Origin of the sequence: Loigolactobacillus rennini DSM 20253 (assembly GCF_001436505.1) — a bacterium.
Lineage (GTDB): Bacteria > Bacillota > Bacilli > Lactobacillales > Lactobacillaceae > Loigolactobacillus > Loigolactobacillus rennini.
Genome location: NZ_AYYI01000026.1, coordinates 1 through 52215, shown reverse-complemented (window position 1 = coordinate 52215; position 52215 = coordinate 1). Strand labels below are relative to the sequence as shown.

Annotated in this window: 64 protein-coding genes and 1 tRNA gene; 52 read left to right on the top strand and 13 right to left on the bottom strand. The window is 38.5% G+C overall.

Features of this window, described 5'->3' with window-relative positions:
- From FC24_RS11565 to FC24_RS04390, 4 genes are all read left to right on the top strand, one after another.
- Positions 1-474: hypothetical protein (locus FC24_RS11565; protein WP_162257007.1), on the top strand; the 474-nt coding region annotated here is incomplete at its 5' end.
- A gap of 456 nt (positions 475-930) precedes the next feature.
- On the top strand, positions 931-1296 hold the full coding sequence (locus tag FC24_RS04400) for a bacteriocin immunity protein (RefSeq protein WP_057873664.1): 366 nt from the start codon (positions 931-933) through the stop codon (positions 1294-1296).
- A 248-nt stretch (positions 1297-1544) separates the two neighbouring features.
- Positions 1545-1838, top strand: coding sequence for a bacteriocin immunity protein (locus tag FC24_RS04395; protein WP_162257006.1), 294 nt, complete (start codon positions 1545-1547; stop codon positions 1836-1838).
- A gap of 181 nt (positions 1839-2019) precedes the next feature.
- Positions 2020-2232, top strand: a complete 213-nt coding sequence (locus tag FC24_RS04390) for a hypothetical protein (RefSeq protein ID WP_057873663.1) — start codon at positions 2020-2022, stop codon at positions 2230-2232.
- Positions 2233-2571: 339 nt separating this feature from the next.
- Here the strand turns inward: FC24_RS04390 and FC24_RS04385 are convergent, their stop codons facing one another.
- The 6 genes from FC24_RS04385 to FC24_RS04360 form a co-directional block, all read right to left on the bottom strand.
- Positions 2572-3723 carry a site-specific integrase gene (locus FC24_RS04385; protein ID WP_057873662.1) on the bottom strand — a complete coding sequence of 384 codons (1152 nt, stop codon included), beginning with the start codon at positions 3721-3723 and terminating at the stop codon, positions 2572-2574.
- A 126-nt stretch (positions 3724-3849) separates the two neighbouring features.
- Positions 3850-4365 carry a hypothetical protein gene (locus FC24_RS04380; RefSeq protein ID WP_057873661.1) on the bottom strand — a complete coding sequence of 172 codons (516 nt, stop codon included), beginning with the start codon at positions 4363-4365 and terminating at the stop codon, positions 3850-3852.
- Between the two features lie 86 nt (positions 4366-4451).
- Positions 4452-4922, bottom strand: coding sequence for an SHOCT domain-containing protein (locus FC24_RS04375; protein ID WP_057873660.1), 471 nt, complete (start codon positions 4920-4922; stop codon positions 4452-4454).
- Between the two features lie 45 nt (positions 4923-4967).
- A complete protein-coding gene (locus FC24_RS04370) occupies positions 4968-5483 on the bottom strand; it encodes an Ltp family lipoprotein (RefSeq protein WP_057873659.1) in 516 nt (171 codons plus the stop codon).
- Positions 5484-5571: 88 nt separating this feature from the next.
- On the bottom strand, positions 5572-6102 hold the full coding sequence (locus FC24_RS04365; protein WP_057873658.1) for a hypothetical protein: 531 nt from the start codon (positions 6100-6102) through the stop codon (positions 5572-5574).
- 9 nt (positions 6103-6111) lie between these two features.
- A complete protein-coding gene (locus tag FC24_RS04360) occupies positions 6112-6570 on the bottom strand; it encodes a helix-turn-helix domain-containing protein (protein WP_057873657.1) in 459 nt (152 codons plus the stop codon).
- A gap of 162 nt (positions 6571-6732) precedes the next feature.
- Between FC24_RS04360 and FC24_RS04355 the strand changes: the two genes are divergently transcribed.
- Both FC24_RS04355 and FC24_RS04350 read left to right on the top strand, forming a co-directional pair.
- Positions 6733-6963: a helix-turn-helix domain-containing protein gene (locus tag FC24_RS04355; protein WP_057873669.1), complete on the top strand. Its 231-nt coding sequence runs from the start codon at positions 6733-6735 to the stop codon at positions 6961-6963.
- A gap of 51 nt (positions 6964-7014) precedes the next feature.
- The gene (locus FC24_RS04350; RefSeq protein WP_057873656.1) at positions 7015-7758 is read left to right on the top strand and encodes a Rha family transcriptional regulator; all 744 of its coding nucleotides are present in this window, start codon (positions 7015-7017) and stop codon (positions 7756-7758) included.
- 94 nt (positions 7759-7852) lie between these two features.
- Here FC24_RS04350 and FC24_RS04345 read toward each other — a convergent pair whose 3' ends face one another.
- Complete coding sequence (locus tag FC24_RS04345; RefSeq protein WP_057873655.1) at positions 7853-8248, bottom strand: hypothetical protein; 396 nt, start codon at positions 8246-8248, stop codon at positions 7853-7855.
- Between the two features lie 54 nt (positions 8249-8302).
- Between FC24_RS04345 and FC24_RS04340 the strand changes: the two genes are divergently transcribed.
- The 37 genes from FC24_RS04340 (at position 8303) to FC24_RS04165 (ending at position 36509) form a co-directional block, all read left to right on the top strand.
- Positions 8303-8626: a DUF771 domain-containing protein gene (locus FC24_RS04340; RefSeq protein ID WP_057873654.1), complete on the top strand. Its 324-nt coding sequence runs from the start codon at positions 8303-8305 to the stop codon at positions 8624-8626.
- 316 nt (positions 8627-8942) lie between these two features.
- Positions 8943-9170 (top strand): hypothetical protein, encoded by a 228-nt coding sequence (locus FC24_RS04335; protein WP_057873653.1) that lies wholly within the window; start codon positions 8943-8945, stop codon positions 9168-9170.
- 39 nt (positions 9171-9209) lie between these two features.
- Complete coding sequence (locus FC24_RS04330; protein ID WP_057873652.1) at positions 9210-9458, top strand: hypothetical protein; 249 nt, start codon at positions 9210-9212, stop codon at positions 9456-9458.
- Entirely contained in the window at positions 9439-9849 is a 411-nt protein-coding gene (locus FC24_RS04325) for a helix-turn-helix domain-containing protein (RefSeq protein WP_162257005.1), read from the top strand. The genes FC24_RS04330 and FC24_RS04325 overlap by 20 nt, the downstream gene beginning before the upstream one ends.
- Positions 9846-10055 (top strand): hypothetical protein, encoded by a 210-nt coding sequence (locus tag FC24_RS04320; protein WP_157059080.1) that lies wholly within the window; start codon positions 9846-9848, stop codon positions 10053-10055. The genes FC24_RS04325 and FC24_RS04320 overlap by 4 nt, the downstream gene beginning before the upstream one ends.
- The gene (locus tag FC24_RS04315) at positions 10048-10254 is read left to right on the top strand and encodes a hypothetical protein (RefSeq protein ID WP_057873649.1); all 207 of its coding nucleotides are present in this window, start codon (positions 10048-10050) and stop codon (positions 10252-10254) included. Before FC24_RS04320 ends, FC24_RS04315 begins: the two co-directional genes overlap by 8 nt.
- Positions 10255-10431: 177 nt before the next feature.
- Positions 10432-10563: a hypothetical protein gene (locus FC24_RS11890; RefSeq protein WP_268872299.1), complete on the top strand. Its 132-nt coding sequence runs from the start codon at positions 10432-10434 to the stop codon at positions 10561-10563.
- Between the two features lie 6 nt (positions 10564-10569).
- The gene (locus FC24_RS04310) at positions 10570-10830 is read left to right on the top strand and encodes a hypothetical protein (protein WP_057873648.1); all 261 of its coding nucleotides are present in this window, start codon (positions 10570-10572) and stop codon (positions 10828-10830) included.
- A 14-nt stretch (positions 10831-10844) separates the two neighbouring features.
- Positions 10845-11327: a siphovirus Gp157 family protein gene (locus tag FC24_RS04305; RefSeq protein WP_057873647.1), complete on the top strand. Its 483-nt coding sequence runs from the start codon at positions 10845-10847 to the stop codon at positions 11325-11327.
- Positions 11324-12700: a DEAD/DEAH box helicase gene (locus FC24_RS04300; protein WP_083485627.1), complete on the top strand. Its 1377-nt coding sequence runs from the start codon at positions 11324-11326 to the stop codon at positions 12698-12700. Before FC24_RS04305 ends, FC24_RS04300 begins: the two co-directional genes overlap by 4 nt.
- The gene (locus FC24_RS04295; protein WP_057873646.1) at positions 12697-13410 is read left to right on the top strand and encodes an AAA family ATPase; all 714 of its coding nucleotides are present in this window, start codon (positions 12697-12699) and stop codon (positions 13408-13410) included. Before FC24_RS04300 ends, FC24_RS04295 begins: the two co-directional genes overlap by 4 nt.
- Positions 13411-13412: 2 nt before the next feature.
- Positions 13413-13946, top strand: a complete 534-nt coding sequence (locus FC24_RS04290; RefSeq protein WP_057873645.1) for a hypothetical protein — start codon at positions 13413-13415, stop codon at positions 13944-13946.
- Between the two features lie 16 nt (positions 13947-13962).
- Entirely contained in the window at positions 13963-14760 is a 798-nt protein-coding gene (locus tag FC24_RS04285) for a bifunctional DNA primase/polymerase (protein WP_057873644.1), read from the top strand.
- A gap of 14 nt (positions 14761-14774) precedes the next feature.
- Positions 14775-16013 (top strand): virulence-associated E family protein, encoded by a 1239-nt coding sequence (locus FC24_RS04280; protein WP_083485629.1) that lies wholly within the window; start codon positions 14775-14777, stop codon positions 16011-16013.
- Between the two features lie 262 nt (positions 16014-16275).
- Positions 16276-16593, top strand: a complete 318-nt coding sequence (locus FC24_RS04275) for a VRR-NUC domain-containing protein (RefSeq protein WP_057873642.1) — start codon at positions 16276-16278, stop codon at positions 16591-16593.
- Positions 16594-17118 (top strand): hypothetical protein, encoded by a 525-nt coding sequence (locus FC24_RS04270; protein WP_057873641.1) that lies wholly within the window; start codon positions 16594-16596, stop codon positions 17116-17118.
- Between the two features lie 224 nt (positions 17119-17342).
- Positions 17343-17621, top strand: a complete 279-nt coding sequence (locus FC24_RS04265) for a hypothetical protein (protein ID WP_057873640.1) — start codon at positions 17343-17345, stop codon at positions 17619-17621.
- Positions 17618-17944 carry an HNH endonuclease signature motif containing protein gene (locus FC24_RS04260; RefSeq protein ID WP_083485626.1) on the top strand — a complete coding sequence of 109 codons (327 nt, stop codon included), beginning with the start codon at positions 17618-17620 and terminating at the stop codon, positions 17942-17944. Before FC24_RS04265 ends, FC24_RS04260 begins: the two co-directional genes overlap by 4 nt.
- A gap of 109 nt (positions 17945-18053) precedes the next feature.
- Positions 18054-18362, top strand: coding sequence for a P27 family phage terminase small subunit (locus FC24_RS04255; RefSeq protein ID WP_057873638.1), 309 nt, complete (start codon positions 18054-18056; stop codon positions 18360-18362).
- Positions 18322-19995: a terminase large subunit domain-containing protein gene (locus tag FC24_RS04250; RefSeq protein ID WP_157059078.1), complete on the top strand. Its 1674-nt coding sequence runs from the start codon at positions 18322-18324 to the stop codon at positions 19993-19995. The genes FC24_RS04255 and FC24_RS04250 overlap by 41 nt, the downstream gene beginning before the upstream one ends.
- A 14-nt stretch (positions 19996-20009) precedes the next feature.
- The gene (locus FC24_RS04245) at positions 20010-21305 is read left to right on the top strand and encodes a phage portal protein (protein ID WP_057873636.1); all 1296 of its coding nucleotides are present in this window, start codon (positions 20010-20012) and stop codon (positions 21303-21305) included.
- The gene (locus FC24_RS04240; protein WP_057873635.1) at positions 21283-22044 is read left to right on the top strand and encodes a head maturation protease, ClpP-related; all 762 of its coding nucleotides are present in this window, start codon (positions 21283-21285) and stop codon (positions 22042-22044) included. The genes FC24_RS04245 and FC24_RS04240 overlap by 23 nt, the downstream gene beginning before the upstream one ends.
- Positions 22044-23297, top strand: coding sequence for a phage major capsid protein (locus FC24_RS04235; RefSeq protein ID WP_083485623.1), 1254 nt, complete (start codon positions 22044-22046; stop codon positions 23295-23297). The genes FC24_RS04240 and FC24_RS04235 overlap by 1 nt, the downstream gene beginning before the upstream one ends.
- Positions 23298-23314: 17 nt before the next feature.
- Positions 23315-23626, top strand: coding sequence for a hypothetical protein (locus FC24_RS04230; RefSeq protein WP_057873634.1), 312 nt, complete (start codon positions 23315-23317; stop codon positions 23624-23626).
- The gene (locus tag FC24_RS04225) at positions 23616-23966 is read left to right on the top strand and encodes a hypothetical protein (RefSeq protein WP_057873633.1); all 351 of its coding nucleotides are present in this window, start codon (positions 23616-23618) and stop codon (positions 23964-23966) included. The genes FC24_RS04230 and FC24_RS04225 overlap by 11 nt, the downstream gene beginning before the upstream one ends.
- Positions 23953-24318 (top strand): hypothetical protein, encoded by a 366-nt coding sequence (locus FC24_RS04220; RefSeq protein ID WP_057873632.1) that lies wholly within the window; start codon positions 23953-23955, stop codon positions 24316-24318. The genes FC24_RS04225 and FC24_RS04220 overlap by 14 nt, the downstream gene beginning before the upstream one ends.
- Positions 24319-24320: 2 nt before the next feature.
- Positions 24321-24731 carry a hypothetical protein gene (locus tag FC24_RS04215; protein ID WP_202813605.1) on the top strand — a complete coding sequence of 137 codons (411 nt, stop codon included), beginning with the start codon at positions 24321-24323 and terminating at the stop codon, positions 24729-24731.
- 13 nt (positions 24732-24744) lie between these two features.
- On the top strand, positions 24745-25380 hold the full coding sequence (locus FC24_RS04210; protein WP_057873631.1) for a hypothetical protein: 636 nt from the start codon (positions 24745-24747) through the stop codon (positions 25378-25380).
- 23 nt (positions 25381-25403) lie between these two features.
- A complete protein-coding gene (locus tag FC24_RS11885; RefSeq protein WP_057873630.1) occupies positions 25404-25889 on the top strand; it encodes a collagen-like protein in 486 nt (161 codons plus the stop codon).
- A 67-nt stretch (positions 25890-25956) separates the two neighbouring features.
- Entirely contained in the window at positions 25957-26310 is a 354-nt protein-coding gene (locus FC24_RS04200; protein WP_057873629.1) for a hypothetical protein, read from the top strand.
- 281 nt (positions 26311-26591) lie between these two features.
- The gene (locus FC24_RS04195) at positions 26592-30050 is read left to right on the top strand and encodes a phage tail tape measure protein (protein WP_057873628.1); all 3459 of its coding nucleotides are present in this window, start codon (positions 26592-26594) and stop codon (positions 30048-30050) included.
- Entirely contained in the window at positions 30050-30736 is a 687-nt protein-coding gene (locus FC24_RS04190; protein WP_057873627.1) for a phage tail domain-containing protein, read from the top strand. The genes FC24_RS04195 and FC24_RS04190 overlap by 1 nt, the downstream gene beginning before the upstream one ends.
- On the top strand, positions 30733-34590 hold the full coding sequence (locus tag FC24_RS04185) for a phage tail spike protein (RefSeq protein ID WP_057873626.1): 3858 nt from the start codon (positions 30733-30735) through the stop codon (positions 34588-34590). The genes FC24_RS04190 and FC24_RS04185 overlap by 4 nt, the downstream gene beginning before the upstream one ends.
- A 7-nt stretch (positions 34591-34597) precedes the next feature.
- A complete protein-coding gene (locus FC24_RS04180; protein WP_057873625.1) occupies positions 34598-35005 on the top strand; it encodes a hypothetical protein in 408 nt (135 codons plus the stop codon).
- A complete protein-coding gene (locus tag FC24_RS04175; protein ID WP_057873624.1) occupies positions 34995-35225 on the top strand; it encodes a hypothetical protein in 231 nt (76 codons plus the stop codon). Before FC24_RS04180 ends, FC24_RS04175 begins: the two co-directional genes overlap by 11 nt.
- A gap of 1 nt (position 35226) precedes the next feature.
- Complete coding sequence (locus FC24_RS04170) at positions 35227-35559, top strand: hypothetical protein (RefSeq protein WP_057873623.1); 333 nt, start codon at positions 35227-35229, stop codon at positions 35557-35559.
- A gap of 11 nt (positions 35560-35570) precedes the next feature.
- Positions 35571-36509 carry an N-acetylmuramoyl-L-alanine amidase gene (locus FC24_RS04165; protein ID WP_057873622.1) on the top strand — a complete coding sequence of 313 codons (939 nt, stop codon included), beginning with the start codon at positions 35571-35573 and terminating at the stop codon, positions 36507-36509.
- 93 nt (positions 36510-36602) lie between these two features.
- On the opposite strand, the gene FC24_RS04160 is transcribed toward FC24_RS04165, so the two are convergent.
- The 6 genes from FC24_RS04160 to FC24_RS04140 form a co-directional block, all read right to left on the bottom strand.
- The gene (locus FC24_RS04160; RefSeq protein WP_057873621.1) at positions 36603-37481 is read right to left on the bottom strand and encodes a PfkB family carbohydrate kinase; all 879 of its coding nucleotides are present in this window, start codon (positions 37479-37481) and stop codon (positions 36603-36605) included.
- Position 37482: 1 nt separating this feature from the next.
- Positions 37483-38841: a purine-cytosine permease family protein gene (locus FC24_RS04155; RefSeq protein WP_057873620.1), complete on the bottom strand. Its 1359-nt coding sequence runs from the start codon at positions 38839-38841 to the stop codon at positions 37483-37485.
- 11 nt (positions 38842-38852) lie between these two features.
- A complete protein-coding gene (locus tag FC24_RS04150) occupies positions 38853-39857 on the bottom strand; it encodes an ADP-ribosylglycohydrolase family protein (protein ID WP_057873619.1) in 1005 nt (334 codons plus the stop codon).
- Between the two features lie 11 nt (positions 39858-39868).
- The gene (locus FC24_RS04145; RefSeq protein ID WP_235807312.1) at positions 39869-40681 is read right to left on the bottom strand and encodes a GntR family transcriptional regulator; all 813 of its coding nucleotides are present in this window, start codon (positions 40679-40681) and stop codon (positions 39869-39871) included.
- Positions 40682-40796: 115 nt separating this feature from the next.
- Positions 40797-40919, bottom strand: coding sequence for a hypothetical protein (locus FC24_RS11880; protein ID WP_268872298.1), 123 nt, complete (start codon positions 40917-40919; stop codon positions 40797-40799).
- Positions 40920-41109: 190 nt separating this feature from the next.
- Positions 41110-41181 (bottom strand) — tRNA-Arg (locus tag FC24_RS04140).
- Between the two features lie 148 nt (positions 41182-41329).
- Here FC24_RS04140 and rpoN point away from each other — a divergent pair.
- The 9 genes from rpoN (at position 41330) to smpB (ending at position 52133) form a co-directional block, all read left to right on the top strand.
- Entirely contained in the window at positions 41330-42628 is a 1299-nt protein-coding gene (rpoN, locus tag FC24_RS04135) for an RNA polymerase factor sigma-54 (protein WP_057873618.1), read from the top strand.
- Positions 42629-42798: 170 nt separating this feature from the next.
- Positions 42799-43836 carry a sugar-binding transcriptional regulator gene (locus FC24_RS04130; RefSeq protein ID WP_057873617.1) on the top strand — a complete coding sequence of 346 codons (1038 nt, stop codon included), beginning with the start codon at positions 42799-42801 and terminating at the stop codon, positions 43834-43836.
- A 37-nt stretch (positions 43837-43873) separates the two neighbouring features.
- Positions 43874-44896: a type I glyceraldehyde-3-phosphate dehydrogenase gene (gene gap / locus FC24_RS04125; protein ID WP_057873616.1), complete on the top strand. Its 1023-nt coding sequence runs from the start codon at positions 43874-43876 to the stop codon at positions 44894-44896.
- Positions 44897-45089: 193 nt separating this feature from the next.
- Complete coding sequence (locus tag FC24_RS04120; protein ID WP_057873615.1) at positions 45090-46301, top strand: phosphoglycerate kinase; 1212 nt, start codon at positions 45090-45092, stop codon at positions 46299-46301.
- A 39-nt stretch (positions 46302-46340) separates the two neighbouring features.
- Positions 46341-47099 carry a triose-phosphate isomerase gene (tpiA, locus tag FC24_RS04115; RefSeq protein WP_057873614.1) on the top strand — a complete coding sequence of 253 codons (759 nt, stop codon included), beginning with the start codon at positions 46341-46343 and terminating at the stop codon, positions 47097-47099.
- 153 nt (positions 47100-47252) lie between these two features.
- Positions 47253-48815: a ClC family H(+)/Cl(-) exchange transporter gene (locus tag FC24_RS04110; protein ID WP_057873613.1), complete on the top strand. Its 1563-nt coding sequence runs from the start codon at positions 47253-47255 to the stop codon at positions 48813-48815.
- 134 nt (positions 48816-48949) lie between these two features.
- Positions 48950-49186, top strand: coding sequence for a preprotein translocase subunit SecG (gene secG / locus FC24_RS04105; protein WP_057873612.1), 237 nt, complete (start codon positions 48950-48952; stop codon positions 49184-49186).
- Between the two features lie 78 nt (positions 49187-49264).
- Positions 49265-51637, top strand: coding sequence for a ribonuclease R (gene rnr, locus FC24_RS04100; protein ID WP_057873611.1), 2373 nt, complete (start codon positions 49265-49267; stop codon positions 51635-51637).
- Between the two features lie 25 nt (positions 51638-51662).
- The gene (gene smpB, locus FC24_RS04095) at positions 51663-52133 is read left to right on the top strand and encodes an SsrA-binding protein SmpB (protein ID WP_057873610.1); all 471 of its coding nucleotides are present in this window, start codon (positions 51663-51665) and stop codon (positions 52131-52133) included.
- Positions 52134-52215: the final 82 nt, after the last annotated feature.

Below are 52215 nucleotides of genomic sequence, written 5' to 3'. Positions count from 1 at the left end.
TCTATACAATTCAGAAATCTTTTATGCATTTACACAAAATATTTTACGCTCTCAAAAATATTGATTGATGCACCAGCAACGGTTCAGTGGGTGACATTTGGTAGTAGCATGATTGGTGTGGTGCTTGCCTTATTTGTGACAACTTATATTGGTTATTTCGTTTATTGGCTTGCACAACATTTTATGGATGTCCCATTATTAGATAAAAAACAAGTGAAGCGCAGTTTTTATCTAACCACTTGTATTTCTGATGTGATCATCAACTTCGTTCATTTAATTTTGGTGATTATTACTGGTGGGTTCTTACAAACGGCTGCCACGACTACTTTAAGTGTATTAAGTGCTTTGTTAATGGCCATTTTAATTTATGCATTTTTCGTTTATTTGTTACAAAATATTAAATTAGGCCGTGTCATTGCAGTTGTTATTTTAGTCTTAAATTTGCTGCCGGTGATCGGGCAAATATTGAAATAGTTTAAGCATAGTTTTTATTGTTATTTATTATTAAGCACTGTTTATCAGACGTAATTATTTTTCTTCTTTGGGATCATTAATTATAAAATCTGACTTAGAAGAAATGAACTTTTACGAATCGTTGCTATGAGAAATTAGCATAAAATATTTGGATTTTGCAAAGGAATTTATCTGTTCAAAATCTAGTTGCGCGACTTGGTTTTGAGAACATTCATCAATCGAATTGTGACGCTTATAGCAAATTTAGCGACGTTAATAGTCAAATATGTTAAGTGCATCCAAGCCGATTATACTTATTGGTGAGGGATGAAATGTTAGTGAGGAAAAGTTGATTAAGTTAAATGGCGGCAACGGTTCCTGCTATTATCTATCAAGAAGCAGGCAGCAACAAATGCCTGCTTCTTTATTTTAATGACTATGTGTAAAAATAGAATAGTATAAAAAGGATGATAAGAAATGAAATCTAATGAAGAAGAGATTACTAGAAAAAATACTAAACAGTATGTTAAGGAACTCTACAGTCTTTTAATGAAACGACCAGATCAATCCGCCGAGCTGCTTAATATTACTGATGTTTTGTTACAAGTCTATAAAAAGATCGACCAGGTTAAAAACCCAGAAGCATTAGTAAATCGGTTGATTAATTACATTAGAATTTTAGCCAGTAAAGGCCGGATTCATTTTCCCGCTCCACAAGAAGATTTAATCATTAAACTTGGGGCGATCGGACAAAAGGCAGGGTTAAACGGGTTGTATATGGCGGACTTTTCGGACAAATCACAATTTTATAGTCCCTTGGAAAAAATGCCCCGCCGAGAATAGGGCTAATTATCCAGCCTTATTTTGCAGGTGAAGGATAAATAGTCACAATTAGTAAATGTAACCAGCAGCGGATTAAAACAAGCACTTAATGTATTTACAGATTTACAGTTATTATTAAAGTAGCTTAATGAATCTAGGTGCTATCTTTGTTTTTGGAAAATTTGGTACTAGTTCATTTAATTGGGGCAAGAAATTCTACGTAGTTAATAGTTGGGCTCAAAATAGAATAAATAATGGGATTGATGTTGATGAATAAAAAATCAAATAAACTATTTGAGGACATAAGCAAGACATATGCTGACCAACAAGTGCAAAACAATCCAGAAATAGCTAAGCTATTATTAGACTGTGGAGAATCTTTACAAAATGGTGATCGACAACAACTTGTCTGTACGCGATTAAGTAATGGTATTGCTTCCTATTTGTTAGGGCATCAGTTTAAGGCTCCAAAAAGTGTCCTCAAACTTTATTCACAAATAGAAAAGAGTGCTAGTACTTATCGTGGGGCAATGTCGAGCAGTATCTGGCTTAATGAATTATAAGCTTGTTATTCAAAAAATTTGCTAATTGAGGTTAAGCTATAAACTGCATTGATTAAGTCTGGGTAGCTTCTATAATTCACCATAAGATTGGTACTTGCTAAGAATTGAATATAAAGAAAAACACTCTATAATAGGGTGTTTTTCTTTATATTCGGGGCATTCAAATTTAAGGGGTAAAATTATGAACAAGGAACAGTTACTACAACAAAAAAGGTACGGGAAAGCAACCTTACATGGTTTATATAACAGTCTGGCCGCAAATTTTCAACCTGGCGTTTCTGATATTCGCGAAGCATTGTTAGGTGTATACCAGAAAACGGATAAACTGTCTGATATTGAACCGATTTATAATAGGTTAGCAAATTATATTTATTTTACTGGCATCACTCTTTAAATCCACTTTACAAAAGAGCAGGATGAGTATACTGCCCAAATCGCAAAAATCGGAAGGTTCGCGATGCTGTGCGGTGGTTCATGGGGCGGCGATTATTCTTATAAAGAACAATTTTTATAAGCAATATAAAATGCTATGATTGATATCATATTGTGGGTTTTATCCAAATTAGTGCGTTTGTAATTAGACGATACAGGTTATCGATAGTTTAAATTGCACTGCTTTACGTACAATCTTTTTAATTGTTTTAATAAAAATAATCCCGCTAAACATATATTTAGCGGGATTATTATTTCGTTTTTATTCTTATTATAACTGATATGCGCCCGGAGGGAATCCTTATCCTTGGTTTGACAACGTTTTTGATGGTTCTGTGCACAAATCGTGCACAATATTTTGCAAGGTATCTGCTATCTGATTGTCAGTCCTAACCTGGTATTCATCAATCATATATGAGTATATCTTACTTGTGATTCCAATATCAGCGTGACCAAGTCTTTTTGAAATTGCGTACAGGTCTATTTGATTAGCAAGGAGATAGGCCACATGAGTATGACGCAGAGAATGAAAATGGAAACCTTGCCGATTTATTCGGTTAGCTTTTAATGCATTTCTGAGCGCCTTGTTAACTGCGTTAGAGGTTGGGGCTTTGCCAGATTGGCCTAGAAATATTTGTGTTTTATCAGATTTGGGCTGACTTACTTTTTTTAATTGCTTAAAAACATTTAACAAATCATCGTTTATACGAATGATGCGGTTGGATGTTTTATTTTTAGTTTCCTTAAATTCGTGGTTTAACTCATTGTAAGCCCGTACTATGTTAATTGTTTTAAAGTTAAAATTAATATCTCGCCATTGCAAGCCTTGAATCTCACCTAAGCGCATGCCGGTATAAATAGCAGTTAAAATCATATAGCCACTAGCATATTTAGGATTTAATTTTTTAAGAATATAAGTAGTTAGCTGTTGCATCTCTTTTATATTTAAATACTCAATTTGCTGAGTACGTTTTTTATCAAAAATTAAAGTAGTCCGTGTTATAAAGTCTCGCTTTACAATACCATCATAAACTGCGTTACGGATGCAAGCATGAATACAGGTGTTAACTTTATGAACAGTTGCTTTTGCGTGATTAGCGCCATATTTTTGTAAGAATTTTTGATAGTTTTGCGCATTTAAACTGGTTAATTGCATTTTGGGAAGATATTTGTTGATAACGTTGAAAGTGTATTCATATGCCTTTAATGTACGAGGTGATACAGCAGGGGCTTTATAAAGCTCATACCATTGTTTAAAATAGGCAGCCAAGGTGATATTGGTATCAGGACCTAGCTCATTATCGTTAGCTTTAAGCTCATAATCGTTAGCGAATAATTGGGCTTCACGTTTAGTTTTAAAGCCACTTTTTGATTTAGAACGTCGTTTACCATTTTCATCATAATAATTAACGCGTGCTTGCCACTTACCGTGCCGCTTTATGATACTTGCCACTGTGATATCCTCCTTGTAAATAAAATCAATCATATGTAAAATAGAGTATGCAAAAAGAGCCATGCAACATGGTAATTTTGCGTTGGCACATCCGCAACTTTGGTCGGTGGGGATGTGTTATTTTTATTAGTCTATATTAATTTCAACAGGTTTAACAAAGTCTTTGGTTTTACTGCTGCCAGCGATTAACATCGTATTGTCAGCGTCCATTTTATAGCCAAACGTGATTGTATCAGCATTGTTATTTAACTTTTTAGCTTCATTACTAATAATATCTTGGATCCCAGCAATATACATCTTTTGATCATCACTGGCATTTCCATTATCAATAGCATTTTTATCAGTTTTAAGCTTTTCGATTGTATCCTTATCTTTAACAGTAACTTTTATTTCTTCGTGTGGTTTATTATCCTTTGATTGATCGTCAACCACATCAGTTTTCACATCGACCGCTACAATTTTATCGTTGTCTGAATTAAACTGTTTTTCTAAATCCTTTGTAATTTTAAGATTGTTAGCGGAAGCTTTAGTGCTTGTAGTTTCGGTTCTATTATTATTTGCATTACTGGAATTATTATTGGTGCACCCCACAGCACTAACTCCCAGCAAAGCCGCTGCACACATTAAATATAACTTTTTCATAGTCTCACTCCTATGTTAAATAAGTTATTGGCTTGTTTTAACAGGATCTATCCCACACTTGTTCGTAGCAAGTGTGGTTTTTTATTTTATAAGTTCAATATTTGATTCTTTTTCTTTTCGAATTCTTCTTGAGTTAAAATTCCTTGATCGAGCAATTCTTTGTATTGTTTAATTTCTTCTGGCCCAGTTAGCGAATTTGATTTTGCTACTGGATTATTCAATTCAGAGATTTTAGTTTCGATGTATGACTTTAGTTCTTCCATATCCTTTAATGTTTTTTTATCAGCAAACATAACAGTATTTTCATCTGTGGTAGCATCAAAAAGGCCGCCTTTTGATTCATTTCCACCAGCAATACTGAATTGAATATAGCCAGAGGTGACTACGCCTGGTTTTTTTAATTGAATGGCACTAATACTTGAAAAAGGAATTAATTTAGCACCCTTTAATCCTTGATTAATAAAATTAAGCATACCTTTGCGACGAATTGTCACACTAGTATCATTAACATCAATAAAAGTGTGTCCTGCGTATTTACATTCATAAGTTCGTTTCAAGGAATAACCCTCCATAATGATCATTGGTTTGAAGTAGAGAAATTATTAATCATCTAAATGTTGGATTGCATAGTCTGCTTCTTCAGCAGTAAATTGCTCGCCTGCATCAGATGTAAGCTGGTCTCTAACTGCTTCAGGGGACATATCCATGTCTTCTTGATACTCTTTTGCTTTTTTCAGGGCATTGGCGTTCCAATCAATATCATCCAAGTTATCCATTGCATATTGTGCTGCTTCCTCTGAAAATTGTTCCCCAGCGTCTGCAGTTAATTGGTCATAAATCCCTTGCTTAGACATGTTCATTGTATCTGCATAGTCTTTTGCTTTGTTAAGGGCAGATCTATATTCAGTTGGGACCTTAGACTCTTTTGATGAAGAACTACTTTTAGTGTTCTCAACCTTGCTATCGTTACTGGCGCTGCTTTTTGTTGTGTCATCTCCCATTTGTGACACAATCCCGACAATCAGAATTACAACTAATAGTAAAAACCAAAAACGTTTATAAAATGGTTTTTTCTTAACATAAACATTCCCATTTTCATCCTTGATCTTCTTTGACATAACAATCTCCTCCTATGATATAATTAAGTTGTTACCTTCTTTATCATAAAGAGCAATCCTCTAATCGTTCCCGCGGTTAGGGGATTTTTTATATTGCAGCAGATTGGTCGGGGCTTAAACGATAAAAATTAAATGTATTATTAACTTTTACTAGGTATTTTCCATCTGTCGTGTGAATAGTAAACCGAGTAGGATAAACACTTTTTAAATATTTAACCGCATTATGTAAAAATTCTGACGTAATATCTAAATGTTCTGCTATTTCCCATTCTGTATTTAAGTCATTTTTCCAGCAATCAAATAAATCATCAATAGTCACAATGTCTTTGTATGCTAAATGACGCGCAATTAGTTCTTGCTTACGAATGGAAAGCCTTTCATAATAATCCATATTAGGGCGCTCTAGCAAAATATTAACAGCCGTTAAAACATGGTAAAATTCTTCTTTTAAGATTTGGTATTTATCTGCTTCAGATTGTTGGGGCTCAATAAAAATATAGGCTTGATTATCTTTGATTTTAAAAGTTCCCCACCAATCAGTATTTTGATACAGATTTTGTGGTTCTAAAACAATAATTTCTGGATACAACTCATTAACCAAATTTTCGTATTTATTCATCGGCAACACCTACTTGCCATTTTTTCTATTATATTTTTTGATTTCTTCTTCGAGAAAATCAGTCCGTTTTTTAATATCCTTGTTGGAATAAGTTTGATCAATATTATCAGCATGTGCGGCAAGGGCGTTGGGAGAATTAAAAATATCTTCTTTTTCTTGTTCGTATAATTGTGTGTTTATAAAATTAAATACACGTTGCTTTCTATCTTTATTTAATTTTTTTATCAGGATAGTAATTTTTTGGTCGATGCTTTGGTCAAAGTCATCTCCATCTGTAATATAACCAATGCTGACGTGAAAAATATCGGCCATTTTTTGTAAAGCGCCCATCCTTGGACTTTTTAATCCGGTTTCCCAGTTTGAAACAGATTGTTTCGAAACCCCTAGACGCTCTGCTAATTGATCCTGTGTCCAGTCTCTTTTAGTTCTGAGTGATTGAATTTGCTGAGCAATTTTATTTTGAGCCATAATATTATCACTTCCTATCTATATCACGTAATAAGAATAACATAATGTAACACTATGTCAACCAAAAGTTTAACAAAGTTATATAAAGTTATTGACTATAACTTTAAGTTGACTTATACTGTTTATATACACAGAGGGGAGGGACAGAAAATAGTGTTGGATATGAGACGTATTACTTTAAAAGCAGCAAGAATTAATGCTGGGTTTAGTCAAAACGAAGCAGCTAATGAACTATCAAAATACTTTGGTATAAAGGTTTCCCGCCAACGTATTTCATTCTATGAAAAGCATCCAGAAGAGACTCCAATAGGATGGGGTGATGCATTTGCTAAATTGTATGAATGGCCCAGAGACGGAATTAATTTTGCACCCGAGTCAACTTTAAGTTATTAATTTTATAAATGGACATAATTATCAAATTTTTTTAAAGGAGGGTATTTAAGCATGAATAGTTTAGTTGTCATGAAAAACAAACAAGCAGTAACAACAAGCTTACAAATTGCAACTAGTTTTAATAAAAGACATGATCACATATTACGTGACATAAGGAACCTTGAAAAAGATATCCCCAAAGTTGGGGAGAAGAATATGTGTAATTTTACGCAAATGTTTTTTACAGGAAAGGCAGCGGATAGTTACGGACGTGACAGACGTATTTATTTTGTGAATCGAGATGGTTTCACTTTACTTGCTATGGGTTTTACTGGTAAGAAAGCTCTTGAATTTAAGTTTAAATACATTGATGCCTTTAATGCTATGGAAAGAGCGCTTAATAAATTGCCCGAAGAGAAGCTTAATCCAGTTTTACAGGCTGAATTAGCAGTGACAAGGGCTAAAACGGCCAAAGCAAATGCGCTTTATCGTATTGCCATGGCCACAGCTTCTGAAACATCTAAGCAAACATTGTTAGCTAATGCTGCTAAGGAAATAACGGGTGAAATGATAATTCCGGCCTTACAGCATAAAGAATATAGCGCGACGGAGGTTGCTAAATTGGTTAATGCCTCTTCGGCTAATAAAGTAGGCCGTATTTGTAACAAACTTGGCTTAAAGGCAGAACAACCAGGGCAAAATGAATATGGCCGCTGGGCAAGCAGTAAATCAAAGTACAGTAATAAAGAAACACCACAATGGCTTTATTTTGATAAAGGCGTAACAGCGATTAGACAGGCAATGCTAAAAAATTAAAAGGAGCATTCCAAGCCTTTTTTAAGTGGCAAGGAGTACTCCTAAAAGAAGATTGGCATTACAGATAAAAATTATTAATCGGAAAATTGTTTAATTATAAAGTTTTCTTTTCATCATCGGTAACTGGATCTACATCGAGCAATAAACCGACAGAGTAAGCTATTCTAACTAATTCTCCATAATGTATGTCAGTCCAGTGTTGGCTGTGATCTGATTTTAAACTATCAAGAAATTCATTACAAAATTCATCCGCTTTTCCCATCAAGTTATCAAATTCGGGGTGTTCCAAGCCATCTACCGAATTTACGATAGTCCAGATTGATCGAAAATCTGAGTACGCAAGGCTAACATAGCCCAAAACAGCTTCACTCTTGTGGTCGGATGAATATAGGTCTGCATCACAGGCAACATCATTAGCTTTTCGAGCGTTTTGCATCGCAACTTTTAGCAGTTTTCCTAATAACGACTTGTAATGTTCAATGTTTTCCATTTTTGCTACCTCCTTTATTGATGTATTTAAAGCATAACAGAAAGGATTGATATTATGCCACAAACCTTGAAGGTAACAGTACCGGTGGAAATTCCACCAGGTTTTGTACTGATTAAGCAACAGCAATTAGACCACTTAACACAACAAGCTTTAACTGGTCGTGCATGGACTATGGCTGATTTGCGAAAAGTTCTTGGCAATAAGAGCGAAAAATGGATCAAAGAAAATACGATATGGAATCCCAAATTTAGTCATGAAATCAAACAGATGGAAAACGATCATGCCATTATCGGCGGTGGTAAGGGTTGTAACTACCGATTCAGGGCGTCTGTATTCGGTCCATTCTTAGAAGAGCATTGGAAGGAGTTCAACTGGTAATGATTTATTTAATTGCAGGCAGCCACATTGCTACTGTTCCAAGTTGGCTAGTTGGCCTAGTAATCGGAGCAGGTTTAGTCAAGCTAATTCAAATAATTAAAACAGGCAAATATAAGTCTTGGTTTGGGTGGTGATAGTAATGATTGATTGGGAGGCACTAGAACAAAGTGAAATGGAAAAAGAGGAAGAATACTACTTTGAGTGATAAAGCCTGGCGTAGAATTTTTGTCCTAACCTGGCTAGGAATTTTTAGCCTATGCATTGGGTTCTGGGCAACAGTGTTTAGGATGCTTTATCTAATTTTTAACTGAAGGAGGTGTTTGCAATTAAACATTGGCGGATTACGTTAACTGTTTGTGATGGCTTGATGCATAAGGATGTTTATGATGTCGTATTGCCAGAAACTGAACCAGTTGGCTTTAGCTATGGTTGGTTTTACATTGGTCAAAGCTTTGCCATTGAAAAGCGCTTGATTATCGCACACAAAATTGAAGAAATAAAAAAGCCCGCAACGGCCGCCACCATTACGGACAAACAAAAATAAATTACAAGCTAAGTATAGCACAGAGAGAAGGTATTAAAAATGGCGGAATTAACTAAAGACGAGCAGAAAATTTTACAACTTTATCGTGAAAGTGAATCAGTTTCATTTTATCAATTTGACAAACCGTTATTAAGAGCGAAAAAGTTTGTGGGCATTTTGGATACACCACAGATGATTAACGATGACGACAGACAATCAGTTCTAGTCTTAAGTAGCATTTGTAAAGATAACAAGGTTATTAGTGTTTGCGCGTCAGTCCCGAGGGTAAATGCCAATGAAGAAGCTTAGTGTGGGAGACCATGTCACCGTTAAAATTTACCGCAGTGGTAAAGACGTTTTGCATAACCTACATGGAATTGTTGGCAAAATTTATCATTTAAGCGCTTTGATTATTGTTGATGAAAAATATTTTAACTCTGTGACAAAGCTAGTTGGTAACGATCGGATTGTGGTTAGTTTCCATGAAATAGCAGAGCTAAATACACCGACAATTGATTTAAACGATATAAAAAGTGCGGTTATTAATTCCTGGTGCGAAGGCTTAACCACACCAGAGATTGCAAGCCGGGTTGATAAAAGTATTAGAACGGTTTATTGCATGTTGAAAAAGCTAGGATTAAAGCCTAACCGCAGAGGCAATAACCTGCAATGGATTTTTGGAGAGGATAAAAATTGTTGAAGCATACACGTATTTTACCTTTACCTGGCACAGAAGATGATGGTTGCCCACAGTTTGTCATTTTAAACAGCAAAGATGCCTGGGAAGTAACTAGTTGGATTAGTTGGGATGAAGCTAGAAATAAGAGTGCGTTTTATGTTGACGATGACACACTGAGGGACGCACCAGCTTGGATTAGAGCTGCAGGAGGGATGGAAGATGAGTGAAGAACCGTGTATATTTTGTGGAAAATATACTGATTGCCTACTTGAAGGTACTGTCGTAACAGATGGTAATGAAGAAGATCTAGTTAGTGTTGATATCGAAGGCCATCGTTTAGTTCTTAATAGTTGGGAAAATGGTGAACTTAGTCGAAGAGACATTGACTATTGTCCTATTTGTGGCAGGAAATTATGGGAGGAATAGGTATGGAAAATAAAGATACATTTTATAAGCACACGGCAAGTGTGTGTTTATTAAAGCAGCTGACTTAAACCAAAACAATAAGGGGTAATGCTATATGTACAAATATAAAATAACTGTTTTTAAAAATGGCGGTCAAAAACCACGGTAGCTAATCTAGAACGAAACCGTACTAGTTTAATGAATGATTTACGTGATGATTTGGCTTCTACTAATGATCGTATGATTCGTGATTTTGACAATCTATTAGTGGCTGGCAAGCCGGATATGATCAATGTAGATGAAATCACTAATAATAAACAGGAGGGCTAGTAAATAATGATTGACGTTAAAAGGCAAAACCCTGACGATGAGCGATTTAAGCTGGGAGAAATAGTAACAGACAACCACAAATACCGAGCAATGATATATATCGGCTGTAGTAATTGGGCAATTGGCCAGGATCAAGTGTGTAGGCGTGGCGCTTATAAATTCATGCTGCAATCAAAAACAGGTAATTCCTATTACACAATTTACTTGAGCCCAGAATATGTTGCTCATTACGTAAAAACCGCTCAGCAAACAGCAATATTAAATTAAAAGGAGACATTCTTATGACAACCTTATACGATTTAACCAACAATTATTTACAATTAAAATCTTTAGCCGCAGAAACGGACCCAGAAGTCTTTAACGATACGATGGACGCAATCACGGATGGCATTGAGGATAAAGCAATCGGTTACGCTAAGGTGATTAACAGCTTAAAATCAGAAACAGATGAAATAACCGCAGAAATCAAGCGACTACAGCAGCGGAAGAAAGCAGTCAATAACAATATTGGCCGAATGAAGACCAATTTAATCCAAGCTTTCCACACAGCAGAGATTAACCAGGTAAAGGATCCATTATTTACCATTAAGCTTTCTCCTGGCCGGCAATCGGTTGTCATTCATGACGAGAAAAAGCTACCGGTAGACGCTTACATGCCACAACCTGCCAGGCCATCAAAAACTAAGATTAAAGAACTGTTAGAAAAAGGCCGTGAGGTTAATGGTGCTGAGCTCGTACGTAAAGAAGCATTGCTAATTAAATGAAGCAGCTGCGAGACTATCAGCAAGAAACGATTGGCAATATTCTAGCTGAGCTACACCAAGGCCACCGCTCAATTATTGTTCAACAACCACCGCGGACTGGAAAAACTGTGATTATGGCAGAAATTGCCCGGCGAGCAACAAAAAAGGGTAATCAAGTCTTATTTATCGCCCATCGCAAAGAAATCTTAGACCAAGTCCGTACAACCTTTATTGAGCAAAACGTATCAATGGAACTTGTAAAAATCGGTATGGTTCAAACAATTAGCCGCCGTGTTGAGACGATCAATCAACCAAGTGTCCTGTTTATTGACGAGGCACATCATGCTTTGGCTAAGTCTTATCAAAAAATAATTACAGCATGTCCACGGGCAATTAAGCTATTGTTTACTGCCACACCTTGGCGGATGAGTGGCCAAGGCTTTGATAAAATTGCGGATACTTTAATTAATGGTAAATCAATTAATTGGTTGATTAAACATGGCCACCTGGCACCGATTGATTACTATGCGCCGAAACAAATTGAAAATAAACGGCTAAAAAAACACAGTACTGGCGATTTTACCAGTGAAAGTATTGAACAAGCCTTGAAGCCAAAAATCTATGGCAATGCGGTTAAAACTTATCAAAAGTTAGCTAGGAATAAACAAGCAATTGCCTATACCTATAACGTGGCAAGTGCGAAACGTTTAGCCCAGGCATTTAATCAGAAAAATATTAATGCAAAGGCAGTTTCAGGTAAAACACCTAAAGATGAGCGCAATGAGATTATCCGAGATTACCGATCTGGAAAAATCCAAATTGTAACCAACGCTGAATTATTTACTGAAGGTCTAGACTTGCCCAATGTTGATTGTGTCATTATGCTACGACCAACGCAGTCCTTATCGCTGTTTCTTCAGTTTTCCATGCGCGCCATGAATCCGCGTAAAGGCAAACGAGCAATCATTATTGACCATGTAGGCAACATCGAACGTTTTGGTTTACCGACAGTTGATCGCCAATGGTCTTTAATTGGTAAAAAAGAGCAAAACAAGCGACAACAGGCTGTAAGCGTAATTAAAGGTGTGACAGTTTGTGCTAATTGCTTTAGAACTTTTTACCGTAAAGGCGATGTTTGCCCCTATTGCGGGGCGAAGTTAACAGAAGACATGCAGCTAGATGTGGATGAAAAAGCTGAATTAGTTAAAGTACAAACTGAGCGGCGTCAACAATTAGCGCAAAAGATTATGACTGATGCCGTGATGCGCAATGTAGCTGATAAAAAGCCTAAAGATTTAAAATCACTTGCTGAAATTAAAGCTTACGCGAAATTAAAAGATTATAAGCCAGGTTGGATTTACTTTTATGCAAAACAGAGAGGGATGATTAGTTGAGTATACTACCACCAAACAAACCACAGACACCAATTGATACGCCACGTAATTTTTTTATCTATGGCGCAACGATGAGTGGTAAAAGCTTTTTAGCTGAACGTTTTCCCAACCCATTATTTCTTAACACCGACGGAAACGCATTAGCAAACAAAGCACCATCAATGCAACTACGTAATGTGCGTAATAGTGATGGCACAGCTAAAAACACTGTTATCGAGCAGCTAGACAAAATTATGCTAGCACTACAGACCGAGAACCATAGCTTTGAAACGGTCATTATTGATGTTATTGATGACGTCACCATGCTGATTGAACAGGCGGTTTGCCTCAAAGCTAAAGTTGATGCGCTAGCAGATATCCCGTATGGAAAAGGTTATGCCACATTTAATGCAGTACTGCAGGGGATGGTAATGGAGCTTAAAGCTTTGCCCGTCAATGTCATTTATATCAGCCGTGTAGCGGATGTAGAAGATGGTGACAACCATCGTGAAATTCCATCGCTTAAGACCAAATACTACAACGTGGTTAACGGCAATTGTGACTTAGTAATTCACACGCAAAAAATTGGCGAACGTTATCTACGAACGATTAAAGACAAACGAAAGAAATATTATGCAAGCCGCATTGATGACCCGAAAATTTTACGAATTTTAAAAGCAATTAGTGGTGCAATTACACCAGAACCAACTAAAGAAAAGGCAGGTAAATAATTATGAATTTAGCAGACTTAGCAAACCAAGAATTAGGTAACTTTGATCCAAAGAAAGACGCAATTAATAATACTAATCAAGGACTCCCGGCTGGCGACTATGTAGTGGCTGTTGAAGATATTTCACATCACGTTTACGAAAAAAGCGGCTATGACTGTGTTCGCATAGTATTCCAGGTGACAGACGGCGAACATGCCGGTGAAAAAGAATTCTACAACATCTCATTTGCGACCACAACTAAAGCAGGAAAAGAAATGCCTGAATTTGTGTTGACCCGGAACATGAAATTCATCGCAAAGCTAGGTGCGCTACTTGGCAAGCCCGTTAAGCCATCAGTATTTGCTGGTGCGAACGAAACAGACATTCACGAAGATATTGCTACTTTATTGCGTGATGGCAAAGGAACTTTAATCACATTGACAGTCACCTTTACGCCAAATAAAAAAGATCCTAGCAATCCATACAAGAATTATGAGTTAGCACCGGCAGAACAACCAGAGGCAATTGATGTAGACGAAAATGACATTCCATTTTAATCAAGAGGTGGGCTAAATGCAAAACTTGGTCAATTATGCAATCCGTTATGCTGAAAAAGGATTCAGTGTTTTACCCATGGCAAATAAAAAACCGTTAATTGCATTTGCTAACCGACCACCTTTAACTGTTGCTGAGATTAAGCAAATTTGGAAAACCAATCCGACAGCAAACATTGCCTTGCGGACAACTAACTTTTTCGTAATTGATATTGACCGACACGCAAACGGTGCTGATGGCTTTAAATCAATTCAACAATTAGGCCATCCTGAGCTATTCAAAAAAACTTTAAAACAAAGAACAGCTGGTGGCGGTTGCCAGCTGTTTTATTTAAAGCGTGAGGATATGCGGATCCATCAATTAATTGGCTGGCTGCCAGGCGTAGATGTTAAAGCACATATTAATAATTATATTGTGGTGCCACCTAGTCAGATTAAAGGCAAACCGTATCAGTGGGCCAATAGATTACCGATTGTAACTGCCAGCCTAGACCTAGTTAAAACAATTAACCGTAAACGTGCAACTAGCCACTATCAACCAGATACAGCAATTGTGAATACTGGCGAACGAACTGCAACAACCTTATTATTTGAACAAATTGCGACTGGCTTAGGTGATGTTGGTGGGCGCAACAATCAATTAGCAGCATTAATTGGCGGGCTACTTTTTCGCAACGTTAAAGTAAAAGCGGCATATCAATTAGCTTGTTTAGCTAATCAAAATACAATGGACGCTTTGCCGCAGCGCGAAGTAGATCGAACATTTGAATCAATTGTCCAAGCAGAAATTAGGCGAAAGGAGGTTAATACAACGTGACATTGGATAAAGAAATGCAACGGCTGGAGAAAATGCAAAGTGATACTGTGGTTAAAATGCCAATTAATTTCATTTTGAACCAAAACGGTAACGTTAGAACAAATAGTATTAAAAATATTAAGTTAGTTTTAGCACGTGATCCAGTTTTAGCTCACACTTTTGCCTACAACGAATTTACGCACGAAATTGTGGTCATAAAAGACGTTAAAAATTTGCATATCAAAAAAGGCGAAATGCGCGATGACTACACAGCAGCAGTTTTGGGCTACATTGAAGAGAAATATGAAGTATTGTTCCCACAGAAGATTTTTGAATTAGCATTAACGAATGAAGCGCATGCCAATAGCTTTAATCCAGTAAAAGATTACTTGGAAAAAGCCTACAAAAATTGGGATCATGAAATTCGAGCAGCTGATTTTTTACCCACTTTTTTAGGCGTTGCAAAAAGTGAAACCACAACTTTACAAACGAATTTGTTTTTTGTTGGCGCAGTAGCGAAAGTTTATCAGCCTATTTTTAAGTTTGATTATGTTTTCGATTTGGTTGGTGGTCAAGGCGCTGGCAAAACCACTTTGTTGAAGAAAATGGCTAATGGCTGGTACACCGATCAATTTACGGACTTTAAAGACAAAGATAGCTATGCCAATATGTTGCGAGCTTTAATTGTTAATGATGATGAGATGACTGCTAGCAATAACAGCGATTTTGAGTCATTGAAAAAATTTATTAGTGCAGAAATCTTAGAATTTCGTCGATCGTATGGTCGTCACAGCGAACGGCGCCCTAAAAGCTTTGTGATGGCTAGAACAACAAATGAAGTTACCTATTTAAAAGATAAAACTGGCGAGCGGCGTTTTTTACCGAATTTAGTCAATAAAGAACGTCAAATCCTGCATCCAGTAACAGATTTAGACCAAGAAACAATTGATCAGCTGTGGGGCGAGTTTGTTAGTTATTATAAAGCAGGTTTTAATTTTGGACTGACAAAAGTACAAGAAAAAATGCTGGAAACTAACCGCACTGAGTTTATGTACGTCGATGCAGTAGAAGAAGAAATTGACCAGTGTTTAATTACCTGGCCTAACGATTTTATTACCAGTGCAGATATTGCGATCCAGTTAGGTGAGAAAAATTTAATTGCTAATCGTAAATTAGCCCAAAAGATTAAGTATGTGATGGATAATCATCCTAAATGGGGGCGAGGCTTTAAAAAAGACGGTAATATTGCTAGAAGGGGGTATCGGCGGAAATGAATTTACAGTGTTTATAGGTAGTTTTGAGTTATCTCAGATAAGTGTAACCTGTTAATGTTCCTATAATATCAATGCTTATAGCCAATTGGTTTACACTACTACACTATTATTAATATAAAATATATATATTATATATAGCAATATAATGCATAGGGAAGTTAAAAAGAAGTGTAAATCTGTAAATTTGGTCCTAACCCCTTGGGGAAGTAACTAGGAGCTCAAATATTTATCTATAAATCACGTGTAAATCTTCCAATAAATTATGACTTCAGAGCATAAAATCCAAAATGATATACGGGTGGGGGTATCTATGGCAGGCCATATGATATTCCGCGCCAATGTAGGCAAAGTTAGAATGGATAATGGCGGTTGGTTTGACACTGGCTTACCAAAAGGATTTCCTGATTTATTCGGGTTTCGCAAATCAGATGGCAAAATATTTTTTATTGAATGTAAAAATGAGACGGGTAAATTGCGTACTGAACAAAAGCAGTTTGCTAAGGCAATTGAAAAATGGCCAGTACTATATGGCGTTGCTAGGTCAGTAGATGATGCCTTAGCAATTATTGGGGGTGATTGAGTGGAGAAATTATCACAAGAACAAATGCGCTTGATTACCACAGAAGTGATTAAGTATTTAGACCGGGAGAAACGGAAGCGGGTTAAGTCTGAGAAAGATTACCGCTTGCGTAACACTCAAATATTAGTAAAAGAATATCCTAAGCTAAAGGCCCATGTTGCGTCGCAACCAGAGAAGTTTGTCAGCGACGATGAGTATGAAATGGTAACTGGTGTTAAAATTAGCGATCATGAGCTGACTAAATATAATGTTAAAACAAAACATTTAATGGCTTATGTAGATATGATTCTAGAGGCTTACCAGCAAGTCTGCCTGGGCGGTGGGCCGAGTGACAAGCGGCGTTGGTGGATATTGCAGGATAGTTATTTTAATGAGCGGCGACTGGGCATGCATGCCTTAAGTAATAAGTGGCATGTAGACAAAAGTACGATTAGCCGTGAGCGCGCTAAGGCCATTCAAGATTTATCAGTGATGCTATTTGGGGTGGCAGGATTGCGTGACTTTCTGAAAGAGTGGATCGCTTAACATCTATGCAACAAATCCGCAACCATATGCAACTCTGTGCATGGTACTATGATAGTGTAGAATAAAATAATTAAATGTGAATTGTTAATTTACCTTTGACCTCAGTCTGATTTGGCTGAGGTCTTTGTTATACCATCAATCAGCTGGGAGGTTGGATCTTACTGGTTTCCTTAGCCAGGTAAGCCAGTTCGATTCTGGCAGCTGAAATATAAAGGAGTGATCGTGTGAATCGATTCCAGAAGCAAAAGATTGATCAGTATCTCAAAGAGCACAAACAATCATTAGATGATATCCAGCAGGCTTTCATCGACGCACTAACCATTAATCAAGTAAGTAATGAACAGGCAGCAGCATTGATGGTTGCCATCATGCGCAACTTAATGTTGATGCCACACAATGCCAAGCAACTACAGGCCTTAGGCATTGAGCCTAGTAAGCTAAGCATTGATGCTGTGACTGAGTTGATCAATGTGTGGGCCAGAGAGTATGCCAAGAACCTATGACGATGACACCAGTATTCCTACGGCAACTACAGCAATGGATCAAGGATAATGAGCTGATCAAGTTCTATCACTCACAACCATGGTACAAAGCAAGACAACAACGACTTAGGCTAGACCACTATGAGTGCCAGGTCTGCAAGGCTAGAGGTAAACACACACACGCAACAACAGTCCATCACATTCAACATGTTAAAGCTAAACCCGAGCTAGCCTTGGATTTAAATAATTTAGAAACAATTTGCCGGGCTGATCACAATGCTAAGCATCCAGAAAAGCTAGCGCAATTCAACACACCTAAATTTACAAATGCTGAGCGCTGGTAGCTCCCCCCCCGGCAAAACCAAATGGCAAATCCCTCGGGGAAACAAACAACGGGAAGGGGTCTGGACTAAATATTTTTATTAACTTTCGTGTGAAGGGGGTGAATACATCATGGCGACGCATAAAGAAAAAATTAAAACATCGCTGTTAAACCAATTGACTAATATGAGCGCTGATGCTGAACACTTTAAAGATTTGATTAATGATTATTTGAATTTTTATGACATTAAGAATGAGTTAGTAGCAGATATTAAGGCCCGTGGGGTTTCGGTTGAATGGCAGAACTCGGCGACGCAAAAGGGCTACAAGAAAAATGATTCGGTGTCTGAATTAGTTAAAGTCAATGCGCAAATGTTAAAGATTTTGCAGCAGCTGCATATTGAAACGACTGAAGCGGGTGATGATGAAGATGACTTCTAAAGTTCATTATCATCCGGCAATTGATGAGTATATGAATGGCGTCCTAGATGGTAATATCTTAGCTTGTCAAGAACAAAAGCAGCTGATGAAATTCGTCCAGAGTAAATTAAACGATCCTCATGCTATTTTAAAACGTGATCAAATAGACACGGTTCTATCAAATGCAGAAAAACACTTTCCGTGGCCGCTGCTCCCATGGGAAAAATTTCTGACCGCACTAGTCCACGGAGCCTATTATGATGATGGATCGCTAATGTTTGACGAAATTCTAGTCATGATGGGCCGTGGCGGCGGTAAAACAGGATATATGGCCTACGAAGAGTGGGAATTAGCCTCTATTGAGAACATTCGCAATTATGACATTGACATTGTGGCTACCTCTGAAGAACAGGCGACAACGTCTTTTAATGAACTTCATGATTTGTTGGAATCCCGCGAAAAATACTATAAGCGGTTTTTTAAATGGACGAAGAAACAAATTACCTTTCGGAAAACCAATTCAAAAATTAAATACCGCACGAATAATGCGAACACTAAAGACGGTGGCCGGCCAGGTGCTGTCTTTTTTGATGAAATACATGCCTATAAGGATGAAGATTCAATTAATGTTTTTACATCGGGATTAGGTAAAAAGCCACATCCGCGGCGTTTTTACATGACTACTGACGGTTATAATCGCGATGGTTTTTTAGATCAATTAAAAGAAGAAGCAAAAATGATTTTAGCTGGTGAACGGCCTAATCGTAGGACTTTACCGTTTATTTGTAAGCTAGACGATGCTGCTGAGTGGCAAGATAAAAAAATGTGGCAAAAAGCTAACCCGTCGTTAACGTATTTCCCGAACTTACAGCATGAAATGGAATCTGAGTTTGAAAAAGCGCAAGATCGGGAACAATCACGAATTGAATTTATGACTAAACGAATGAACATTCCGGCAATGAAAGCTAGCAGCCCGGTAGCAGAGTGGCCAGCGATTAAAGCAACCAACCAAGAAACTCCGGATTTACGAGGCCAGCCGTGTGTTGTTGGAATTGACTATGCGGATACGATGGATTTTTGCGGTTTAGGATTGTTGTTCAAAATTGGAAAAAAGTATTACTGGAAACACCACACTTTAATCAATTACAAAGCCTTGCAAGGTCGGCACTACAAAGTGCCACTGGAAGTCGCGTTTAAACGCGGTTTGGCAGAAGTAATTAATGATGAAACTAATCAGCCGAAATACATTGTGGACTGGGTGTTAAAACAAGCTGCCTATTATGACATCAAAGGTGTCGCTGCCGATAGCTTTCGGCGGAATTATTTACAACAAGAATTTACGAATAATGGGTTTGGCGACTTACTGCAGGCCAGAACTGGAATTAAAACCCATACTGAGTTGGAAAATAACATTGATGATTTATTTGCTTATCACAATTTAGTTTACTGTGACGATGATTTTATGATGCGATGGTATACGAATAATACGTACAAAGACCGCGATGCACGCCAAAATATTGAATATAGCAAAATTGAGCCGAAGTTACGTAAAACTGACGGCTTTTTTGCTTTTTTAAACGCTTATCAATTTCAGTCAATATTAAATAAGCCAACAGCTACCTATCATCGAGGTTTGCGAACAGTAACATTCTAGTAGGAGGTGAAAAATTGGGCTTTTTAGATTTATTTAAATCAAAATCGGAACCAATCCGAGTGAACGAAAATAAACAGGCTTTAGAACTGAGACAGCACCAATACAAACTGTTTGAAGATTTTATCCACGGCAAACAAGCTAATACAGCTTTTAAGTACTATGCAATCCAACTTTGTATTAATCGCATTGCCAATGCTTTAGTTAAAAGTGATTTTTTAACATTTGACCATGGCAAGGCGAAACAAGGTAAAGTTTGGTATCAACTCAACGTAGAGCCGAATCAAAACCAAAATGCTGCTGATTTTTGGAACAAGGTAGTTTACCAGATGGTGATGAATGAGGACGGAGCGTTGGTGATACAGTCAAAAATTAGTGGCGAATTGTTGGTAGCCGATGCTTATACGTTAAAGGAATATGCCTTTAAGCCTAATGTTTATAAACACATTATGATTAGTAATTATATGTTGCGTGAATCTTATCTGGAAAAAGATGTTTTCCATTTTAAATTGAATAATTCTAAGGTAAAACGAATTTTTGACGACATTTACCGTGAATACGGCACATTTCTAGGTGGCGCAATTCGTAATTATAATCGTAGTAACGCTTTAAAATTTGCGTTGCAGATTGACACTACGTTTGACCAATACAAGCAGAAAAAAATCACGGATGAAAATGGGCAGCCGGTCATTAAAGATGGAATTGAACAAACCGAATATGATTTTATCATCGATGACATGTTTGAAAACCGGTTGAAGCCGATTTTTGAAGAAAAAGACAGCGTGACACCGATTGAAGCCGGTCTAGAATTGAACGATTTAAACGCAGCGGGCAATAGTAAGACTTCTGGTTCTGCTGCCAATAAGACCACCCGTGACATCGCAGCCATGGTCGATGACATTGTTAATATGGCAGCGGATGCTTTTGCTATTCCACGAGGCTTGCTAAAAGGTGATACCGCAGACGCGGACAGCATGACGGACAATTTTATTTCATTTTGTATTAATCCACTAGCAGAACAGATAGCAGATGAAATTAATCGTAAGCTATACGGTCGCAATCAGGTTTTAAAGCATACCTATTGTAAGGTTAAAACTGATCACATTCGTAATTACGATATTACGAAATTAGCTACTTCTGCTGAGTTGTTAAGCCGGATTGGGGCTTGGTCATTAAACGACATCTTACGTTATTTAGACCAAGAACCATTAGACGAAGATTGGGCGGATAAGCATATCATGAGTAAGAATTATGCCTTAATCGAAGATGCTTTGAAAGGAGGTGAAGTGGATGACGACAAAAATGCCGAATAAGAAAATCAAGACAATATTTAATGTTGTTGAGGAAAAAAGCAAACCGGCACGGATGAATTTGTATGGTTTTATTGGTGCTACCTACTGGGATGACGAGGAACAATCAGTCACGACTAAGGCTGTCAACCAGGCATTGAAGGAAATTACTGCTGATGAGATTGATGTCCACATTAACTCATATGGCGGCGATGCATTTGAAGGAATTGGTATCTATAACGCGTTAAAGCAATCTAACAAAACTATTAATATTTACATCGATGCGTTAGCAGCAAGTGCAGCGTCAATTGTTGCGATGGCCGGTGACAAAATTTATATGCCTGAGAATTCGCAATTGATGGTACACCATGCAGCAACAATGATTTACGGTGACGCGTCTGATTTAGAAAGTGCTGTTGCTGATTTAAATAAAATGGACAAATCGTTGGTATTGACTTACATGACCCGTTTTACGGGTACTGAAGATGAATTGACAGCATTATTAGATGCAGGAACTTTTTTGAATACAGATGAAGCTGTGGCTTTAGGTTTAGCCGATGAGGTGATTGAATATGTGGAGCCACAAGAACCACAAGAGCCACAAGAACCGAAGGAACCTGAAGAGCCTAAATCGGTAGCTAACATCAAAGAAAAATTAATTGCAAAATATCATGGAAAAATCGCAGCAAAAGTGGTTACTAAGCATAAAAGACAACCAACGATTGCTGAAAAATTAATTAATTTAGCCAAGGAGGCGGAGTAATGAAAAATTTAGATTTAAATACAGAACAAGTTAAAGCCGCGCGAATTAAAATGTTTAATTCTATGCGCGATGGTAATGAAAAACAACAAGGTGAAGCTTTTAATGAGTTTGCCGAATCCTTGCAGAACTCGATTGGTGAGCAGGCACGGGAAACAATGCATGGTATGGCTAATGAAATGACCGATAGCAAAATCTTAGAGGCCCGCGGTGTTCGGCGACCAATGACAACAAATGAACGTAAATTTTTCGCGGAAGCGGCCAAAAAACAATCTTTTGACAACTTGGAAGAAACATTACCCGAAACAATTGTGGAAGATGTTTTATCGCGGATCCAAGAAGAACATCCATTGTTAAGCATGGTCGATACTCAAACAGTGTCGGCTTTGATGAAGCTAATTTATGCGGATCCAACCAAGCAGACAGCGTTCTGGGGTAAGGTTCCAAGCAACATTAAACAAATTTTAGAAGATGGCTTTAAGACTTTATCTTTAGAATCCAGCAAATTAAGCGGATTTATGGCAGTACCGAAAGGCTTTTTCCAACTGGGACCTACATTTTTAGCAACCTATGTGGTGACATTTTTGGAAGAAACTATGGCGGCAACATTAGAATCGGCTGTGGTTGCCGGAACTGGTAAGGACATGCCAATTGGGATGATTAAAAAATTAAGTGGTTCTGTGGACGGCGTTTACCCAGACAAACCAACAATTGAATTAGCTGATTTACAGCCAATGTCATTAGCAGGCATTCATGCAGCTTTAACTAAAGCCAAAACGGCTAATGGTCAGATTGCTGCCATTGTTAATCCGATGAGCTATTGGTCTAAATTATTCCCACAATTAGCGGTTGGAGATGCTGATAACAATTGGCATTTAATCACGTTACCAACTGGCGATACAATTGTCCAGTCTTACGCAGTCCCAGAAGACCGTATCATTTTTGGCGTTTTGAAAAACTATGCCTTAGGTGTCAGCGGCCAGATGGAATTGAACAATTATGACCAAAGTTTAGCCATCGAAGACATGAATTTATTCATTGCTAAGTTTTTCGGCATGGGTGTGGCTAAAAACGAGAATGCCTTTTTTGTTGCAGATATTTCTAGCATGTCTGGTGCCGAAATTCCGGCTCTAGAAGGTGATTCTGACGTTAAACGGCCGGGACGTTTTGGCGATGTTACCGAAGATGTAGCTAATGATAATGATGAACCAAAAGCTGATAGTGCAAAAGCTAGTGGCGCTAAATTGACTAAATAGTATAAGGCGGTGACTGAATGAATTTTACAGTTAGCCCTGAATTATTAGCAGAGACTAAAAGCCAATTAATGATCACGTTTGATGAACGCGACCCAATGCTGGAAAACTCACTTAAGGCTGGAATGGCATTTATCGTTGACCGCGTAGGGCCGTTAGATTTCAGCGAGTCGAATTTAGTGGGAATCAAAGCTAAAGATTTATTGCTAAATTATTGCCGGTATGATTGGGATGGTTACCGCCAGGCATTTGAGGCTGATTATCGCTCTGACATTTTGTCCTTGCAGATTGCGAATGGTATTAGACGGCGAGGTGGTGCTAGTGCAACATAGACTGACTAATTTTAACCAAGGTGTAGTCCATTTCGGTACTATTGAAACCAAACGTAATGCTAATCGCGAAAAAATAGGTTTTGAATTTAACGAGGCAGGATTGTTATTTTTTAATTATCGGCAAATCCGAGTGGAAGACCAGGATTATTTTAAGGTTGCCAAAGATAGTATGGCTAACTTAAAAATCGAAACCTACTATTATAATAGTATCGACAAAGAAAGTCATAAGGCTGTTATTAATGGTGATTATTATGAAATTACCGCAATCGATCCCAGCAATGACCGCAGAACAATGTTTTGGTATCTAGTTAAAAAGGGGGCTTTAAATGCACTTTATTGACCAATTTAAATTGAATAAATTTATTGAAATCATGAGTAGCCAAACGTGGCCACTTTTTGATACTAACCTGGAAAAAGACGAGATCATCAAAAATCCGTCTTTTTTTGTTTACTCGCAAGAGGGTGAAATTAGACCGGCTACGGCGCATAACCAGTATTTAAAAACTTTTACACTAGCTTTTTTAACACGTAAGCAAGAGCAATTGGATATTTTAGCCCTAGCTGAGCAATTACGGTTAGCAGGATTGCGTTTTACGGGTAGCGAAATCGATGAAGGTGAGTTTGCGGATACCAACCAGCGGGCAAAAATGATCACGTTGAATTTTGTGCATGTGATAAAGGTGCGTGAATAGTAATGGCTGTTGAGTTCTTTTTAAAATTTAAAAAGTCACAAGAAGTGCAGCGCGCTATGGCTAAAGTGCCCGACAAAGCAGAAAAAGCTGTCAATAATGTTTTAAGAACGACTGGTATTAATACGGCGATACAGGCAATAACTGGATTTATTCCAGTATCTGATCGCAATAAACGCCATGCTAAAACGTCTAATCCATTAAAGGGAGATTTAATGAATCTCGGATTTAAAGTTTACCCTCGTGGTGGTGCTGCTAGTAACAAGAATAGCTTTGGCTATTTAGTCTTTCCAAACGATGGTATTGGACCACATAACTATATCGCACAGGAATTTTTTGAACGTGGCGGTGAACAAGCATCGACGCGAATTTTTAACGATCTAATGACAGCCTTAGCAGAAGCGGCTGAATTATAAAGGAGGAATAGAATTGGTAGAAACACAAACAACCTTTGACGAATATAAGGTAACAAGTGCCTCAATCCAATGGTTTGATGGTAAAGAATATGCGCCTGGTGTACCACTGGGGTGTACAGGAAAACTTGAATTAGAAACAGAATTAAAAAGTGTTGTGAAAAAATGCGAAGGTGATGAAGTACGTCACGTTGACATTCCAACACAGATTACGGGCACATGGACGGGCCACTTTCCGGTTGAAAACTTACGTAAAGTTTGGGGCTTGTCCACCGATGGATTAAAACAAGGGGTTTACGCTTACGGTACTTCTAGCCGTCAGGGTCGTGGAATCTTAACGTTTGAAGTTTTAGATTTAGACGAACAAGTAAAAATGTTGCGCGCATTTACGAATATGCAATTTTCTAACGGTTTAACTTGGGAACTGGAAAATGGCGGTGAAGAAATTGCAGAAATTGAGCAAGAATTTATCGCGATGAAAGACGACAACAGCAAGTTTTACTACGAAGCATTGGAGTCTGAATTAGAAGATAGCGAATTAAAAACGTCTTGGTTAACTAAATTTACACCAGAATTGGCTTTGGCTGATCCAGCTGCAGAAAAGGCTGAGGCTGATAAAGCGTTAGCTGACCAGGCTAAATTATCTGATTAAAATTTAGAAAGGATGTTTTGACTATGGCATACGAGCCAACAGCATGGAAAAAAGGCGATGTAATTACCTCCGCTAAGTTAAATAAATTAGAAGCTGGTGCTAAAAATGAACAAGTAGGGCCTGCCGGAGAAAAAGGCGCAACTGGCCCGGCCGGATCTACGGGGCCTGCAGGTCCAGCTGGTAAAGCAGGGGCTAACGGCAAGGATGGTGCTGCTGGAGCAGCAGGCAAATCGGCTTATCAAACTTGGTTAGACGCTGGCAATGAAGGTACAGAAGCTGAATTTCTAGCAGCTTTGAAAGGACCAAAGGGCGATGCTGGTGCTAAGGGTGATAAAGGCGATCCCGGCGAAAAAGGTGCAACCGGTGTTGCCGGCAAAGACGGAGCTGCAGGTGTTGGGGTTAAGGCAATTACTTTAATGACTACTGACGGTAAAGTGACTGCTGGTACTGCTACCTTAACCAATGATAAAACAGCTGACATTACTGTCACAGAAAAACCAGCTTCTTAATTTTTTACAGTCGCTTAAAAAAATCACAGTATGCGCTGAGCAGGCGGCTATTAGAAAGGACAGAAAAATGACAAAACGTAAATTAACCTTTAACGATGATACGACTGTAACGATTAATCCGCGGATTTCAATAAAAAAATTACGTGAGTTCCAGCGCCAAAAATTACTGCCGGCGTCTTTATTGGAGGCCTTTATTAATGCAGATAAAGATCCGCAAAAAATGGAACCTTATTTAATTAACTCAGTTTGGATTGCCTATTTGAATGCTAATCCGACTACAAATATGACCCAAGCTGAATTTGAAGATAAAATCGGCTTGGATTTTGCTTTATTTGGTGAAGTGCTAACAGAAATGGTCGGTGGTACTGCTAAAGCAGATGCCAAAATGGCTCAAGGTTTTAAACGTGCAACAAAAAAATAAAGGCGGCTGATCGTGACAAAAAACGTAAGCCGCGGATTGTAATTACTGATGTAGAAGACTTATATAGTTTTTACGTTTTTTTTGTTGGGCTAGCACCAAATATTGTAGAAACCTGGAGTATTGCCGAGTTGAATAAATTGGCACGGAATAAAATTGCGATTGAAAATTATTTAAACTCATAGGAAGGAGGTCATCTAAGGGCAGGCAAAAAGGAAATCCAATTAGAGTACAAAATTATTAACCAGCAGTTTAAGAGCGCGATTACAGAAAATAATCGTGCAATGACCACCTTGAATAAGCAGTTCCGGCTGCAAAAGCAACAGATGCAGAGCTCAGCTTCTGAATCGCAAAAACTGGAGGCCGAGTTAACTAAGCTCAATCGTCAGTATGAATTGGCGCAAAACAAAACCAAGCAGACGTCTGATGCCTTAACACGAGTTAAACAAACCACCGGTGAAAATTCTAATGAAACGCGTATCTGGACGAATAAATTATTAGATGCGCAGCGGCAAGAGGAATTCCTTAAGAATAAAATTGACGGCACAACTAATAAATTAAAGTCGGCTACGCAAGCCGAGAGTGCTGCAGCTAAAGCCTCAAAAGCGAGAAAAAGCAAATTGCGAGCGTTAGCGACGGAGCAGGATCATTTAAAATCTAGTTCTACTAGACTTAGTAAAGAATATGAATTACAAGTAGCACAACTGGGCAATAATGCTAAGGCCTCTGACAAGGCAAAGTTGGCCAAACAATATTATGCTAAACAGGAACAGGGAACAGCTGCACAGGTGAAAAACTTAGAAAAGCAGCTATCCGTAGCCAAGCAAGAGTACGGCGAAAATTCTAGTGAAGTCGACAAGTTAAGTAATGAATTACTAGACGCGAAAAAGTCACACCAAGAATTTGCGAACTCTTTAGCCGAATCAAATAATAAATTAAAACACTTTGGCGAATCGATGACTCGGGCCGGTGGCAAGTTAAAATCAATTGGCCGCGGTATGACAGTTGGTGTGACCACACCAATTGTGGCTGGTGTGGCTGCATCTGTAAAAGCTGCTAGCGACTTTGATTCTGCTTTTACTGGTGTAAAGAAGACAGTTGATGAAGCCAAGGATGCAAATGGTAAAACCACCATTTCTTATAATGATTTGGAAGACAGTATTCGCAAAATGTCTAAATCAATTCCGGCTTCAACGACAGAAATTTCTAAAGTGGCTGAATCAGCTGGTCAATTGGGGATCAAAACAAAAAATGTGATGTCGTTTACCCGTACAATGATTGACATGGGGCAAGCAACGAACATGTCCTCAGAAGATGCCGCTCAAGCCCTAGCAAAACTAGCTAACATCACGGGCATGCCGCAGAAGAATTTTGACCGTTTAGGATCATCGATTGTTAACCTAGGGAACAACATGGCCACAACTGAGGCAGATATCGTTAATATGTCGTTACGGTTAGCGGGTACTGGCCACCAGGTGGGCTTAACCGAAAGCCAAATTACTGGGCTAGCTGCCGCAATGAGTTCTGTGGGGATTAAGGCAGAAGCTGGTGGTGGTGCTATGTCACGGGTAATGCAAAAAATCAATACCTCTGTAGCTGGTGGCGGTAAAACATTAGATAAATTTGCCAGCGTGTCGGGTATGAGTGCTAGCCAGTTTAAAAAAGCCTGGCAAGATGACGCTTCGCAGGCGATTGTTGCCTTTGTTAAAGGCTTAGGCAAAGCCAAAAGTAGCGGTAAAGACGTTACATCGATGTTAAAAGACATGGACATTAATTCTACGCAAGAAATTGATACGATGTTGCGGTTATCTGGGGCTGGCGGTACTTTATCCAAGGCATTGGATATTTCAGCTAAAGGCTGGAAAGACAATAGCGCGCTCACACAGGAAGCTCAAAAACGGTATGAGACCTTTAGCAGCAAATTGAAAATCTTGAAAAATAAAGTAACTGACGTTGCTATTGAATTTGGTGGGCCATTAATGGATGCTTTAGGGTCAGCCTTAGACGCATTGGATCCAGTATTAAAGGTGGTGGCCAATTTAGCTAAGAAATTTAGCGAAGCTAGTCCGGAAACACAAGAATTCGTTATAGCATTAGCAGCCATAGTAGCAGCAATTGGGCCATTATTATCAATTATTGGTACGCTAATGACTGTTTTTGGACCGATTGTGGCTGCGATTGGCGCTACAGGTGCTGCAGTTGTTGCCATTCCAGCCGCGATTACTGCAGTTGTGGTCGCCATCGGTGTTGCGACTGCGTATATCGTCACTCATTGGGAACAAATTAAGGAAAAAACCAGTGAAATTTGGAATAGCATTAAGGATTATTTGTCAGGAGTATGGAACGGTATTAAAGAAACTGCTTCAAGCATTTGGAATGGTTTAAAAGAGTTCTTTAGTAATTTGTGGCAGGGTATAAAAGATACCGCTGCAAATATGTGGAATGGATTCACAGAATGGATCAGTGGTATTTGGCAAGGAATTATTGCTGTAGCTTCACCAATTTGGAATACATTAGTGAACGTATTTAAAGTTGTTTTTATGACGATTCAATCAGTCATTCAAGGTGTCTGGCTTTTTATATCATCTTGGTTACAAGCTATTTGGCAAACAATTATTGCATTAGTCCAGCCCATTTGGGAACCAATTAAAATATTTTTCACTAATTTATGGAACGGAATTAAATTGGTTGTCACAACGGTGTGGAATGCCATTAAAACTTTCTTAATCACCATTTGGAATGGTATTAAAAATACCGCAATGATCGTTTTTAATGCGCTTAAGACAGTTCTCACAACTGTCTGGAATGGAATTCAAGTAGTTACTACGACTATCTGGAACGTGATAAAGGGTGTCGTTGTCGCCATTTGGAACAGTATTAAAGGTGCTGCTAGTTCAGTGTTTAATGCTATAAAGTCAGTTGTTACCGCAGTTTGGAATGCTATTAAAGGTGTCACTACCACAGTTTGGAACGCAATTAAATCGGTGGTTACTGGAATTTGGAATGGAATTAAAGGTAAAGCCAGTTCAGTTTTCAACGGTATAAAATCCGTTGTAACGACGATTTGGAATGGCATTAAATCGGTGACTAGTTCTGTCTGGAACGCAATTAAGTCAGTCGTTTCCAGTGTCTGGAATGGGATTAAAGGTGTTGCATCTTCGGCTGCAAATGGTGTGAAAAGCAAAGTGACCAGTGTTTGGAATGGTATTAGGTCAGTAACCTCCAGTGTCTGGAACGGGATTAAGAGTGCGATGACCCGGCCAATTCAAGCAGCTAAAAGTACTATTTCTGGGATTGTAAATCAGATTAAAGGCTTTTTTAGTGGCATGCATTTAAGTATCCCAAGAATTCACATGCCGCCGCTGCCGCATTTTAGTTTGAGCGGTCATTTTAGCTTGAAACCACCATCTGTGCCGCATTTAAGGGTTAATTGGTACGCAAAAGGTGGAATTTTCCGCAAGCCAACTCTATTAGGTGGCAATAATGGCGTCGGCGAAGCGGGGCCAGAGGCGGCATTGCCGTTAACTAAATCAGTTCTAGGTGAAATCGGTGATGCGATTTTTAGAAGTACTCACATTAATCCAGATGAGGTTAATCAAAGTCGAACAGTAAACACGTACAACATTACGTTTAATAACGAAATCAGCAGTGAGCACGATATTGATAACATTTTTGAGAAAACAGATCAATGGTTAAGCAGTAAAGGTGCAAAGAATAATTTTGGCGTTAGGGGGAATGCTTAATGACTAATATCTATATAGATGATATGAAAGACCAGGATATGTTGTTAAGCATGGTTGACCGTACTGACATTGAGGCCCCGGAGCCGGAATATGAATCGGAGTATATTGAAGGCCGCGACGGTAGTGTTAATCGGTTTAAATACTTTAAAGACGTTGAACAGACTATCGAGTTTAACATCTTAGAACGTTTTAACGTTAAACCACAATTACGCAAGATTAAAGCCTGGCTATTAAATGCTAGGACTTTTTATTTTTCTGACGATGACGTGTACCGTAAAATCAAGCGCGTGAAAATCGATGGGATTAAAAATGATATCGCAGAATACGGTGAGTTTAAAGTCGCTTTTACCTGTGATCCATTTGAGTATGCCAAAGAAGATGAAATTTTAACGCCTGCTAGTGGAACGGCAGTTAACAACTTTGGCACGTACAAAAGTTTGCCAATTTTTAAACTCTATGGCAGTGGTAAAGGTACCTTAATGGTAGGAAAAACTAAAATTGCAGTAAATCTGCAAAAAGAATATATGTTAATGGACTCTGAAATTAAAGAATGCTACTACACGACCACTAATTTAGGCAGTTATATGACGGGAGATTTTCCAGTTTTACAACCTGGGAAAACAATGATTACGTTTAACGGTGGGATTAGCAAGGTTGAATTACAAAGGAGGTGTCGCTATCTGTGATTAGGTTATATGCGGAAAATGAAACTAATTTTGATAATAATGGTTTGGCAGTATTGGACGCTGATATTAAAGAAAACACCGTTGAAGAAAAAATGAACGGGATTTATGAGTTTGATTTTGCCTATTTGAGTAGCGGGAAATACGCCAATCTGCTGGATGGCGACATGATCGTTAAGGCACCAACGCCAGACGGCAACCAGCTTTTTCGCATTATTAAAGTGACGAAAAATATTGGCTATCTAGAAGTCAACTGCTACCACATTTTTTATGATTTAGCTGGTAATTTTATCGAGGATATCAATATTGTTGGACAAAATGGCCAAGATGCCCTTGATCATATGGATACCGGAATGCAATACCCAACACGATTTAAGTTTATGTCTAACATGACGCAGGCTCGTAATGCGCGAATGGTACGGTTAAATGCCGTACAAGCTTTACTAGATGCATCCCAGGACAACAGTTTTTTGTCGCGTTGGGGCGGCGAAATTAAACGAGATAACTTTACTGTGTTATTTAATGACGTCCGCGGAAACGATAAAGGTTTTAAGGTGCAACACGGTAAAAATTTAACTGGTTACGAAGCGGAGATAGATTACTCTACTGTCGTTACAAAGATTATGCCGTATGGGTATGATGGTTTAATGTTGCCAGAAAAGTACGTTGATAGTCCGTTAAAGAATAAATATGCTTTTACTCGGATTAAGAAAATTGAGTATAAGGACGTTAAAGCAATTGACCCTGAAGCGACAACAACAGATGAAGATGCTGTGCCGTTGGAACAAGCTTACGCACAGTTACGAGCAGCGGCGAGCCGGGAATACAGTGTTAATAAAATTGACATCCCGACTTCTAATTTTAAAATTACGTTTAAAAATTTAGCTGACACGAAAGAGTACGCTGATTTTAAAGCTTTGGAAAAGGCCTTGCCGTGGGATTACGTTACGGTAGTGACGCCAGATTTTAATATTATATCACGGATGATTAGTTACCAGTACGATGCACTGACTAAGCAGTACAAAAAAATTGAGCTAGGCAATTATGTGCCAGCTTTTACCGATACTACAACCAGCCTTAACAATCAGTTAAACAACGTTAATGATGGTTTAAATAATCTAACTAATGACGTAAATCATGTGGCTAAATCAGCTGATGGTAAAAACTCAAATTATTACGGTCCTGACGAACCATTGAGCCCAGTAAATGGAGATTTATGGTACAAGAAAAACGGCGATAAAACGGAACTATGGCAATATGACGGTAAAGCAGTCCCACCTGGTTGGAAATTACTGGTTGATGATAGTACTGGCGAAGAAGTTAAACAGAAAGTAAAAGAAGTGGGAGAAGAGACTCAGCAGGCGATTAATGATGCAAATAATGCGGTGGCTAACGCTGGTTTTGCTAAAGACGCAGCAGAAAAAGCTAAAACAGACGCGGCTAATGCGTTAGAACGTGCTGTTACTGCGTTTGAACATGCAGACAGCATTAATGAAAGCTTAACTGCTGAAATCGACACAGTTAATAATAGTTTGGATTTAAAGGCCAATAAAACTGATGTTAACCGCATCGACGGCACAGTAAATAATTTACAGGCTGACATTAAATTACAAGCAGACGAAATAAGCAGCAAGGTTAGCCAGAATGATGTTAAAGGGATGTTAAATGGTTACGCCACTCAGAATTGGACGCAATCACAGGTTAAGCAAACAGCAGATAGTATTAATTTAACTGTTAGTAATGTGGAAAATAAAATTGACAATTTAAATTTTGGCTATCGCAACTTAATTCCGAACGGATCGTTTAATGATGGGCTAAATGGCTGGGAAAATACAAATCCAAAAGCTATTTATGTTGGAAGTGAAAAGCGTAATAGTAATAGTTTTGTGATGTTTAATGGGCTAAATGATGCAGAAATGACAGGTGCTGATTATATTGGTGATTTGATTAATACCACAAAAATTTCATTACAGCCAGAAACTGAATACACTTTACGAATTATTACTAGGAGTGGAATTTATAATCATTACTTAAGTTATTTAGAAGAACGAGATAAAAACGGTAAGGTTTTAAACGACCATGCTTTTAAAGTTCTGCAAACTGATGCTAGCGTTTATTCAAAAAATATACAACGATTTACAACCAATACCAATGCGGCAACTGGGACGTTTAGGGTTAGGCTTTATCCTGGCGATCAGTTTATGGCTGGCGAAATAATTTTAGTGCAGGGAAATAAACTGCCGCAAGACTGGATAGCTGCGCCCGAAGATATGGCAACTAAAACGCAGTTTACATCGCTTGAACAAACAGTCGAAGGCATTCAAGTTACTGCGAATAATGCGGTAACACAGACACAATTGACTGCTTTGAATGACCGTTTTAATGTGACCGTTAAATCACTAACAGCTGCTAATATTGTCCCCGAAATCGGCTGGTCAGGCGCTAAAGAAGCCTCTCATGATTTTTATAAAGGAGGCTACAGGTTATACCGCTTGGGAAATGAAACTACCAGTGAGAACTTTGCTAAATCAGAACGTTTTGCGATAAAGCCTAACCAGAAATATACGTTAAGCTTTATAGGTTTTGCAGCTAGCAATGTGGCTAGTATAGATGTGTTTATTTTAGGGAGACAAAACGGTAACACAATCGATTACGATCCTGCAAAAATACAACTGATTGTAAATAAAAAAAGGCTTTCGGCATCGAATGCCGAACGAGTAGAAGTTACTTTTACAACTCATGATATTGATGAGGCATATCTACGTTTTGATAATAACAGCTCAACTAACGGAAAATTTGCTGGACTATACTTTGCTGAAGTGCAACTTGAAGAAGGTACAAAGGCTACATCATTTAAGCCAGTAGCTTCACAAAGTATGGTTGACTTAACTAGCGACCACGCGCTGGTCTCAGCTAATAAATTGTATTTAGACGCTAGCACGGCCGTTTTTTCTGGAAAAGCTTTTATTCCTAACGCTGCAATTGCAACTCTAAATGCCGATAAGATTACAACCGGAACTTTAAATGCGTCAAAGGTAAATATAATTAATTTAAACGCTAAAACAATAACCACGGGCACACTTCGTGGAGCTAATTTGAGTATGAACTTAAATACAGGACAAGTTGTATTTAAGAAAGGGTATATTACTAGTGCAAACGGCCGAATTAGATTTGACCTAGACCGAAACTATTTTCAAAGTCTAGATATTTCAAATAATGGATTTATGGCTGAAAACGGAGAATTTGTTTGGTATCAGAATTTTATGGCTAATAACAAAAATGAAATTGGAAGAATTATGTACGATGTATTGGCAGAAGGAGACGCTGGTATGATAGTTCAGGGGAATACTGGCGTTGAAATGTCTACTAAAAGTGGTAAAGCTGCAGTTGCGCTTGGAATGGGAGGCCTTTCATCCAAAGCTGATGGTATAAAAATAACGGGAGATCCTTATATTTTTGGAGACCTTGATGTTTTAGGCAAAAAGAATGCAGTACACGTTACTAACGACGGACTAAGAGAGACGCCTGCCTACGAAACTACAGAAAGCTATTTAGGTGATATTGGCGAAGCAAAAACGGATACTAACGGAATAGCCAATGTTGAAATAGATACTATTTTCCAACAAATCATTAATACTGATTATCCTTACCAGGTTTTTATAACGCCCTATTCTAAGGCGCTTTTTTGGGTTGCTAATAGAGAAAAAAATACTTTTATTGTCTGTTCTAGTGCTCCTAATGCTAAGTTTGCCTGGGAAATAAAAGCAAAACGCCGTGGGTATGAAACTGACAGATTAGAAAAAACAGATATTAATTATGAACAACTAAATAAAGCCTATACAACAAAGAGGAGCTGATACAACAATGACACAAACGCTAAAATTTAAAAATGTTGAACTAGTCGCTGTCGGCAATCTGCTGGGTGCGTTAAATTTAAAAAGTAAAGCTAGTCGTGGGCGGTCTAAACTTTTGAAATTGATTGTGGCCAAGAATGAGGAATATGCGGCTGATCGCAAGGAAGCTTTAGAGCCTTACTTTGATGATGGCCAAGTAATTAAGACTGAAGAACAAGAAGCACGTAAGGTTGCCTTTGAGCTGGAAAATGAGGCCACAGTTATTACCATCACAGAATATGTAGAAAAATTAAAGTCTCTGTATGAAGCAATTAAAGACTATCCTTACGAATTAAAAAATCAAGACGCAACTGCCTACGATTTATTAATGGATCAATTGGAAGAAAATTTTGAAGGGAGCAATAACGATGGAAATTAGAATGACTGACTTGAATTATAGTTTTAATGATAACGGTGAAGCGGTGGGGACATCCGTTAGCTTTAATGGTAATGAGGGTGCTAGCTTTATCAACGGCACGATTAATCTGAACAGTGAGGATTTAACCGCTAAACAATCTTTTACTGACTTGCCTATGAGCGAGATTGCTAATATTGCTCGCACTAAATTTGCTGATTTTACAGCAATGGCAGGTGATTAAGTTGGAGGAAAAGAGTGATCATAAATTAATTCAAGCACATGAAAAATTGCTGCGGGACCACGAGAAGCGCTTAGGCCGCGTAGAACATGAAATGTTGCAGATGCACAAAGAATTTCTACAGGGATTGGATCGCGTAGACCAATCTAATAAATATCTGCGGGAACAAAACAACGATATTCTTGGAGCGATTATTAAACGCAATGAAACTGAAGAACAACACAAACACCAGCTGCAACTGATTAGCCGCAAGAATATGTGGCAGTTAATCATCGGGATTAGCTCAACGACTGGACTATTATATATTATTTTGCAACAGCTGTTTAAAATTTTATAAAGGAGGCAGCTATGAAAAAATCAAATAAACTAAAGGTTATCTTAGGAGCGACTGCATTTGCGGCCGCTCTTTTATTTGGGGCCACTAATACTGCTAACGCCTACAATGTGGATAAATCCTTTGCTTTAGGCGCCAGTGAAGGTTCAAGCCAGGTAGCGAATAATAAATATGTAGTCTTACATGATGTCGGGACCGAGTCTGGCGCCCGTGACAACGCCAGCTATTTTAAAAACAACTGGAATAGCAGCTACACTTACACTCAATACGTCGTCGGTGACGGTGGTCAAGTCTACCAGGTTGGCCAACCAGGCTATGTTGCCTGGGGTGCTGGTACGTACGCCAACGCAAACAGTCCTGTGCAGATTGAGCTTGGCCATGCTAACACCTATGCACAGTTTAAGCAAGACTATGCTGCCTACGTTAAGTTAGCACATGACTCTGCCAGACAGTTTGGCATCCCGTTGCAGTTTAACAACATCAATGGCGGGATCATTACGCATAATTTTGTTAGCCAAAATATGTGGGGTAACCATAGCGATCCAGTCGGTTATTTGAACAAATGGGGTGTATCTCAGGAGACATTAGGCAAGGATGTAGTAACTGGTGTTTCTAGTTTAGGCACAGCAGACCAACCCGTGGCTGACAAGCCTGCTAGCAATCAAAACCCTGGCACAACCAATAGCAATCTGCAACGACACCTAGCTGCAGGTTTTAAAGCCGAAAATGGCACGTTTGTCAATGGTGATACACCAATCCAAGTGCGCCATCTGGCTGGGACTGGTGCGCTACGGGCTGGCATGCTACCAGCATATGCGTCCATCAAATACGATAGCTGGATCAACTACGACGGTTACACATGGGTACATTATGTGGGATACAACGGTAGGGATCTGTATTTACCGGTGCATCCGACGGGCACGACTAATAATCTCTGGGGACAATTTAAATAATTTGTATAATAATAAAACCTATAATCTCGATTAAGAGACTATAGGTTTTATTTTTTATTATAATTTAGATGCAATAATATAATAATTACTTATTCAACTTAAACTGCCATTTTCTTGTTCAACTACTTTAGCTGCCAACTTATTGGAGTAAATAATAGCTGATTTAAGCGTTTTTCCTTTTAATAAAGCGGCTATCAAAGCACCACAATGGGTATCGCCCGCACCAATAGTATTGACTACTTTTGCCTTTTTTGCTGGAATAACTTCGGAAGTATCACCATCATAATAATACGTTCCTTCTGAACCGAGTGTTACTATGATTGGGTGATGTGTTCGATGATAAATTGATTTGACTTTATTTTCAATAGAATTATTTTTCTTTTCAAGTACATTAATTTCATCTTGGTTGCAATTTATAATAACGTTCATTGACATTAGTCTATTAATTGTATTTTGTGGAATGTGTTTTAAGCGCGGAGAAGCATCAAATAGTATTTGTATATTCTTAGGGGCTGTGGCAAGTCCTGCTAATATTTCATTTGCTGCCGCAATGTTTTCCATTTCGTAGCCACTTAAGTAAACATATTGATAGTTTTCCCAATTTAATTGCTTAAACCAGTCTCGTTGCCAATTTTGTTCGACCCCTTGAATCGTTAAAAATGATCGTTCACCATTTGGTTCGATTAAGCAGATATCCCAGCCATTATCGCCATCTTTAGTGGGAAGTAAGATTGGAATGTTTAATTCAGAAAGTTTTTTCCTAACTAACGTTGCATACTGTCCTTTACCAATAGGGACAAATAAATCAGCATTTTGTTTGCTATGACTAATTGCCCCCAGTACATTAAATGCGCAGCCTCCAATTGTTGTCTGCTTAAGTGTTCCAGTTACATCTCCGCCAGAGCGTAAAAGTTCAGGAACAGTAACAACTATATCAACAAAAGCAGCACCAATTATTAATGCTTTTTTCATATTAACCTTCCTTTGCATGAGACTTAAAAGGCTTTAAAATTACCATTAAAAATATAGCAATAATACCTGAAATAAATACACCGAGATTGGTATTGTAGAATATGCCTTGAGCAAAAGGGCCAGTCCAAATAGCATTATTTGTAAATAAGAATCCGACAATAGTAGCAATAATCCAGGCGACTATTCCTTTCCAGTTATAAGTAACGGCCGAATCTGATACTAGTAGTTTTATATCATATCCGTTGCTACGATACATAACGTTATCACAAAGAAAGATAGCTACCCAAGACGCAAGACAAGTACCTAGTATGTTTAAAAATATTTCGAAGTTACTTAGAAAGTCACCTGAAATAAACAAAACATAAATTGGAATGCAGAAAACAATAACACCGTGGATAACAAGAGAAGTTAGCTGAGAGACGTGGATTCCCAGTGTTTCCAAATTAATTCGAGCAGATCTAAATGAGACTAAACATTGTGGAATTAAGCCACCAGCAGCAACTAGAAAGTATAGAAAGCCGAACCATGTAGGGACTGCTGAGTACATGACAGCAAATGGTTCTGAAGCTGCTGCTAAGTTAGGCTTAATAGTAGCTAATAGGATTCCACCGACCATTAAAATAAATAGAGGAATTGCTCCCCCCATAGTTGTATTCCAAAACGTTTTAGATGATTTAGTAGATGTTTTTACATAAGCACCCCAATCAGCTGCGGCCATTGACCATGAGATTCCAGATCCTGCGGCAACATAGGCAACAGCAGGTAACCATCCGCCAACAAGTGAACCAGTTTTCATATGAAAAGCTAAATGCCAATCTGTTTTTGCTAAAAACATGAGTAAAATAATAAAAGTTAATATTCCAAAAATATAGCTAAGCCAAGTTTGAATTTTGGCGAGCGTATCTTCTTTAAGTAGACCAGTTATTAGTACCAGTCCACCCGCAATGACTAACGCAAATACCAAAGTAGGTTTATTTTTTGGAATACCTACTGTACCAAACATTGATGATAGCAAAAGCGTAATTGTAGTGATATTAACGGCTAACCAGCCAACCATATTGAACCATGCAATGCCATTTGGAATTTTATTGCCATGCGTACCGAAGGCAGCACGACTCATTTTAAAAGTCGTAATTCCGTTCTTTCTACCGCTATAAGCTACCCAACCCGGAATTAGGAATGACAGCGCCCCAACTAAAGCAGCAAATAGCGCTTGGATAAAAGACATGTGATAACTAACGATAATAGCCCCATAGACAAATCCCATAATTCCAATGTTAGCAGCAAACCAGTTATAAAATAATTTACCTGGAGTTAATGTTTTGTCTTTATTATTAATAACTATTTCTTCTTTATTCATAAATAGTCACCTCAATTATTCTGTCTAAAGGTCATCATTTTTTCTGCAATTTTTTCAATATTATGTTGCGGGTTCTTTTTATTAATTAATTTGACCCAATCTGTAGGAATTGCATCTACGCCTTCTTTGGCACCACAAATAGCAGTTGCCATTGCTCCAATAGTATCAGTATCACCGCCCAAGTTAGTACAAAGAATTGCACAGTGTTTTACACTTCGTGTGTAATAAGCAATTGTGAGTGCAGCAGGAATGCTTTCTGAAATCATTGTTCCCGTACCAATTAAATCATAAACTGCCTTACTAAATTCATGTTCGTCGTATCGATATTCTTGTGCTAATTTAATACCAAGTTTAGTGCGATCCTTAACTTTTGCCGCCCAGGTTGGTGCGCCTAGGGAAAAGCCGGTGTCGCTTGCGGTAATCGCGTAATGAACAATCTCATCCCAATTATAATTGGCTGTTCCTGCTGTTACGGCACCGGCAATAAGGCAAGCTCCACTTATAGCAACATCACTGGAATGCGTAATACGTGTCACTTCATAAACCATTTTTACTAGTTCATTTAATTGAGCTGGTTCAAATAAGGCTCCAATTGGAGCTATACGCATACCGCACCCATTGGTTAAGGCTGTTTTAGTGATTTCATTAGGATCTTGGCCTGCTCTAATCGCTTTTAACGCAGCTTTACTACTTGGTCCTAAGATGTTATTAGTCCAAGCGCCAGCTTTGTTGGCCCAGTCTAGGATATGTTTAACAATGATTTTTTTGTTTGGTTTCCAGTCTGACTCAATTAAAGCTTCTATGATTGCTAAAGCTTGATTAGTATCATCTGTATATTCACCTTTTGTAAAATTGGCAGCTATCTCATTATCACTAGTACCATCTAAAAAGGTTGTAACTTTATTACCAAATTTTTGTTGGATTTGTTGGACTGGCCATAATTCGGTTGGCATACCCATTGAATCACCAATGGCCTGGCCATAGATTGTACCTAGAATTCTTTTTTTATCCTGCATTTTTAACGCTCCTAAATACCTATAATGAATTTAAAATTGGCTTGGTTACTATAGACAATATTTAAATTCTCCACTAAATTCTCGTTGTTATCAAAAACTTTACCTGATATTTTTAATAGTGGCGTATCTTTATCCACTTTTAGTAAGGTATGCTCTTGATCTGTACCTAAAATAGGGATTACATTTAAAATTGCATTAGACGGCTGTACGTCATACTGTTTACGCATTGTTTCGTATAAAGAATTTTTTTCAAAATTATATTTTGATAAACCAGAAAAGGTTTGCAAATCGATTATTGAAGTGTCGAATGTTAAAGGTGTGATTTTACCATTAATGTTAATAGAACGTAGTCTTTTTAAAATTAACTTTTTTCTGATAATCTTTTTCTCGATTAATTTTGTGATTGGAGTTGCTCCAATTTCTCTTGCGTAATCGGAGAATCCTTTGAAATTAAACATATCTATCTTAGGATAATTTAATGTGACGAATGATCCTTTACCTTGAATACGTGTAATTAAATGTAATCGTTCTAAATCCTTTAAGACTTTTTGTATGGTTGACCGCGCGACATTGTAATGTTTAGCATATTCAGTTTCCGACGGTAGTTTATCACCAACTTTTCTTTTATTAGTAATATCTTTTTGAATATCACTAGAAATTTGCGTACGTTTGCTCATTGGTTGATCAAAAATAGTTTTCAACTCCTTAATTTCATCTTGAGTACTCAAGTACTCATGTAACAGTATATCCTTATTTTTATTTTTTGCAAGCGCATTCACAAATGTTTTTGCGACTTTCTCAGAGCTTTTCGTTCTTAAACTCATCGATCTTGTCGTTGACTTTTTTAAAATTGGATTACTGAATGAGATATTAGCGGCTATTGCAGTAATGTAAAGATTGTTAACAAGCCAAGAATCGCTTGGTTGTTATTGTATTTGGCTAAATTGATGTCATAATGAACTCATCTGTAGTATCAATAGTGATTAGTGCAATATTATCCGCAACTCTAATCTGTAACTTGATATCACAGATACTTTTTGCATTGAAAATTTGTTCTTGCATAAAAATCACTCCTTTATATAGGTAAACATACGCATAACGGGAGTGATTATTTTTAATGACCGTGCACAAAACGTGCACACTTTATTTATTTTTTAGTCCTTTTTAGTTTATTCTAAAAATAAAAAATACCGTTAAGCGTTGACTTAACAGCATTTTTCGAAATGGTATTTCGTTCTCATTTACTCTATTATGCGCCCGGAGGGAATCGAACCCCCATCTCAAGAACCGGAATCTCACGTGATATCCATTACACTACGGGCGCCTCTAAACAACAATGAATATTCTACCGAAAATTGTAATAAAATACAAGCCCCAATTTGTAAATTAATTAAAACAATGGCTAAAACGCGTCAACTTAGTTAAAATAGAAGGTGGAGACTTTGGTGTAATTAGGGAAGGGACGGTTAATCATGGCATTCCAACAAAAGCTTCACCAACAGCAAAAGCAGGTGCAAAAGCTGGTGATGACGCAACAATTACAACAGTCCATTCAAATTTTACAGTATAATGCGGATGGTTTGCAGCACTTTTTACAGCAAAAAAGTTTGGAAAATCCATTATTAACCGTTCATCAAGTCCATGGTCAGGCTAATCTGGGTGGTAGTCAACGGCGGGTAGATAATTTTATGAATGCTATTCCAGATACCACACAATCATTGTTCGAATATTTATTAGAGCAAGTGCACTTAACCATGCGTGATACGCCTTTGCGGGATTTAGTGTTGTTTTTGCTAGAATACGTTGATTTGAATGGCTACTTACGGATAAGCGATGATAATATTCAACAAAAAACAGGTGCGCCAAAATTACAAATATTAGATGCAGTCACTTTATTGCAGCAATTGGACCCGCCAGGTGTCGGGGCGCGTAATTTACAAGAAAGCCTAATGTTACAAACGGAAAATGATGATGCGGCACCTAATTTAGCTTACATTATTTTAGAAGACGATTTTATGGATTTTGTTGAACGCCGTTGGCAAAAGTTAGCGACAAAATATCAAGTAAAAGTGACAGACATCCAGCACATTTTAGATTACGTGCAAACTTTATCGCCGCGGCCGGGAGCAGCCTTTAACCAAGTGCAAAACAATTTTGTTCGCCCTGAATTAATTGTGCAACGTCAAGGGGACCGATTAGTTTTAGATTTAGCACAGGATAGCCAACCTCGGGTGACCTTTCAAAAACGTTACTTTGATCGCATGTTAAAAACTAATGATCAAGAAGTGACGGATTATATGAAGGAGAAGAAAAGGGAATTCGACTGGTTGCAAAAAAGTGTTTTACAACGTGGGCAAACAATTTTACGTGTTGGGCAGGAAATTATTGAACGCCAGCATGATTTTTTCTTCGATACAAAACGCCCGCTTAAGCCACTATTATTGCGGGATGTAGCAGCCAAATTAGGTGTTCATGAATCGACTATCAGTCGGACTGTTAATGGTAAATTTCTGCAAGCAGATTTTGGTGTATTTGAATTGAAACATTTCTTTACCAATGCGATTGGTAATGAGCAGATAGCTTCTGCGGCAAATGTTAAACAACAATTACAAAATTTAATTGACCAAGAAAATAAGGCAAAGCCATTATCTGACCAGCGCTTGGTTAAATTACTGGCCGAAAAGGGGATTACGATCTCTCGCCGCACGGTGGCTAAATATCGGTTGAGTTTAGGTATTCAATCGTCAAGCCGGCGTAAACGCTTTGATTAAAATTTGTATTTTTATTGCAGTCCTTTGCCTTGCATTCAGAAATGGGCCTTGTTATAATAACATTGTGCTTAGGAAGTGAACAGAACGCCTGTGCACTTTGTTTTTGCCCGTGGTGGGTCACTACCCGACATAGTTGGACAATATTTGTCCCACTAAGGAAGAGGATTAGCATGCATCATGAATTAGCGTGGCTCGAAGTGTTAGTACCAGATGTATTTTCTGTATTTAAGAAACGTTTTCGGATTCTACAGTTTATTTATTGGTTAGCACCGATTGGTCGCCGTTTGTTGGCACAAAAAGTTGGTTTAAGTGAACGAGCATTAAGAACTGAAACAGATTTTTTGCGTGCCCATGATTTAGTGACAACCTCTAAATCAGGGATGATTTTAACGCTAGAAGGCAAGGAAGCTTATCATAGCTTAGCTGAAGTGATGGATCAGTTACTCGGTGTTCATGCTAAAGAAAAGCAACTTGGTCAAGCATTGGGAATTGACCATTGTTTGATCGTTGCTGGTGATTCTGCTAATTTGTCTAAAATTCCTGCGGCAATGGGAAAGTTAGCCAACGAAACTTTGGATCTGTTATTACCCCAGGGTGAAAGTATCATTGCGGTTATGGGTGGGACAACCATGGCCCACGTCGCCAATGCGTTGACACCCAAGTTGGCGAAAAAGCGGCGTTTGATTTTTGTGCCAGCTCGTGGCGGCCTTGGTGAGATGGTTGACATTCAAGCTAACACCATTTGCGCACAGATGGCAGTTCACACTGGCGGCGAGCACCGTGTGCTTTATATTCCTGAGCATGTCAGTGAACAGACGTACAAACCACTGTTGGCTGAACCGGCTGTGAAAGAAGTATTACAGTTAGTTGACAAAAGTACAGCGGTGGTTCATAGTATTGGTGAGGCCATTCCGATGGCTCAACGACGTGACATGTCTGCTGCCACGATCACCATGTTAAAACAAAAGCAGGCAGTCGGAGAAGCGTTTGGTTACTTTTTTGATCAGACGGGTCAAGTGGTTTATAAAATTCCGCGTATTGGCTTGCAGCTTCGCGACCTTGAACAAATTCCTAGTGTGATTGCTGTTGCTGGTGGTAGCAATAAAGCTGCTGCAATCAAGGCATACGCACGATTAGCACCTAAGCAGACGTGGTTAATCACGGATGAAGGTGCTGCAAATCTGATTTTAAAAGGGGCAACCCTTTAAAATAAATTTTTTATTTCCTAAAGGAGGAAATTTTGGTATGACTGTAAAAATTGGTATTAATGGTTTCGGACGTATCGGCCGTTTGGCTTTCCGTCGTATTTACGAATTAGGTGCCAAATCAAATGATATCGAAGTTGTCGCTATCAATGACTTGACTTCACCTGCAATGTTGGCTCACTTATTAAAGTATGATTCAACACATGGTACTTTTTCTGCTGACGTAAGTGCTACAGATGATGGCATTATTGTTGATGGCAAGAAATACCGTGTCTATGCAGAACCAAAAGCACAAAATATTCCGTGGGTTAAAAATGATGGTGTAGACTTCGTCCTTGAATGTACAGGTTTCTATACATCAAAAGACAAAGCACAAGCACACTTGGATGCAGGTGCAAAACGTGTCTTGATTTCAGCACCAGCTGGCAATGACTTGAAGACCGTTGTTTACAACGTTAACGATGATGTTTTGACTGCTGATGACAAGATCGTTTCAGCTGGTTCATGCACAACAAACTGCTTAGCTCCTTTAGCAGATGCAATGAACAAAGAATTCGGCATTGAAGTTGGTACTATGACAACTATCCATGCTTACACATCTACACAAATGATCCTTGATGGCCCAGTTCGTGGTGGTAACTTACGTTCTGCTCGTGCAGCTGGCGTTAACACAATTCCTCACTCAACTGGTGCTGCTAAGGCAATCGGCTTAGTAATCCCAGAATTGAAGGGTAAATTACAAGGCCATGCACAACGTGTTGGTGTTGTTGACGGTTCATTAACAGAATTAGTTGCTATCTTGGGCAAACAAGTTACAGCTGACGAAGTTAACGCAGCAATGAAGAAACACACTGATGGCAACGAAAGCTTTGGATACAATGCTGATGAAATTGTATCCAGCGACGTTATCGGTACAACATTTGGTTCAATCTTTGACCCAACACAAACAGAAGTTACAACTTCTGGTGACAAGCAATTAGTTAAGACTGTTGCTTGGTACGATAACGAATATGGCTTCACTTGCCAAATGGTTCGTACTTTGTTGAAATTTGCCACACTTTAATTAGCGTATTGTAAATTTCAAACCGCATAATGCTTTACCAAAGGCGGAGGGAGGCTGACTCCCTCTGCCTTTTTTAGTGAGTACAGATCTATGTTGCATTATACCTATCCAAATTTTAATTTAATCAGGTATAATAATAAGTGTTCACTGATATGTTATTTTGTGCATTAATCATTTTAAGGAGGCTATTTACATGGCTAAATTGACTGTTTCCGATTTAGATGTTAAAAACAAAAAAGTTTTGATCCGTGTTGATTTTAATGTTCCAATCAAAAATGGTGTGATCGGTGACGACAATCGGATCGTCGCAGCATTGCCAACTATTCAATATGTGATTGATCATGGTGGCAAAGCCATTTTACTTTCTCACTTAGGTCGGATTAAATCTGATGAAGACAAGAAAGAATTGAGTTTAAAACCAGTTGCTGAACGCTTAGCTGAACTTTTGAAGCAACCTGTTACCTTTGTTCCCGTTAACCAAGGTAAACAATTAGAAGATGCTGTTGCTAAGCTTGAAGCTGGACAGGTTCTTTTAATGGAAAACACACGGTTCCAAGACATTGATAATGACTTTGGCAAACGTGAAAGCAAGAATGATCCTAAACTCGGTGAATACTGGGCATCATTAGGGGACGTTTTTGTAAACGATGCTTTTGGTACAGCACACCGTTCCCATGCTTCTAATGTTGGTATTGCAACAGCAATGAAGGCAAATGGTCAAAAAGTTGCTGCTGGTTTCTTGATGGAAAAAGAAATTAAGTTCTTAGGTAATGCAGTTGATAATCCTAAGCGGCCATTTGTTGCGATCTTAGGTGGTGCAAAGGTATCCGATAAAATCGGTGTTATTGACCATTTATTAGCTAAAGCGGACAAAGTCATTGTCGGTGGTGGCATGACTTATACTTTCTACGCCGCTAAAGGCATTAAAATTGGTAATTCTTTAGTCGAAAAAGACAAAATTGACGTGGCTAAACAAATTATCGAAAAAGCTGGCGACAAATTAGTTTTGCCAGTTGATAACATTGTGGCTGAAAAATATGACAACGACGTGCCAAGTAAGGACGTTGAAGGGGATATTCCAGAAGGCTACATGGCATTAGATATTGGCAAAAAGTCAATTGCTAAATTTGAAGATGTTTTAAAAGATGCTAAAACCGTTGTTTGGAACGGCCCGATGGGTGTCTTTGAAATGAGCAACTATGCAAATGGTACTTTAGAAATTGGCAAGTACTTAGGAACATTAACCCAAGCAACGACAATTGTTGGTGGCGGTGATTCAACTGCAGCTGTTAAGCAGTTAGGTGTTGGCGATAAATTAACGCACATTTCAACTGGTGGCGGTGCTTCATTGAACTACCTTGAAGGTAAGGAATTGCCAGGAATTGCGTCTATTTCTAACCAATAATCATGCATGTTGTGTTTTAATGTGAAAGGATGTTGTTAAATGCGTAAACCAATTATTGCTGGTAATTGGAAGTTAAACAAAAGCCCTAAAGAAACAGCTGAATTTGTTGCTGGGGTTAAAGGTAAATTAGCGGACCCCGCTAAAGTTGAAGCGGTTATTGGTGCACCAGCAGTTGATCTACAAACATTATTAGATGCTGCTAAGGGTACTGACTTAAAAGTAGCTTCTGAAAATAGTTACTTTGAAGATGCAGGTGCTTATACTGGTGAAACATCACCAAAGGTTTTAGCTGAAATGGGTGTTGATTATGGCATTATCGGTCATAGTGAACGGCGTGGCTATTTCCACGAAACTGATGAAGACATCAATAAGAAGGCTCATGCGTTACTTAGAAACGGTGTCACACCAATTATCTGCTGTGGTGAAAGCTTAGAAACACGCCAAGCTGGTAAAGTTGCAGAGTGGGTTTCTGGTCAAGTTAAAGCTGCTTTGAAGGGCTTAACTGCTGGCCAAGTTGGGTCATTGATCATTGCGTATGAACCAATTTGGGCAATTGGTACTGGTGAAACAGCTTCACCAGAACAAGCACAAGAAGTTTGCAAGTTAATTCGGCAAACGGTCGCTGATCTTTATGATCAAAAGACAGCTGACAGTTTGCGCATTCAATATGGTGGTTCCATGAAACCAGCGAATGTGAAAGAATTAATGGCACAACCAGACATTGATGGTGGCTTGGTTGGTGGTGCCAGCTTACAACCTGATTCTTTCTTAGAATTAGTTCATTATCAAGATAAATAGTCGTGTAAACGTGAGTTAACTGATTGATGGTTGACGTCACATTTAAAAATAAATGGTGTTGTCACATGGTCGACCTGTGGCAGCACTATTTTTTTGTACGCTGAGTGGCTTACTGAAAAGTGTTATAATTTTAAGTTAGGGAGTGAATAAACGGTGGCTTTTTGGCGACAAATTAAACATTTTGATACAACGCGTTTTAAATTCATTTTAAAAGGGTTATTAATTGGTTTGGTCAGCGGGATAGTGGTCAGTTTTTTTCGCTTAGCGATTGAAATTGGTTTGCAAAAAACATTGCGGTTATACCAATGGTTGCATGTACATCCAATGGGGATTTTAGGCTTAATTATTGCAAGCATTATTTTAGCATTCATTATTGGTGTGATTGTTAAAGGTGAACCCAACATTATGGGCTCTGGGATCCCACAGGTAGAAGGTCAATTAGCTGGTGATATTGCTTTACCTTGGTGGTCTATTTTATGGCGTAAGTTCACGACCGGGATTCTAGGAATAGCACCCGGCTTATTTCTTGGCCGTGAGGGCCCTTCAATTCAGCTAGGTGCTGCAGTTGGACAAGGAATCGCGACTAAATTGGGGCGTTCCGATTCGGAAAAACGAATTATGCTGGCTAGTGGTGCTGCAGCTGGATTATCTGCCGCTTTTAGTGCACCAATTGCGGGGACATTGTTTGTTTTAGAAGAAATTTACCATAATTTTTCACCTTTAATTTGGATGACTTCTTTAGCTAGTGCAATTGCGGCTGATTTTGTTTCTTTAAATTTTTTCGGGTTGACACCTGTTTTACATATCCAATATTCCCATAGCTTTCCACTGGCTTTGTATTGGCAGTTAATCCTTCTAGGCGCTATTTTAGGTGTCTTTGGTTATCTTTATCAATGTGTCTTGTTGGCAATGCCAGGTTGGTATAGCCATTTAAAATGGCTTCCACGATCTTTTCAAGGCGTTGTCCCACTGTTATTAGTAATTCCGTTAGGTTATTTTTGGCCCCAAACTTTAGGTGGCGGTAACGCGGTGATTTTAGGCTTAGCAGTAAAATTACCACCTTTTTGGCCATTATTGGCATTGTTTTTAATCCGCTTTATTTTTTCGATGATTTCTTATGGTTCCGGATTGCCTGGTGGCATTTTTTTGCCAATTTTAACTTTAGGTGCGTTGTTAGGCGCCTTGTTAGGGACGTTATTTGCTAGCTGGCAGTGGATGCCGCAAGTTTACATTATGAACTTTGTTATTTTTGCCATGGCGGGTTATTTTGCTGGTATCGGTAAAGCGCCATTTACCGCTATTTTGTTGATTACTGAGATGGTAGGGGATCTGCGGCATTTGATGCCACTGGCAGTTGTGTCTTTAGTTGCTTACGTTGTGGTTGACTTGTTAGGCGGTGCGCCAATTTATGAGTCATTATTAGCCCGGTTAAACTTTGGTCGTAAATTAAATCAAATGAGCCGCAAAAATGACCGTTTAGAATTTCCTGTATTTGCAGGAAGTGCACTAGAAGACAAACAAGTTCGGGATGTTAAATGGCCACATTCAAGTTTACTAATTGCAGTACGCCGGCAAAATCGGGTATTGATCCCCCATGGTGATACACTTTTACGTGCTGGTGACACCCTGATTGTTCTAATGCCTCATGCTAAACGCGGTGCAGTTCGCCGCCGTTTACGGCAAATTACCGCAACCAGCAAGAATTTACAAACTTAAGCTTTGAGGTTTTGTTCTTCTTTAATCAATGGTATAATATGACTATTGTATTTAACCGGTTTAACTAAATCGAAATAATAATGAACCAGTAACAATTAAATTTTGAAATCAGTTTAATGTTAGGAGGAACTAGGGTGTACAACACTATCTTAACCTTGTTGCTGATTGTTTCTGTACTCATCGTCATCGCCGTTTTGATGCAGCCCAGTAAGCAACAAGATGCGTTAAGTGCCTTATCTGGCGGTGCGCAAGACCTATTTGGCAAACAAAAGGCACGTGGGTTCGAGGCATTTATGCAAAAAGTGACGATTGTGCTTGGCGTTCTCTTTTTTGCTTTTGCGCTAGCTTTGGCTTATGTGTCTTCACACTAGTCAGCAACCTCCTGTTTTTTATTGCAGGAGGTTTTTTATTGATATGCAAGATTCTTTAGATCAGAAATGAGGTTTACTTTGAAAAACAATGAATTATTTCAGACAGAGGTCTTAGATTTTTTAACGCAGCACGCGAATCACTATTTTTCAGCAGAAGAATTGAGCCAACAACTGCATTTGCGTAATGCTGCCGCATTTAAATTATTGGTGCAGACCTTAACACAATTAGCACATGCTAAAAAAATTAAGCTCAATGGCAGCGGGCATTTTGGTGTTGCCATGCAACGGCCTAAAGTTAGTGGTATCTTCCATGCTAATGACCGTGGTTTCGGGTTTATCAGCTACGATCCGGAACAGCCAGATGTTTATGTTTCTGCGGACAATACAGCATTTGCGTTAAATGGTGATGAAGTTGAAGCAGAAATTATCAAGCAAGCGGCGCCTGATAGTGGTAAAGGACCGGAAGGACAAATTACCCAGATTATTCAGCGCAATTTCACAACCGTAGTCGGTGAATTTACTGGGTTTCCACCTAGTCAGATCAAAAGTTCTGGTCAATTTGGCTATGTTAGTTTAACTCAACGTAGTTTACAAGATGTACCAGTATTCATCACAGACGATGGCGTTCATCCGACTGATGGTGACATGGTCGTAGTGGATATTATCAAATTTCCTAGTGTAGATAATCCCAAAAGTATGTTGGGAATTGCTAAACAAGATCTAGGAAACAAAAATGCACCTGGAGTCGATATTTTAGCTATTGTGTACCGACATGGGATTCCTACAGAATTTCCAGATGAGGTTTTAGCAGAAGCTAGTCAAATTCCTGCCGAAGTGCAACCGGCTGAAAAACAAGGGCGCCGCGATTTAACGGCACAAAATTTCGTTACTATTGATGGTGAAACGTCAAAAGACTTTGATGATGCGGTTGTTGCTTGGAAATTACCTAATGGTAACTACCATTTAGGTGTCAGTATTGCTGACGTGGCTCACTATGTTAAAGCAGGGTCGGCTTTAGATAAAGAAGCTTACGAACGTGGTACTAGTACTTATTTAACTGATCGGGTATTACCGATGTTACCGGAACGCTTATCTAATGGCATTTGCTCGCTAAATCCTAATGCTGAGCGTCTAACTATGACTTGCGAGATGGAAATTGATCCCCAAGGAAATGTAGTAAAACATGAAATTTTCCCAGCAGTGATCAAAAGCGCTGCGCGGATGACCTATACAGCAGTTAATCAAATTTTAGATGATCATGATGAATCAGTTCGGGCTCAATATGCTGATTTAACCCCGATGTTTGATCAAATGGGTGAATTACACCATATTTTATGGAAGATGCGGCACCGGCGTGGGGCAATTGATTTTGATGAACCAGAAGCCAAAATTATTGTTGATGACGAAGGCCACCCAACAGATATTGAAGTTAGAGAACGTGGTACCAGTGAGCGTATGATTGAATCTTTCATGCTGGCAGCTAATGAAACAGTTGCTAAACACTATTATCAGTTGCACGTGCCTTTCTTATACCGGGTGCATGAAACACCTGACAGTGAAAAGATTAAATCATTTTACGAGTTTATCAATAATATTGGGGTTGTAGCTAAAGGCGATACAGAAAATGTCAAACCCCGTATGCTACAAGCTATTTTAGCTAAAATTGAAGATCAGCCGGTAGAACCAGTAGTTCAGATTATGATGTTACGTAGTATGAAACAGGCAAAATATGCTGATCAATTATTGGGCCACTTTGGTTTAGCTGCTAAGTATTATACGCACTTCACGTCACCAATCCGGCGTTATCCAGATTTAATGGTTCATCGCTTAGTTCATTGGTACATGGAAAATGGTACTAGCGAAAAGGCACAGGATAAATTCCGTGATGAGTTAGATGAAATTGCGACTCATAGTTCTAATCGGGAACGGCGTTCAATTGATGCTGAACGCGATACGGATGATTTAAAGAAAGCAGAATATATGTTGCCGTATGTGGGACAACAATTTGATGCGGTGGTTAGTTCAGTCACCAAATTTGGTTTATTTGTCGAGCTGCCAAATACTGTTGAAGGTTTAATACACATTTCAACCATGGAAGACGACTACTATAACTTTGTTGAAAGTTATTTAGCCATGGTGGGCGAACACACTAAGAAAACTTATCGAATTGGCCAACCAGTCCGGGTGACATTAACTGATGTGGATATGGATCAAAGTCAGATTAACTTTAAATTAGTGCCTGATAAAAATACACCAACTAGTGATTTAGGGAAATTAGTGGAACGGCCAAAACCGCGACGGCGTTTTTCTCATAATGGCGGTAATGGTCGGCCAAAAGGGGCTAATCATAAAGGCAATTACCGAAAAGGCAACCAACAGCATGCAAAAGGTCGTCCGCATGGTAACGGTAACCATCCACGAGTTGTTCATAAACGACAAAATCACAATTAACATCACTAATTAAGAGGTGATTTCAGTGGCTAAAAAGAAAAAACCAGCGACAAATGTTTTAGCGCGTAACAAAAAAGCTCGCCACGATTACACCATATTAGAAACCTATGAAGCCGGGATTGTTTTAACGGGAACTGAAATTAAATCTGTCCGGGCTGGCCGGATGAACTTAAAGGATGGTTTTGCACGTGTTCGTAATGGAGAAGTGTGGTTAGAAAATGTTCACATTAGTCCTTATGAGCAGGGTAACCAATTTAATGTCGATCCGTTACGTAATCGCAAACTATTGTTGAAAAAACGTGAAATCAAAAAATTGATTGGGACAACGCAAAATGCTGGGATTACTTTAGTCCCATTGCGTGTTTATTTAAAACATGGTGTTGCTAAGCTCTTATTAGGCGTTGCACGTGGTAAACATAGTTATGATAAGCGTGAAACCATCAAGCGTCGGGATCAAGATCGTGAATTACGGCGTGTGATGAAAAATCGTTGGTAACTTAATGCTAATTAAAAAAACAAGCTGATGAAGTGAACCCTTAAAATTGGACAACTTTATTAAGCTGCTTTCTGGGCGGTAA

Bases quoted from the DNA above. Each gene is read 5' to 3' on its own strand.
- FC24_RS04400 (WP_057873664.1), top strand. From the start codon at position 931: ATGAAATCTAATGAAGAAGAGATTACTAGAAAAAATACTAAACAGTAT.
- FC24_RS04395 (WP_162257006.1), top strand. From the start codon at position 1,545: ATGAATAAAAAATCAAATAAACTATTTGAGGACATAAGCAAGACATAT.
- FC24_RS04390 (WP_057873663.1), top strand. From the start codon at position 2,020: ATGAACAAGGAACAGTTACTACAACAAAAAAGGTACGGGAAAGCAACC.
- FC24_RS04380 (WP_057873661.1), bottom strand. From the start codon at position 4,365: ATGAAAAAGTTATATTTAATGTGTGCAGCGGCTTTGCTGGGAGTTAGT.
- FC24_RS04370 (WP_057873659.1), bottom strand. From the start codon at position 5,483: ATGTCAAAGAAGATCAAGGATGAAAATGGGAATGTTTATGTTAAGAAA.
- FC24_RS04365 (WP_057873658.1), bottom strand. From the start codon at position 6,102: ATGAATAAATACGAAAATTTGGTTAATGAGTTGTATCCAGAAATTATT.
- FC24_RS04360 (WP_057873657.1), bottom strand. From the start codon at position 6,570: ATGGCTCAAAATAAAATTGCTCAGCAAATTCAATCACTCAGAACTAAA.
- FC24_RS04355 (WP_057873669.1), top strand. From the start codon at position 6,733: ATGAGACGTATTACTTTAAAAGCAGCAAGAATTAATGCTGGGTTTAGT.
- FC24_RS04350 (WP_057873656.1), top strand. From the start codon at position 7,015: ATGAATAGTTTAGTTGTCATGAAAAACAAACAAGCAGTAACAACAAGC.
- FC24_RS04345 (WP_057873655.1), bottom strand. From the start codon at position 8,248: ATGGAAAACATTGAACATTACAAGTCGTTATTAGGAAAACTGCTAAAA.
- FC24_RS04340 (WP_057873654.1), top strand. From the start codon at position 8,303: ATGCCACAAACCTTGAAGGTAACAGTACCGGTGGAAATTCCACCAGGT.
- FC24_RS04330 (WP_057873652.1), top strand. From the start codon at position 9,210: ATGGCGGAATTAACTAAAGACGAGCAGAAAATTTTACAACTTTATCGT.
- FC24_RS04325 (WP_162257005.1), top strand. From the start codon at position 9,439: ATGCCAATGAAGAAGCTTAGTGTGGGAGACCATGTCACCGTTAAAATT.
- FC24_RS04315 (WP_057873649.1), top strand. From the start codon at position 10,048: ATGAGTGAAGAACCGTGTATATTTTGTGGAAAATATACTGATTGCCTA.
- FC24_RS11890 (WP_268872299.1), top strand. From the start codon at position 10,432: ATGAATGATTTACGTGATGATTTGGCTTCTACTAATGATCGTATGATT.
- FC24_RS04310 (WP_057873648.1), top strand. From the start codon at position 10,570: ATGATTGACGTTAAAAGGCAAAACCCTGACGATGAGCGATTTAAGCTG.
- FC24_RS04305 (WP_057873647.1), top strand. From the start codon at position 10,845: ATGACAACCTTATACGATTTAACCAACAATTATTTACAATTAAAATCT.
- FC24_RS04300 (WP_083485627.1), top strand. From the start codon at position 11,324: ATGAAGCAGCTGCGAGACTATCAGCAAGAAACGATTGGCAATATTCTA.
- FC24_RS04290 (WP_057873645.1), top strand. From the start codon at position 13,413: ATGAATTTAGCAGACTTAGCAAACCAAGAATTAGGTAACTTTGATCCA.
- FC24_RS04285 (WP_057873644.1), top strand. From the start codon at position 13,963: ATGCAAAACTTGGTCAATTATGCAATCCGTTATGCTGAAAAAGGATTC.
- FC24_RS04280 (WP_083485629.1), top strand. From the start codon at position 14,775: ATGCAACGGCTGGAGAAAATGCAAAGTGATACTGTGGTTAAAATGCCA.
- FC24_RS04275 (WP_057873642.1), top strand. From the start codon at position 16,276: ATGACTTCAGAGCATAAAATCCAAAATGATATACGGGTGGGGGTATCT.
- FC24_RS04260 (WP_083485626.1), top strand. From the start codon at position 17,618: ATGACGATGACACCAGTATTCCTACGGCAACTACAGCAATGGATCAAG.
- FC24_RS04255 (WP_057873638.1), top strand. From the start codon at position 18,054: ATGGCGACGCATAAAGAAAAAATTAAAACATCGCTGTTAAACCAATTG.
- FC24_RS04240 (WP_057873635.1), top strand. From the start codon at position 21,283: ATGACGACAAAAATGCCGAATAAGAAAATCAAGACAATATTTAATGTT.
- FC24_RS04235 (WP_083485623.1), top strand. From the start codon at position 22,044: ATGAAAAATTTAGATTTAAATACAGAACAAGTTAAAGCCGCGCGAATT.
- FC24_RS04230 (WP_057873634.1), top strand. From the start codon at position 23,315: ATGAATTTTACAGTTAGCCCTGAATTATTAGCAGAGACTAAAAGCCAA.
- FC24_RS04220 (WP_057873632.1), top strand. From the start codon at position 23,953: ATGCACTTTATTGACCAATTTAAATTGAATAAATTTATTGAAATCATG.
- FC24_RS04215 (WP_202813605.1), top strand. From the start codon at position 24,321: ATGGCTGTTGAGTTCTTTTTAAAATTTAAAAAGTCACAAGAAGTGCAG.
- FC24_RS11885 (WP_057873630.1), top strand. From the start codon at position 25,404: ATGGCATACGAGCCAACAGCATGGAAAAAAGGCGATGTAATTACCTCC.
- FC24_RS04200 (WP_057873629.1), top strand. From the start codon at position 25,957: ATGACAAAACGTAAATTAACCTTTAACGATGATACGACTGTAACGATT.
- FC24_RS04195 (WP_057873628.1), top strand. From the start codon at position 26,592: ATGACCACCTTGAATAAGCAGTTCCGGCTGCAAAAGCAACAGATGCAG.
- FC24_RS04190 (WP_057873627.1), top strand. From the start codon at position 30,050: ATGACTAATATCTATATAGATGATATGAAAGACCAGGATATGTTGTTA.
- FC24_RS04180 (WP_057873625.1), top strand. From the start codon at position 34,598: ATGACACAAACGCTAAAATTTAAAAATGTTGAACTAGTCGCTGTCGGC.
- FC24_RS04175 (WP_057873624.1), top strand. From the start codon at position 34,995: ATGGAAATTAGAATGACTGACTTGAATTATAGTTTTAATGATAACGGT.
- FC24_RS04165 (WP_057873622.1), top strand. From the start codon at position 35,571: ATGAAAAAATCAAATAAACTAAAGGTTATCTTAGGAGCGACTGCATTT.
- FC24_RS04160 (WP_057873621.1), bottom strand. From the start codon at position 37,481: ATGAAAAAAGCATTAATAATTGGTGCTGCTTTTGTTGATATAGTTGTT.
- FC24_RS04155 (WP_057873620.1), bottom strand. From the start codon at position 38,841: ATGAATAAAGAAGAAATAGTTATTAATAATAAAGACAAAACATTAACT.
- FC24_RS04150 (WP_057873619.1), bottom strand. From the start codon at position 39,857: ATGCAGGATAAAAAAAGAATTCTAGGTACAATCTATGGCCAGGCCATT.
- FC24_RS04145 (WP_235807312.1), bottom strand. From the start codon at position 40,681: ATGAGTTTAAGAACGAAAAGCTCTGAGAAAGTCGCAAAAACATTTGTG.
- FC24_RS11880 (WP_268872298.1), bottom strand. From the start codon at position 40,919: ATGCAAGAACAAATTTTCAATGCAAAAAGTATCTGTGATATCAAGTTA.
- rpoN (WP_057873618.1), top strand. From the start codon at position 41,330: ATGGCATTCCAACAAAAGCTTCACCAACAGCAAAAGCAGGTGCAAAAG.
- FC24_RS04130 (WP_057873617.1), top strand. From the start codon at position 42,799: ATGCATCATGAATTAGCGTGGCTCGAAGTGTTAGTACCAGATGTATTT.
- gap (WP_057873616.1), top strand. From the start codon at position 43,874: ATGACTGTAAAAATTGGTATTAATGGTTTCGGACGTATCGGCCGTTTG.
- FC24_RS04120 (WP_057873615.1), top strand. From the start codon at position 45,090: ATGGCTAAATTGACTGTTTCCGATTTAGATGTTAAAAACAAAAAAGTT.
- tpiA (WP_057873614.1), top strand. From the start codon at position 46,341: ATGCGTAAACCAATTATTGCTGGTAATTGGAAGTTAAACAAAAGCCCT.